Source organism: Caballeronia novacaledonica, assembly GCF_900258035.1.
Lineage (GTDB): Bacteria > Pseudomonadota > Gammaproteobacteria > Burkholderiales > Burkholderiaceae > Caballeronia > Caballeronia novacaledonica.
The window spans coordinates 1-52,688 of sequence record NZ_OGTP01000034.1 but is presented as its reverse complement, the minus strand read 5'-3'; the positions used below and the strand labels follow the sequence as shown (position 1 = coordinate 52,688).

59 protein-coding genes, 2 tRNA genes and 1 pseudogene are annotated in these 52,688 nt (G+C 63.7%); 38 read left to right on the top strand and 24 right to left on the bottom strand.

Features of this window, described 5'->3' with window-relative positions; genetic code table 11:
- Positions 1-126 (top strand): annotated as a pseudogene (locus tag NOV72_RS32920) (IS30 family transposase); the annotation flags it as partial.
- A 706-nt stretch (positions 127-832) separates the two neighbouring features.
- On the opposite strand, the gene NOV72_RS29680 reads toward NOV72_RS32920, so the two are convergent.
- Positions 833-1,765, bottom strand: a complete 933-nt coding sequence (locus NOV72_RS29680; RefSeq protein WP_008349998.1) for a LysR substrate-binding domain-containing protein — start codon at positions 1,763-1,765, stop codon at positions 833-835.
- A gap of 272 nt (positions 1,766-2,037) precedes the next feature.
- Here NOV72_RS29680 and NOV72_RS29675 point away from each other — a divergent pair, with 272 nt between their 5' ends.
- The 4 genes from NOV72_RS29675 to NOV72_RS29660 all read left to right on the top strand — a co-directional run bounded on the left by NOV72_RS29675 (position 2,038) and on the right by NOV72_RS29660 (position 6,863).
- Positions 2,038-3,612, top strand: a complete 1,575-nt coding sequence (locus tag NOV72_RS29675) for an ABC transporter ATP-binding protein (RefSeq protein WP_106858084.1) — start codon at positions 2,038-2,040, stop codon at positions 3,610-3,612.
- A gap of 6 nt (positions 3,613-3,618) precedes the next feature.
- A complete protein-coding gene (locus NOV72_RS29670) occupies positions 3,619-4,725 on the top strand; it encodes an ABC transporter permease (RefSeq protein WP_106858083.1) in 1,107 nt (368 codons plus the stop codon).
- Between the two features lie 14 nt (positions 4,726-4,739).
- A complete protein-coding gene (locus NOV72_RS29665) occupies positions 4,740-5,669 on the top strand; it encodes an ABC transporter permease (RefSeq protein ID WP_106858082.1) in 930 nt (309 codons plus the stop codon).
- A gap of 108 nt (positions 5,670-5,777) precedes the next feature.
- A complete protein-coding gene (locus NOV72_RS29660) occupies positions 5,778-6,863 on the top strand; it encodes a BMP family ABC transporter substrate-binding protein (protein ID WP_106858081.1) in 1,086 nt (361 codons plus the stop codon).
- Positions 6,864-6,937: 74 nt separating this feature from the next.
- Here the strand turns inward: NOV72_RS29660 and NOV72_RS29655 are convergent, their stop codons facing one another.
- The 4 genes from NOV72_RS29655 to NOV72_RS29640 form a co-directional block, all read right to left on the bottom strand.
- Complete coding sequence (locus NOV72_RS29655; RefSeq protein WP_106858092.1) at positions 6,938-7,147, bottom strand: dodecin; 210 nt, start codon at positions 7,145-7,147, stop codon at positions 6,938-6,940.
- Positions 7,148-7,417: 270 nt separating this feature from the next.
- On the bottom strand, positions 7,418-7,909 hold the full coding sequence (locus NOV72_RS29650; RefSeq protein ID WP_035498834.1) for a hypothetical protein: 492 nt from the start codon (positions 7,907-7,909) through the stop codon (positions 7,418-7,420).
- A 319-nt stretch (positions 7,910-8,228) separates the two neighbouring features.
- Entirely contained in the window at positions 8,229-8,672 is a 444-nt protein-coding gene (gene mscL / locus NOV72_RS29645; protein WP_106858080.1) for a large conductance mechanosensitive channel protein MscL, read from the bottom strand.
- Between the two features lie 173 nt (positions 8,673-8,845).
- A complete protein-coding gene (locus NOV72_RS29640) occupies positions 8,846-10,231 on the bottom strand; it encodes a DUF2252 domain-containing protein (RefSeq protein ID WP_106858079.1) in 1,386 nt (461 codons plus the stop codon).
- Positions 10,232-10,466: 235 nt separating this feature from the next.
- Between NOV72_RS29640 and glgX the strand changes: the two genes are divergently transcribed.
- Together glgX and NOV72_RS33030 are read left to right on the top strand one after the other, a co-directional pair.
- Positions 10,467-12,677, top strand: a complete 2,211-nt coding sequence (glgX, locus tag NOV72_RS29635) for a glycogen debranching protein GlgX (RefSeq protein ID WP_106858078.1) — start codon at positions 10,467-10,469, stop codon at positions 12,675-12,677.
- 153 nt (positions 12,678-12,830) lie between these two features.
- On the top strand, positions 12,831-12,953 hold the full coding sequence (locus NOV72_RS33030) for a hypothetical protein (RefSeq protein ID WP_281261827.1): 123 nt from the start codon (positions 12,831-12,833) through the stop codon (positions 12,951-12,953).
- A gap of 83 nt (positions 12,954-13,036) precedes the next feature.
- Here the strand turns inward: NOV72_RS33030 and NOV72_RS29630 are convergent, their stop codons facing one another.
- The 3 genes from NOV72_RS29630 to NOV72_RS29620 form a co-directional block, all read right to left on the bottom strand.
- Positions 13,037-14,248, bottom strand: a complete 1,212-nt coding sequence (locus tag NOV72_RS29630; protein WP_106858077.1) for a tetratricopeptide repeat protein — start codon at positions 14,246-14,248, stop codon at positions 13,037-13,039.
- Between the two features lie 148 nt (positions 14,249-14,396).
- Entirely contained in the window at positions 14,397-15,077 is a 681-nt protein-coding gene (locus NOV72_RS29625) for a PspA/IM30 family protein (protein ID WP_106858091.1), read from the bottom strand.
- 211 nt (positions 15,078-15,288) lie between these two features.
- Entirely contained in the window at positions 15,289-15,681 is a 393-nt protein-coding gene (locus NOV72_RS29620; protein WP_106858076.1) for a plasmid mobilization protein, read from the bottom strand.
- 490 nt (positions 15,682-16,171) lie between these two features.
- On the opposite strand from NOV72_RS29620, the gene NOV72_RS29615 reads away from it, so the two are divergent.
- Positions 16,172-18,727, top strand: coding sequence for a penicillin-binding protein 1A (locus NOV72_RS29615; protein ID WP_106858075.1), 2,556 nt, complete (start codon positions 16,172-16,174; stop codon positions 18,725-18,727).
- Positions 18,728-18,797: 70 nt separating this feature from the next.
- On the opposite strand, the gene NOV72_RS29610 is transcribed toward NOV72_RS29615, so the two are convergent.
- The 3 genes from NOV72_RS29610 to NOV72_RS29600 all read right to left on the bottom strand — a co-directional run bounded on the left by NOV72_RS29610 (position 18,798) and on the right by NOV72_RS29600 (position 20,055).
- Positions 18,798-19,229, bottom strand: a complete 432-nt coding sequence (locus NOV72_RS29610) for a copper chaperone PCu(A)C (protein WP_106858074.1) — start codon at positions 19,227-19,229, stop codon at positions 18,798-18,800.
- Between the two features lie 7 nt (positions 19,230-19,236).
- Positions 19,237-19,599 carry a copper homeostasis periplasmic binding protein CopC gene (gene copC, locus NOV72_RS29605; RefSeq protein ID WP_106858073.1) on the bottom strand — a complete coding sequence of 121 codons (363 nt, stop codon included), beginning with the start codon at positions 19,597-19,599 and terminating at the stop codon, positions 19,237-19,239.
- A 75-nt stretch (positions 19,600-19,674) separates the two neighbouring features.
- The gene (locus tag NOV72_RS29600) at positions 19,675-20,055 is read right to left on the bottom strand and encodes a DUF2946 domain-containing protein (RefSeq protein WP_106858072.1); all 381 of its coding nucleotides are present in this window, start codon (positions 20,053-20,055) and stop codon (positions 19,675-19,677) included.
- A gap of 140 nt (positions 20,056-20,195) precedes the next feature.
- Here NOV72_RS29600 and NOV72_RS29595 point away from each other — a divergent pair.
- From NOV72_RS29595 to NOV72_RS29585, 3 genes are all read left to right on the top strand, one after another.
- Positions 20,196-20,272, top strand: a tRNA-Met gene (locus NOV72_RS29595).
- A gap of 195 nt (positions 20,273-20,467) precedes the next feature.
- Positions 20,468-20,965, top strand: coding sequence for a heme-degrading domain-containing protein (locus NOV72_RS29590; protein WP_106858090.1), 498 nt, complete (start codon positions 20,468-20,470; stop codon positions 20,963-20,965).
- 5 nt (positions 20,966-20,970) lie between these two features.
- The gene (locus NOV72_RS29585; RefSeq protein WP_106858071.1) at positions 20,971-21,309 is read left to right on the top strand and encodes a DMT family transporter; all 339 of its coding nucleotides are present in this window, start codon (positions 20,971-20,973) and stop codon (positions 21,307-21,309) included.
- Between the two features lie 21 nt (positions 21,310-21,330).
- Here NOV72_RS29585 and NOV72_RS29580 read toward each other — a convergent pair whose 3' ends face one another.
- The gene (locus NOV72_RS29580) at positions 21,331-21,669 is read right to left on the bottom strand and encodes a hypothetical protein (RefSeq protein ID WP_106858070.1); all 339 of its coding nucleotides are present in this window, start codon (positions 21,667-21,669) and stop codon (positions 21,331-21,333) included.
- A gap of 292 nt (positions 21,670-21,961) precedes the next feature.
- On the opposite strand from NOV72_RS29580, the gene NOV72_RS29575 reads away from it, so the two are divergent.
- From NOV72_RS29575 to NOV72_RS29530, 10 genes are all read left to right on the top strand, one after another.
- A complete protein-coding gene (locus NOV72_RS29575) occupies positions 21,962-22,228 on the top strand; it encodes a hypothetical protein (RefSeq protein ID WP_106858069.1) in 267 nt (88 codons plus the stop codon).
- Positions 22,228-22,581: a hypothetical protein gene (locus NOV72_RS29570; protein ID WP_245933210.1), complete on the top strand. Its 354-nt coding sequence runs from the start codon at positions 22,228-22,230 to the stop codon at positions 22,579-22,581. Before NOV72_RS29575 ends, NOV72_RS29570 begins: the two co-directional genes overlap by 1 nt.
- Positions 22,582-22,768: 187 nt before the next feature.
- A complete protein-coding gene (locus NOV72_RS29565) occupies positions 22,769-23,053 on the top strand; it encodes a DUF1488 family protein (RefSeq protein WP_106858089.1) in 285 nt (94 codons plus the stop codon).
- Between the two features lie 227 nt (positions 23,054-23,280).
- Entirely contained in the window at positions 23,281-23,463 is a 183-nt protein-coding gene (locus NOV72_RS29560) for a hypothetical protein (RefSeq protein ID WP_106858067.1), read from the top strand.
- Positions 23,464-23,512: 49 nt separating this feature from the next.
- Positions 23,513-24,208 carry a TetR/AcrR family transcriptional regulator gene (locus NOV72_RS29555; RefSeq protein ID WP_245933207.1) on the top strand — a complete coding sequence of 232 codons (696 nt, stop codon included), beginning with the start codon at positions 23,513-23,515 and terminating at the stop codon, positions 24,206-24,208.
- Positions 24,205-25,314: an enoyl-CoA hydratase/isomerase family protein gene (locus tag NOV72_RS29550; protein WP_106858065.1), complete on the top strand. Its 1,110-nt coding sequence runs from the start codon at positions 24,205-24,207 to the stop codon at positions 25,312-25,314. The genes NOV72_RS29555 and NOV72_RS29550 overlap by 4 nt, the downstream gene beginning before the upstream one ends.
- Positions 25,315-25,430: 116 nt before the next feature.
- Positions 25,431-26,435 carry a tRNA dihydrouridine(20/20a) synthase DusA gene (gene dusA / locus NOV72_RS29545; protein WP_106858064.1) on the top strand — a complete coding sequence of 335 codons (1,005 nt, stop codon included), beginning with the start codon at positions 25,431-25,433 and terminating at the stop codon, positions 26,433-26,435.
- A 118-nt stretch (positions 26,436-26,553) separates the two neighbouring features.
- Positions 26,554-26,629: transfer RNA gene (locus NOV72_RS29540), tRNA-His, on the top strand.
- Between the two features lie 1,090 nt (positions 26,630-27,719).
- Entirely contained in the window at positions 27,720-28,256 is a 537-nt protein-coding gene (locus NOV72_RS32475) for a PAAR domain-containing protein (RefSeq protein WP_181291190.1), read from the top strand.
- A 3-nt stretch (positions 28,257-28,259) separates the two neighbouring features.
- Positions 28,260-28,868 (top strand): T6SS effector amidase Tae4 family protein, encoded by a 609-nt coding sequence (locus tag NOV72_RS29530; RefSeq protein ID WP_106858062.1) that lies wholly within the window; start codon positions 28,260-28,262, stop codon positions 28,866-28,868.
- Positions 28,869-29,259: 391 nt separating this feature from the next.
- Here the strand turns inward: NOV72_RS29530 and NOV72_RS29525 are convergent, their stop codons facing one another.
- Positions 29,260-29,460 (bottom strand): hypothetical protein, encoded by a 201-nt coding sequence (locus tag NOV72_RS29525; protein ID WP_106858061.1) that lies wholly within the window; start codon positions 29,458-29,460, stop codon positions 29,260-29,262.
- A gap of 301 nt (positions 29,461-29,761) precedes the next feature.
- Between NOV72_RS29525 and NOV72_RS29520 the strand changes: the two genes are divergently transcribed.
- The 5 genes from NOV72_RS29520 to NOV72_RS29500 all read left to right on the top strand — a co-directional run bounded on the left by NOV72_RS29520 (position 29,762) and on the right by NOV72_RS29500 (position 31,690).
- Positions 29,762-30,007: a hypothetical protein gene (locus NOV72_RS29520; protein WP_245933206.1), complete on the top strand. Its 246-nt coding sequence runs from the start codon at positions 29,762-29,764 to the stop codon at positions 30,005-30,007.
- A 99-nt stretch (positions 30,008-30,106) separates the two neighbouring features.
- The gene (locus tag NOV72_RS29515) at positions 30,107-30,532 is read left to right on the top strand and encodes a hypothetical protein (RefSeq protein WP_106858059.1); all 426 of its coding nucleotides are present in this window, start codon (positions 30,107-30,109) and stop codon (positions 30,530-30,532) included.
- Positions 30,533-30,643: 111 nt separating this feature from the next.
- A complete protein-coding gene (locus NOV72_RS29510; RefSeq protein ID WP_106858058.1) occupies positions 30,644-30,946 on the top strand; it encodes a hypothetical protein in 303 nt (100 codons plus the stop codon).
- Positions 30,947-30,979: 33 nt separating this feature from the next.
- Positions 30,980-31,372 carry a DUF5594 family protein gene (locus tag NOV72_RS29505; protein ID WP_106858057.1) on the top strand — a complete coding sequence of 131 codons (393 nt, stop codon included), beginning with the start codon at positions 30,980-30,982 and terminating at the stop codon, positions 31,370-31,372.
- Positions 31,373-31,486: 114 nt separating this feature from the next.
- Positions 31,487-31,690: a hypothetical protein gene (locus tag NOV72_RS29500; RefSeq protein WP_106858088.1), complete on the top strand. Its 204-nt coding sequence runs from the start codon at positions 31,487-31,489 to the stop codon at positions 31,688-31,690.
- A gap of 31 nt (positions 31,691-31,721) precedes the next feature.
- Here the strand turns inward: NOV72_RS29500 and NOV72_RS29495 are convergent, their stop codons facing one another.
- Positions 31,722-32,753: a methyltransferase gene (locus tag NOV72_RS29495; RefSeq protein ID WP_106858056.1), complete on the bottom strand. Its 1,032-nt coding sequence runs from the start codon at positions 32,751-32,753 to the stop codon at positions 31,722-31,724.
- Positions 32,754-32,963: 210 nt separating this feature from the next.
- Here NOV72_RS29495 and NOV72_RS29490 point away from each other — a divergent pair, with 210 nt between their 5' ends.
- Together NOV72_RS29490 and NOV72_RS29485 are read left to right on the top strand one after the other, a co-directional pair.
- A complete protein-coding gene (locus NOV72_RS29490; RefSeq protein WP_106858055.1) occupies positions 32,964-33,701 on the top strand; it encodes an SDR family oxidoreductase in 738 nt (245 codons plus the stop codon).
- A gap of 50 nt (positions 33,702-33,751) precedes the next feature.
- Positions 33,752-34,096, top strand: a complete 345-nt coding sequence (locus NOV72_RS29485) for a putative quinol monooxygenase (protein WP_106858054.1) — start codon at positions 33,752-33,754, stop codon at positions 34,094-34,096.
- On the opposite strand, the gene NOV72_RS29480 is transcribed toward NOV72_RS29485, so the two are convergent.
- The 5 genes from NOV72_RS29480 to NOV72_RS29460 all read right to left on the bottom strand — a co-directional run bounded on the left by NOV72_RS29480 (position 34,062) and on the right by NOV72_RS29460 (position 37,149).
- A complete protein-coding gene (locus NOV72_RS29480; RefSeq protein ID WP_106858053.1) occupies positions 34,062-34,523 on the bottom strand; it encodes a lytic transglycosylase domain-containing protein in 462 nt (153 codons plus the stop codon). The genes NOV72_RS29485 and NOV72_RS29480 overlap by 35 nt on opposite strands.
- An 18-nt stretch (positions 34,524-34,541) precedes the next feature.
- Positions 34,542-34,883, bottom strand: a complete 342-nt coding sequence (locus NOV72_RS29475) for a hypothetical protein (protein ID WP_106858052.1) — start codon at positions 34,881-34,883, stop codon at positions 34,542-34,544.
- A 4-nt stretch (positions 34,884-34,887) separates the two neighbouring features.
- Positions 34,888-35,280: a hypothetical protein gene (locus NOV72_RS29470; protein WP_106858051.1), complete on the bottom strand. Its 393-nt coding sequence runs from the start codon at positions 35,278-35,280 to the stop codon at positions 34,888-34,890.
- A gap of 191 nt (positions 35,281-35,471) precedes the next feature.
- Complete coding sequence (locus NOV72_RS29465) at positions 35,472-35,669, bottom strand: hypothetical protein (RefSeq protein ID WP_106858050.1); 198 nt, start codon at positions 35,667-35,669, stop codon at positions 35,472-35,474.
- Positions 35,670-35,724: 55 nt separating this feature from the next.
- Positions 35,725-37,149, bottom strand: a complete 1,425-nt coding sequence (locus tag NOV72_RS29460; protein ID WP_106858049.1) for an MFS transporter — start codon at positions 37,147-37,149, stop codon at positions 35,725-35,727.
- A gap of 166 nt (positions 37,150-37,315) precedes the next feature.
- On the opposite strand from NOV72_RS29460, the gene NOV72_RS29455 reads away from it, so the two are divergent.
- From NOV72_RS29455 to gnd, 3 genes are all read left to right on the top strand, one after another.
- Positions 37,316-38,368, top strand: a complete 1,053-nt coding sequence (locus tag NOV72_RS29455; RefSeq protein WP_106858048.1) for an NADP(H)-dependent aldo-keto reductase — start codon at positions 37,316-37,318, stop codon at positions 38,366-38,368.
- Positions 38,369-38,662: 294 nt separating this feature from the next.
- A complete protein-coding gene (gene tkt / locus NOV72_RS29450; protein ID WP_106858087.1) occupies positions 38,663-40,756 on the top strand; it encodes a transketolase in 2,094 nt (697 codons plus the stop codon).
- Positions 40,757-40,762: 6 nt separating this feature from the next.
- Positions 40,763-41,743, top strand: coding sequence for a phosphogluconate dehydrogenase (NAD(+)-dependent, decarboxylating) (gene gnd / locus NOV72_RS29445; protein ID WP_106858047.1), 981 nt, complete (start codon positions 40,763-40,765; stop codon positions 41,741-41,743).
- Between the two features lie 58 nt (positions 41,744-41,801).
- On the opposite strand, the gene NOV72_RS29440 is transcribed toward gnd, so the two are convergent.
- Together NOV72_RS29440 and nodI are read right to left on the bottom strand one after the other, a co-directional pair.
- Entirely contained in the window at positions 41,802-42,647 is an 846-nt protein-coding gene (locus NOV72_RS29440; RefSeq protein ID WP_281261826.1) for an ABC transporter permease, read from the bottom strand.
- Positions 42,648-42,650: 3 nt separating this feature from the next.
- On the bottom strand, positions 42,651-43,613 hold the full coding sequence (gene nodI, locus NOV72_RS29435) for a nodulation factor ABC transporter ATP-binding protein NodI (RefSeq protein WP_181291189.1): 963 nt from the start codon (positions 43,611-43,613) through the stop codon (positions 42,651-42,653).
- A gap of 335 nt (positions 43,614-43,948) precedes the next feature.
- Between nodI and NOV72_RS29430 the strand changes: the two genes are divergently transcribed.
- Entirely contained in the window at positions 43,949-44,458 is a 510-nt protein-coding gene (locus tag NOV72_RS29430; protein ID WP_106858046.1) for a universal stress protein, read from the top strand.
- A gap of 4 nt (positions 44,459-44,462) precedes the next feature.
- Here NOV72_RS29430 and NOV72_RS29425 read toward each other — a convergent pair whose 3' ends face one another.
- The 3 genes from NOV72_RS29425 to lexA all read right to left on the bottom strand — a co-directional run bounded on the left by NOV72_RS29425 (position 44,463) and on the right by lexA (position 46,365).
- Positions 44,463-45,044 carry a DUF2939 domain-containing protein gene (locus tag NOV72_RS29425; RefSeq protein WP_106858045.1) on the bottom strand — a complete coding sequence of 194 codons (582 nt, stop codon included), beginning with the start codon at positions 45,042-45,044 and terminating at the stop codon, positions 44,463-44,465.
- A 100-nt stretch (positions 45,045-45,144) separates the two neighbouring features.
- Entirely contained in the window at positions 45,145-45,471 is a 327-nt protein-coding gene (locus NOV72_RS29420) for a hypothetical protein (RefSeq protein ID WP_106858044.1), read from the bottom strand.
- Positions 45,472-45,687: 216 nt separating this feature from the next.
- Positions 45,688-46,365, bottom strand: coding sequence for a transcriptional repressor LexA (gene lexA / locus NOV72_RS29415; protein ID WP_106858043.1), 678 nt, complete (start codon positions 46,363-46,365; stop codon positions 45,688-45,690).
- A 258-nt stretch (positions 46,366-46,623) separates the two neighbouring features.
- On the opposite strand from lexA, the gene NOV72_RS29410 reads away from it, so the two are divergent.
- The 6 genes from NOV72_RS29410 (at position 46,624) to NOV72_RS29385 (ending at position 52,551) form a co-directional block, all read left to right on the top strand.
- Positions 46,624-47,646: a sulfate ABC transporter substrate-binding protein gene (locus NOV72_RS29410; protein WP_106858042.1), complete on the top strand. Its 1,023-nt coding sequence runs from the start codon at positions 46,624-46,626 to the stop codon at positions 47,644-47,646.
- Between the two features lie 90 nt (positions 47,647-47,736).
- A complete protein-coding gene (cysT, locus tag NOV72_RS29405; protein ID WP_106858041.1) occupies positions 47,737-48,621 on the top strand; it encodes a sulfate ABC transporter permease subunit CysT in 885 nt (294 codons plus the stop codon).
- Positions 48,618-49,514 (top strand): sulfate ABC transporter permease subunit CysW, encoded by an 897-nt coding sequence (gene cysW / locus NOV72_RS29400; RefSeq protein WP_106858040.1) that lies wholly within the window; start codon positions 48,618-48,620, stop codon positions 49,512-49,514. The genes cysT and cysW overlap by 4 nt, the downstream gene beginning before the upstream one ends.
- A 16-nt stretch (positions 49,515-49,530) precedes the next feature.
- On the top strand, positions 49,531-50,589 hold the full coding sequence (locus NOV72_RS29395) for a sulfate/molybdate ABC transporter ATP-binding protein (protein ID WP_106858039.1): 1,059 nt from the start codon (positions 49,531-49,533) through the stop codon (positions 50,587-50,589).
- A 27-nt stretch (positions 50,590-50,616) separates the two neighbouring features.
- Positions 50,617-51,543 carry a CysB family HTH-type transcriptional regulator gene (locus tag NOV72_RS29390; protein WP_106858038.1) on the top strand — a complete coding sequence of 309 codons (927 nt, stop codon included), beginning with the start codon at positions 50,617-50,619 and terminating at the stop codon, positions 51,541-51,543.
- A 15-nt stretch (positions 51,544-51,558) separates the two neighbouring features.
- Complete coding sequence (locus NOV72_RS29385; protein WP_106858037.1) at positions 51,559-52,551, top strand: asparaginase; 993 nt, start codon at positions 51,559-51,561, stop codon at positions 52,549-52,551.
- Positions 52,552-52,688 lie beyond the last annotated feature (137 nt).

Genomic DNA, 52,688 nt, shown 5'->3' with positions numbered 1-52,688 from the left:
CATTACTCACAGGCTGAATTGAACGCAATTGCCAAGCGACTCAATGAAAGGCCGCGGCAGACCTTGGGCTTTATGACCCCAGCGGAGAAATTGGCCGAGACGTTGGGGGTTGCGTTGACCGGTTGAATCCGCCGCTTTTATCGCGTTCGGCGCGAGGGCTCTTTGTGTGAGTGAAACTTGCTTTCGCGTCGGTCTATTGGCGTTGCCCCTGTGCGGGGCGGCAGTCACTTTCTTTGCTGCTGCAAAGAAAGTAACCAAAGAAAGCAGCTTCTCCCATCCAAAGTGCTTCATGCCGGCCGCGGCACAGGCGATTGGCTGAATGGCCCGGCAGTAGTGAGTGCCCTCACAAGCAGAACCGGGCTTGGCTCGCGCACGGTCTGCCGCACCACATGTTTTAGGGCACTGGCCCAGCACGAAAGAGCACCGGCACAGCGCTACGCGCTGCCGTTGGGTATGCGAAGGAAACCATCGAGAAAGAAGCACATGCAGCCCCGATTGACCCATCGGCCGCGAAGCGGGCTGGAGCTATCTGGTGCTGAACCAGAGAGACAAGCGGTGCGATGAGTCAGACCGTGCGCGATCCAAGTCGCGTGAGTTTTGTGAGGGCACTCGCTACTCTGGGGGCCATTCAGCCAATCGCCTGTGCCGCGGCCGGTGTGAGGCACTTTGGATGGGAAAGCTGCTTTCTTTGCCTACTTTCTTTGCAGCAGCAAAGAAAGTAGGTGCCGCCCCGCACAGGGGCAGTGCTAATAGACCGACACGAACACAGGTTTCACGAACACCCGAACGAGCGAACAAACAAGCGAACGAACGAAGAAGCAAAAAAGCAACATCAAGGCTGATCGATCAACGACCGCGTCGCCTCCGCGACGAGCCCCCGCAACCAGCGGACCTCATCCGAGTAATGACACCGCTCATGCCACAACTGGTAATACTGCATCGGCGGAAAATCGAGCGGCGCGGGCACGACCGCGAGCGGCAGGAACCGCGCGTAGTGATCGGCAAAGAGCCGCGTCGTGGTAAAGACGAGATCCGACTTGATCAACACGTAAGGCGCGAGATTGAAGTACGGCAACGTCACGACGACATGACGCTTCAATCGCTCGCGCGCAAGATGCACGTCGATCGCACCGCGCTGGCCGACGGAATAGGGCGTCGGCGCAAGATGCGGCGCGTTCAGGTACTGATCGAGCGTCAGCCCCCCGCGCTTCGCGAACGGATGCGTATTGCTGACAAGACACACGATCTTGTCGACAAACAAGTTGGAAAGATGCAACTGCTCGGGCGGCTCGGGCCAGTTGCCGACGACGATATCGAGCTTGCCATCCTCGAGCGCGAGTTCGTAATCGAACGCCGGGCCGAGCGAATGGAACTCGAGCGTCGCGTTGGGCGCGGCCTGCCGGAATCGTTCGACGACAGTCGGCACGAACAGCACGTTCAGATAGTCGGGACAGCCGATGCGATAGCACCGCACCGACGTCGAAGGATCGAAATTGTGCTGCTGGACCTTGATGCGCTCGATTTCGCGCAGCGCGTTCTGCGTGGGCTCGAGCAGGCGCAGACCGTATTCGGTCGGCACCATGCCGGACTTTCCGCGCACCAGCAGCGGATCGCCGGTAATGTCGCGCAGCCGGCGCAACGCAGCGCTGATGGCGGGTTGCGACTGATTGAGCTTGACGGCCGCACGCGTCACGCTGCGTTCCATCAGAAGGGTATGCAAGACGCGCAACAGATACGTATCGATCGCCTCGCGTTGCTGACTCATGTTATCTCCACTATATGTTCTGGCTGATCGATGCGGGGTTACAACATATCATTTTTAATATGACGTGAAAAATTCGTCAAGGTGTGAGTTACCCGCAGGGACTGGCTTTTAGCGGCATGCAACACATAATTTTGAGTGATCGACTTAGCGTTCCGAATTCTGTAAATTCTGCCCGCGATATGAGTTCGCGCGACACGACCCCGTCGCGCGCTCGTGAGCGGTAACTTTTCCAGTCCGGCCTGCTCGGTGGCCGGACGCATTTCTGGATCTCAATGGGCGACGCCATTTCCACGTCGATGACGCCACCGCGCCTGGCGTTGTCGGGTATCAGCAAGCAGTATCCGTCCGTCAAGGCGAACGACGGCGTGCATCTCGTCGTCATGCCGGGTGAGATTCACGCCGTGCTCGGCGAGAACGGCGCGGGCAAATCCACGCTGATGAAGATCATCTACGGCGCGGTGCGTCCGGATGAAGGCGAAATTCGCTGGCAGGGCGAAGCGGTCGAGATCGGCAGCCCGGCCGCCGCGCGCAAGCTCGGCATCGGCATGGTGTTCCAGCACTTCTCGCTGTTCGAGACGCTGACGGTTGCCGAGAACATCGCGCTCGCGCTCGACGAAAAATTCGACATGAAAGCGCTCGGCAAGCGCATCCGCGACGTGTCGAAGGATTACGGCCTCGACGTCGATCCGCAGCGGCACGTGCACAGCCTCACCGTGGGCGAGCGGCAACGCGTGGAAATCGTGCGCTGCCTGCTGCAGAACCCGCGTCTGCTCATCATGGACGAGCCGACTTCGGTGCTCACGCCGCAGGCCGTCCAGAAGCTCTTCAAGGTGCTGCGGCGTCTCGCGTCCGAGGGCTGCAGCATTCTCTATATCAGCCACAAGCTCGACGAAATCCAGTCGCTCTGCGAGAACGCCACGGTGATGCGAGGCGGGCGCGTGACCGGCAACGTCGATCCGCACAAGGAGACGCAGGCGTCGCTCGCGCAACTGATGGTCGGTCATTCGCTGCCCGACTACACGCGCCGCGAGCACAATCCGGGCGACGTGCGGCTCGCGGTGCAGAACCTGTCGGTGGCGAGTCCCGATCCGTTCGGCACGTCGCTCGACAATGTGTCGTTCTCCGTGCACGCGGGCGAGATTTTCGGCATCGCGGGCGTGTCGGGGAACGGGCAGGCCGAACTGCTCGCGGCGCTCTCGGGCGAAATTCGCGACCGGCACGTCGCGCCCGGCGCCGTCTCGATCTGCGGCAAGCCGGCCGCGCGTTTGAGCGCCGGCGGACGGCGCCGGCTCGGCTTCGCGTTCGTCCCCGAAGAAAGGCTCGGGCGCGGCGCGGTTCCGGCGATGTCCCTCGCCGATAACGCCTTGCTCACCGCGCATCGCGAAAACATGGTGCGCGGCGGCTGGATCAAGGCGGGCACCGTGAAATCGTTCGCGGAGCGCTGCATCAAGTCGTTCGACGTGCGCTGCGGCGGCAGCGGCGCGCTCGCGCAAAGCCTGTCGGGCGGCAACCTGCAGAAGTTCATCGTCGGGCGCGAGATTCTTCAGGAGCCGAAAGTGCTGGTGGTCGCGCAGCCGACCTGGGGCGTCGATGTCGGCGCGGCGGGCTTCATCCGCCAGCAGTTGCTCGATCTGTCGGCGCGCGGCGTCGCCATTCTCGTCATTTCGGAAGAGCTGGAAGAACTCTTCGACATCTGCGACCGGCTCGCCGTGATCGCGCGCGGCAAGCTCTCGCCGGTGCGCAAGACGAGCGAAACCAACGCGGAGGAAGTCGGCCTCTTCATGGCCGGTCTTTTCGAAGGCAAGCCCGCGCCCGCCGCCGAACCCGACTCTCTCTTGAAGCACTAACGCACGATGATCTTCCCCTATCGACTCGAAGCGCGCCCGACGCCCTCGCGCGTCATGCAGCTCGCGGTGCCGGTGGTCGCCGCCGTCGCGACGCTCGTTATCGGCTTTCTGATTTTCAGTCTCGTCGGCCAGGACCCGCTGCGCGCGATGCACGCGTTCTTCATCGAGCCGCTTTCGAGCATCAACGGCTGGTCGGAACTGGTGCTGAAGGCGTCGCCGCTATGCCTGATCGGACTCGGGCTCGCGGTCGGCTATCGCGCGAACGTGTGGAACATCGGCGCGGAAGGGCAGATGCTGCTCGGCGGCATTGTCGCGGGCGGCATTGCGATTCATGCCGGCGATGCCTCCGGCTGGTGGACGCTGCCGCTGATGATGCTCGGTGGCGTGGTCGGCGGCATGCTGTGGGCCGCGATTCCCGCGCTGCTCAAGAGCCGCTTCAACACCAATGAAATCCTGACGAGCCTGATGCTCACCTACGTCGCCACGCAGTTGCTCATCTATCTCGTGAGCGGTCCGTGGCGCGATCCGGAAGGCATGAACTTCCCGATCTCGGCGATGTTCGGCGACGACGCGCTGTTCCCGCGCCTCTACGGCGACTGGCACTGGACGTGGCTCAAGGGCACGCGCATCAACGCATCGGTGTTTCTGACGGCGATCGCGATTCCCTGCGTGTGGCTCTTCATGCGCAAGAGCTTCGCGGGCTTCCGGATGAACGTCGGCGGTCTCGCGCCGCTCGCCGCGCGCTATGCCGGCTTCTCCGACAAGAAGACGATCTGGACGTCGCTGCTCTTGTCCGGCGGCCTCGCGGGCCTCGCCGGCATGGGCGAAGTGGCCGGTCCGATCGGCCAGCTTCAGGCGGGCTGGTCGCCGGGCTACGGCTTCACGGCGATCATCGTCGTGTTCGTGGGACGTCTGCATCCGGTGGGCATCGTGCTCGCGAGCCTGCTGATGGCGCTGCTGTATCTCGGCGGCGAAGCCGTGCAGACCTCGCTACAACTGCCGCAAGCGCTCGCGGGCGTGTTCCAGGGCCTGCTGCTTTTCTGCCTGCTCGGCTGCGACCTGTTCGTGAATTTCCGCATCAAGCGCAGGACGCCTGCGCATCACGCCGCATGACGAGGCAATAAGAAATGGACATCAATCAGGCCAGCAACCTCGCGTCGAGCGCCGTGATCGCCGCCATCCCGCTGATGTACGCGGGCGCGGGCGAACTCGTCGCGGAAAAATCCGGCGTCCTGAATCTCGGCGTCGAAGGCATGATGCTGATGGGCGCCGTCACCGGCTACGCCGTCACCGCGATCACCGGCAGTCCGTGGCTCGGCATCGTCGCTTCCGTGTTCGCGGGGCTCGCGATGGCGCTGCTCTTCGGCTTTCTCACCATCACGATGCTCGCCAATCAGGTCGCGACAGGTTTGTCGCTGACCATTTTCGGCATCGGCTTTTCGGCGTATGTCGGCAAGCCGTACACGTCGGCGGCGGTGCGCTCGACCATCGACGTGATGCCGATTCCCGGCCTCGCGAACATTCCGGTGCTCGGTCCCGCGGTCTTCTCGCTTACGCCGCTCGGCTATCTCGCGTTCATCATGTTCGGCGTGATCGGCTGGTTTCTCTACAAGACGCGCGCGGGGCTCGTGCTGCGCTCGGTCGGCGAATCGCCCGCGGTCGCGCATGCGGTGGGCTTTCCGGTCGTCGGCGTGCGCTATGGCGCGACGCTCTTCGGCGGCGCGATGGCCGGCATCGCGGGCGGCTATTACTCGATCGTCTATCTGCACGTCTGGCAGGAGCAACTGACTTCGGGGCGCGGCTGGATCGCGCTTGCGCTCGTCGTGTTCGCGACGTGGCGGCCGGGGCGCCTTCTGATCGGCGCGCTGCTGTTCGGCGCGGTGATGGCGCTGCAGTTCTACGCGCAGGCGATCGGCGTGCCCGTGCCGACGCAATTTCTCGCGATGCTGCCGTATATCGCGACGATCGTCGTCCTCGTGCTCATCTCGCGCAACCCGAACACGATCAAGCTCAACGCGCCGGCATCGCTCGGCAAGCCGTTTTTCGCGGCGAGCTGATGCTGTTGTTCTCGCGCAGCATCGCGGTTTCGCTCTCATTTTTGACCGACCACACTGATGCGGGCCGGCAATACCGTGTCACACACAACATCGACCAGGAGAATCACAATGAATAAACCATGGCTGAAGGCGATCACCGCGACGGTCGCGCTGTCCGCCACCGTCGCGGCACTGAGCGCGCGGGCGGCGGATGCGCCGGGCGTCGCGTTCGTCTATCTCGGCAATCCGGGCGATGCCGGCTGGACCTTCGCGCACGACGCGGGCAGCAAGGAAGCCGAAGCGAAGTACGGCAGCAAGATCAAGATCACGCGCGTGGAGAACGTGCCGGAGTCGGCGGATTCGGAACGCGTGTTCCGCGATCTCGCGAACAAGGGCAACAAGGTCATCTTCGCGACGAGCTTCGGCTATCAGGATTTCGCGCTGAAGGTCGCGAAGGATTTCCCGGACACCATCTTCCTGACGGCCACGGGCTTCAAGAAGGCCAAGAACTTCGGCACGTACGACGTGCGCATGTATCAGGGCGCGTATCTCGCGGGCGTCGCGGCGGGTTACGTGACGAAGACGAACACGCTCGGTTTCGTGGCGTCGGTGCCGATTCCGGAAGTGGTGCGCAACATCAACGCCTACACGATGGGCGCGCGCTCCGTGAATCCGAAGGTCCACACGAAGGTCATCTGGATCAATAGCTGGTTCGATCCGGGCAAGGAAAAGCAGGCCGCCGAAACGCTGATCGGCCAGGGCGCCGACGTGCTGCTGCAGAACACCGACTCGAACGCGACGCTAAACACGGCGAACGAGAAGCACGTCTACGCATTCGGCTGGGATTCGAACATGAAGAAGTTCGGTCCGAACGCGCATCTGGGTTCGGTGGTCGCGCACTGGGGCGTCTATTACAACGACGTCATCCAGAAGGTGCTCGACGGCAAGTGGAAGAACGATCCCGTGTGGCTCGGCATCCCGCAGAAGGCCGTGGATCTCGAAGACCTGAACACCGGCGTGATTCCCGCGAAGGCGGCGCAGGCGGTCGCCGCGAAACGCGACGAACTGCACACGGGCAAGTGGGATGTGTTCAGCGGCCCGATCAAGGATCAGTCTGGCGCGGAGAAGGTGCCGGCCGGCAAGACGCTGTCCGATCCGGAACTGCAGCGCATCAACTGGTACGTCGAAGGTGTCGACGGATCGTTGCCGAAATAATCAGCCTGCCGCGCAATACGAAACGCGCCTCGCTTCGCAGCGAGGCGCGTTTTTTCATGATCTCGGAAACCGCATCAATCCTCGATGCGCAGTCCGACTTTGATCGTCACCTGCCAATGCAGGATCTTCCCGTCCTCGATGTGTCCGCGCGTTTCCACCACTTCGAACCAGTGCATGTTGCGCAGCGTTTTCGACGCCTTCTCCAGCGCGACGCGCATGGCGTCATCGCTCGATTTCGGCGACGAGCCGGTCAGTTCGATCTGCTTGTAGACGTGTTCCGACATGGTGTTCTCCTTGTAATCCCCCGAAGGCATTTCCTGCGGGGCATGTTAGATCGGCGTCGAGCGACTGGACGTGTCGCAAGAGCTTGCAAACCGATGCAGCAAGGCACGCGCCATCACGCTTTCGCGCGTGGCTTCCATTAAAGGACAGGAATGCGTGCGGGAGTAGTCGGGGTTTGCGCGAAGCGCGCCGACACGCGGACGACGACACGCCGGGCCTCGATCACGAGGCCCGCGCGCATCAAAAATAAACGGGGAAGGTCGGAGATGAGATCAACGCAGCGGGCGCGAGGCGGCATCGCCCGCGTCCTGACGGCGCGTGCCGCGACGCCTGCGCGCCGAAACAGTGGCGCCGAATTCGCTCAGGATCTGCGTCCGGGCACGGCTCGCGAACACGAGGAAGCCGAAGCCGTTCGCCTCGTACCAGTAGCCGCCGTTCTCCAGTCCGTCGAGCGGCTGCTCGAGCGCATTGGTGATCGATTCGACACAGCGCCGGTGCAACTCGTCGATGGCCGGGTACGGCGGCTGTGCGCCCCGCACGCTGCACAACAGGACATCGAGTCCCGGCAGAACATGCGCGTAGAGCACCGGTTCATCCTGGGCGCGCGCTCGCGCGATCTTCGTGTCGAGTTGACCAAATGGCTTGAAGTGCCGCAGCACGGCGAGAAAAGACTCGTCGCCATCGGCCTTCACGCGCTTACGCTTTTTCGGGAAGGACATAAAAACTCGCCTGAAAAAGAATTGCAAGAAACGCAGCGTCCTCATGCGGCCACTCCCGTCTTGCGTGCCGCACGTCGATCTTTTATAGCGCATCGATGTGATTAGGTCACGGTGAATCGGGCCATCATCCTCGTGACCGGCGAGCCGCCGGTGCACGCTACTGGCGCATGATTCGTGCCGATGACCGTTTGGCGGCCCGCTTGGCATCCCTCTGAGCATCTATCCCAATAATAGTCCTGCTGCTACCCGCGCGAACAGCTTTCGTAAAGAAAAAAGCGGGTGGACGCACCAAGCGAGCGGGGTGGCTATCCGGGAAGACCTGAGCGGGTCGCGCGGGTTCCATCTATTTCGAACGATTTGCCGGCTAGACGCGCGGCGCGTTTTTGAGTTCGTCGCGAATTTCGCGCAGCAGGAGCACGTCTTCCGGCGTCGCGGGCGGCGGTGCGGATTCGGCGGGCTTGCGCAGATTGTTGATGAACTTGACCATCAGAAAAATGATGAACGCGAGGATGATGAAGTTGATCAGCGTCGTGATGAACGAGCCGTAGCCGAACACGGCGACGCCCGCGGTCTGCAAGTCCTTGTACGAATCGGGATTGCCTTTGAAAGTTGGCGGTATCGGTCCGAGTTTGACGAAGAGATTGGAAAAGTCGAGGCCGCCGGTGGCGAGGCCGACCACCGGCATGATCAGATCCTTCACGACGGAATTTACGATCGTCGAAAAAGCGCCGCCGATGATGACACCGACCGCGAGGTCCATGACGTTGCCTTTGAGGGCGAAGTTCTTGAATTCTTCGATCATGCTCATGCGCGGCTTCCTCCAGTTTGAGTCAGACGGTTGTATGGCCAGAGCGGCAGCAAGGGCTATGCCATTGAGACGTCCGCGAAACGCACGGCGAGGTGCGTTTCACTGCGGACAGCGTCAATGATAGTCAATTCGACTGCGGACCGCCCGCGCGCCGACAATCGCGCGCCAGACGTTCAGGCGGCCGGCACGCGGCCGACGCTGATCGCCGCGCAGAAGGCGGCATGATCGGCGACCGTCTGCGCGCCGTAGCGTTCGGCCCAACTCGCGTAGGCCGCGTCGAGGCGATCCGAGTTGCCGCAATAGCCCGCGATGAGCGCGGCGTCGCCCGTGCGCGCGTGGGCGCGGCCGAGAAGCAGGCCGAGACACCACGCATAAAAATCGAAGGTGGCGCCGTGCAGCCAGTCGACGGGAATCGAGCCGCGAATCTGCTTCATCTGCCGCACGTAGAAATCGCGGCCGGAGATGGTGGTCCAGCCGAGCAGCGCGTCCGACGAGCTTTGCATGAGCCGCTGGCCATGCACGACGCGCCGTCCCTGATGCCGGTAAGGCTCGTCGAGCGGCGGCACGAAGGGCGCGGCCGCGGGCACGATGCCTTCCTTCACCTGAAGAAAAAGCGGGTCGCCGAGCGCGCGGCCGAGCATCAGCACGAGATACGCGCGCGTGCCGACACTGCCCACGCCGACGACCCGATGCGCGACATCCGCGACGTCGTAGCGCTCCAGCATCATGCGCCATTCGCCCGCGATGGTCTGCAGATACGCCTTCAGGCCATCGATCACATGATTTTTTTCGGCGGCGTCGAGCGCGGTGAGGATCGGCGGATCGGCCTTGAAGCGATAGCTCTTGCCGACCGGTTCCGCCACTTTCGCGAGCATCGTCGCGTGCGAGCGCTTCATTGCGCGCTCGACGGTCTTTTCGATGGTCGCTTTCTCGTCGGCGTCGAGCTTCGTCGGGGCGTCCATGTGCAGCGCGCTCGCGTAGGAGCGCATTTGCCAGAGATCGTAGGGGCTCACTTGCCAGAGGCCCGCCATCGTCGTGCGATACGCGGCGCATGCCGAGCGCACCGCGCGCTCGCGCCCGCCGGCGTCGACGCCGTTCTCGCGCGCCGCGACATTGATGCTCGCAGTCAGCCGTTTCAGATCCCATTCCCACGGACCGACGAGCGTTTCGTCGAAGTCGTTCAGATCGAACACGACATCCTGGCGCGGCGTGCGAAAGAGGCCGAAATTATTGATATGCGCGTCGCCGTCGATGATCACGTTGTGCCCGATCGACGGCGACTTCGCCAGATCCCACGCCATCACGGTCGCGGAGCCGCGCAGGAACGCGAACGGCGATTCGGCCATGCGCTGCATGCGCAACGGAACGAGCCGCTCCTGCCGGCCCGCATTGCCCGCGAGCACGCGCTCCACGGGATCGGGCCGGTCCGGCTCGGGCGACCACGCGCCGTGGGCCTCGAACGGAACGGCGTCGCGCAGCGCGCGGCCCGTCACGCGGCTTTCTTCGGCCGTGCCGTTGATCGTGGAATTCGCTGCGGAGGGAGCGGGGCGGGTGGACAAAGTGTGTTCTCCTTCGGCGTTGTACCGGCGCGCCAGAAATTTGGCGCACCCGGCGGAACGTTTTACACGCGGCGCGCTGCGAACGCGAGCGTTCAGCGGTCGCGAGCGGCCTGAAGCAAACCGCGCGCCGAAGCATCAAGCGGGCACGTTAAATGCTCCTTACGATCCGCTGAAGCCCCGCCATGCCACCGCGCGATCCCGACGCACCGCGCGTCAACCATTCGAACATCATCTCATGCCGAACGAACTCCGCATTGCCGAAGGCTCCCCGTTTCCGCTCGGCGCGACCTGGGACGGGAAGGGCGTCAATTTCGCGCTATTTTCCGCGAACGCGACCAAGGTCGAGTTGTGTCTCTTCGACGAGAAGGGCGAGCAGGAAACGCAGCGCATCGAGCTGCCCGAATACACCGACGAAGTCTGGCACGTCTATGTGCACGGCCTCGAACCCGGCACGGTCTACGGTTATCGCGTACACGGCCCTTACGAACCGGAAGCCGGACATCGCTTCAATCCGAACAAGCTGCTGCTCGATCCTTACGCGAAGGCCCACGTCGGCACGCTGAAATGGGATCCGGCCTTGTTCGGCTACACGCTCAACGCCGAAGGCGACGATCTCACCTTCGACGAACGCGACAGCGCGCCTTTCATGCAGAAGTGCCAGGTCGTCGATCAGAATTTCACCTGGACCCACGCGACGCGCGTGCGCGTGCCGTGGGAACACACGATCTTCTACGAGACGCACGTGCGCGGCTACACGAAGCGGCATCCGGCGATTCCGGAGCACATGCGCGGCACCTTCGAAGGACTCGGGCAGAAGGACGTGGTCGAGTACATCAAGAGTCTCGGCGTGACGTCGGTGGAACTGCTGCCGATCCACGCGTTCGTCAACGACAGTTACCTGCTCGACAAGGGCCTCACGAACTACTGGGGCTATAACACGATCGGCTTTTTCGCCGCCGATCCGCGCTATTTCGCGCGCGGGCCGGGCGCCGTCGCCGAGTTCAAGGAGATGGTCGACCGGCTGCATGAAGCCGGCCTCGAAGTGATTCTCGACGTCGTGTACAACCACACCGCCGAAGGCAACGAGCGCGGCCCGACGCTGTCGTTCCGCGGCATCGACAACGCGTCGTACTACCGGCTGATGCCGGAAGAATCGCGTTATTACATCAACGATACCGGCACGGGCAACACGCTCAATCTCTCGCATCCGCGCGTGCTGCAGATGGTCACCGACAGCCTGCGCTACTGGGTGACGGAGATGAACGTCGACGGCTTCCGCTTCGACCTCGCGACGATTCTCGGCCGCGAGCCGTACGGCTTCGACGAAGGCGGCGGCTTTCTCGACAGTTGCCGTCAGGATCCGATTCTGTCGAGCGTCAAGCTCATCGCGGAGCCGTGGGATTGCGGGCCGGGCGGCTATCAGGTCGGCGGCTTTCCGCCGGGCTGGGCGGAATGGAACGATCGCTATCGCGACACGGTGCGCGAGTTCTGGAAGGGCGACGAAGGCGTGTCGCCGGAACTCGCGACGCGCATCACCGCATCGGGCGACAAGTTCAACAAGCGCGGACGCAGGCCGTGGGCGAGCGTCAACTTCATCACCGCGCACGACGGCTTCACGCTGAACGATCTCGTGTCGTACAACGACAAGCACAACGAGGCGAACGGCGAAGACAACAAGGACGGCCATTCGGACAACAAGTCGTGGAACTGCGGCGCCGAAGGCCCGACCGACGACGCGGAAATCCGCGCGCTGCGCGAGCGCCAGAAGCGCAACCTGCTCGCGACGCTCCTGTTCTCGCAAGGCACGCCGATGCTGCTCGCGGGCGACGAGTTCGGCCGCACGCAGGAGGGCAACAACAACGCGTATTGTCAGGACGACGACATCAGCTGGGTGAACTGGGACATCGACGACGATGGCCGCGCGCTCACCGAATTCGTGCGCAAACTCACGACGCTGCGTCACACGCTGCCCGTCCTGCGGCGCCAGCGCTTCCTCACGGGCGAGTACAACGAGGACTTGCAGGTCGCGGACGTCAGATGGCTCGGCACGACCGGCGACGAGCTCACGCAGGAGCAATGGGACGATCCGAACATGCGCTGCTTCGGACTCGTCTTCGACGGCCGCGCGCAGGCGACGGGCATCCGCAAACCGGCATCGGACGCGACGCTTTTGCTGATCGTGAACGCGTATCACGACGTGGTCGATTTCACGCTGCCCGATATTCCGGGCCCGGACGAGTGGATTTGTCTGATCGACACGAACGCGCCGATCCGCGAGGAATTGCCCGAATTCGGCTCGGATGACGTCTATCAGGTGACGGGCCGTTCGCTGCTGTTGTTCGCGCTTCAGCCGCGCGGCGCGACGAAGCGGATTTTCAAACGGCTGGAAGAAGCGCTGACGGACGAAGCGCCGCCCGAAAGCGACGAGAAGAAAGCGGAGGGCTGACGCGCCCATCGACGGGACGCCCTGCGCGACCGGGTATCATGCGATTTTTGCGATAGCGACGGAAGGCGGCGCGAGCCGCCTTCTTTTTTCCACGATGCCTGTTTCATTCACACATGAACGCGCGCTCATCGAAGCCCGCGCGGCGCCGACGGCATGATCCTGCGCGCCATTCTGCACGTCGCGAGCTGGGATCAGCTCGAACGCATCTGGGAGTTCATCGTCGGCTTCTTCAAGTTTTTGTGGGGTCTGCTGCGCTTTCTCGGCGGCGGTGGCTGATGCGCTGACCGTTCACATTGCAACGAAAAAGGCCCCGCGCAAACGAACGGGGCCTTCGAATCATGCGTGCGTGACAGGCTTAGTCAGGAATCGCGCCAGCCGTCGTCGTTGCTGCCGAGGTCGAGACCGCCTCCGCCGCCGCCGTCGTTCCAGTCATTCGAGCCGTTGCCGAAGTCGAGGCCGCCGCCGTTGTTGTTGCCGAAATCGAGACCACCGTTGTCGTTCTGCGACGGGCGATCGACGGGCACTTCGCGCTCGATCACGCGATCGCGCCCATGCGACAGCGCTTCGCCCAGCAACACGCCGGTGAGCAGTCCGCCCATGCCGCCGCCAAACCCGCCGCCGCCTTGCTGAATGATGACAGGCGGCTGTTGCCCTTGCTGCGGCGGATACGGCGGATAGGGCCCCTGCTGCGGATACTGCTGCTGGCCGCGGCCGAAACGCTCGGCTTCCTGCGCATACGGCGAGCCGTTCGGCGCGCCCGCCTGGGCGTTGCCGGCGGCGTTGGGATCGGGCCTGCCTTCGGCGCGGGCCTTCAGACTCGCGACCTGATTCGCCAGATCGTCGATCGCATACGGCGGCACGGGATTCTTCGAGTTCGACAGCGACTCGACCATCTCGCGCAATTGCGTCTCCGCGCCTTCGACATCGCGCAAGAGCGCCTCGTGGCCCGGCGCGGTGGAGAGCCGCACGTCGAGCTTGAGCGTGCGCACGTCGTTGAGCAATTCGGTCGCGCGCTTGATCTGCGAGCGGCGGTCGTTCTCGGCCTGACCGTCGTCGCGTGCGCGCGCACGGCGCAAGCCCCAGCGCAGCACGAGCGCGATCGCCGCGATCAGGAGCGCCAAGCCGATCCACGCGCCCATGCCGATGCCGTGCTTTTGCGGCGCGGCGGCGGCCTGATCCTGATTGAACGGATTCTGCGCGTTCGATGTGGCCGTGCCGTTGTTCGAGCGCGGCGAGATGCTCGCGCGGGTCGCATCGGCCTGAATGCGGGCTTGCGTGGCGGCGAAGCGCGACGGGTCCGTGAAGCTCAGCGAAGGATCGAGCGATTTCGCCTGTTGCAGTTGCGAAAGCGCATCGCTGTAGCGGCCCTCGCGGTCGAGCACCTGCGCGTACAGATAGTGCGCGTGCGCGTTTTTCGGATGCGCGTCGAGCACTTCGCTCAACTGGGAGTCGGCCTGTTGCCAGTTGCCCTGCGTCATCGACTGCTCGACCTGCTGCGCGGTCGGCACGGCGAACGCGAGCGGAGAAGCGAGCGACAGCGACAACGCCAGAGCCGTCAGAGTCTTTTTCATGATGCGGGCCGGACGCGATGAACGTCCGTCTCCTTTCGATGCTGCGAACGGGTGATGCAAGTCGTGATACTCAAGGTGACGCATATTCCTGCGACGCGCGACGCACCCAGGAGTTCGCCGCGCGCCGCCGCCTTTCTGATGCCAGCACTTATTGCGCCGGCGTATTCAACTGCTTCTTCAGCGCTTCGAGACGATCCTCGACCGAAGGCCCGCGATTGAGCGCGGCGAGTTTGTCGTCGAGCGCCTTGCCGGATTTCTGGTCCGCCGAGTTCAGACGCGCGTCCGAGCGGGCGTTGGAGAGTTGCACCTTGTCTTCGAGTTTCTGAAAGTCCTCGGAAAGATTTTTTCCGCCGATGCCGCCCAGCGCCGTCGCCGCGGTGTCCTTCGCCTGCGCGATCTGCTGCTTGGCCTGAAGGATGTTGGAGCGCGCGTTGAGATCGTTGCGGCGCTGGCGCATGTCCGCGATCTGCTTCTTCAGCAGGTCGACCGAAGGCACCAGCGTCTGCAGTTCCGCCGCGAGCGCGTCGCGTTCGGTTTCGGCATTCGACTGCGCGGCGAGCGCTTCGCGCGCGAGACCTTCATCGCCGGACTGCAGCGCGCGCTTCGCGCCGTCTTCGTACTTCTTCGCCTTGTCGGCGGCGGCGTCTCGCTTGCTTTGCTGCGTCGCGACCTGCGCTTCGATCTCGATGAGCGAGTTCTCCGCCTTCGCGATGCTGTCGTCGAGCTCGCGCACGATCTGGCGTGCGTCGCGCGAAGGGTCCTGCATGGTGTCGGCGGCGTCGTTCAAGAGGCCTTTGACCGTGCGCGTGATGGAATCGAAAAGCGACATGTATTTCTCCTGGATGAAGACGGCGGCGTGCGCTTGCCTGCGTGCCACGCGGCTCGAATGTGAGGCGCAACGCGCGGGATTGCAAGCGTCGGGCGGGTAACACTTTCACGCCGGGTTTACCCGCCCATTAGATCATGCCGTGACTTAATCGGGACTTAACGGAAGGTTAAGGAGTGTAACGATGCGCCATGTCGATCAAGCGACGAACGCGCTAGCGCTCGGAGCGCGTGTCGTCCGTCAGCGAGGCGTCGTCGCCCTGATCCGTGTCGGGCTCGATTTCTTCTTCAGATTGCGCTTGCGAAGCGATCCGCGCCTGCGCGGCCCGTTTGGTCGCGCTCGCCGCCGCTGCCCGGGCTTCGCGCGCGGCGGCTTTCTCGGCGACGCTTTTCAGCGCCGCGTTGAGCGGATCGGGCGCTTTAGGCGCGCGCAGACGATCGACGATGCCTGCCACCTTGATCTGCTCGCTCGTCGCGTTGAAGTTGAGCACGGCGCGCCGCATGAGCTCGCTCACGCTGATGCCGAGGGTATCCGCTGTCTTGCTGATGGCCAGCTTCTGCGCGGGAGTCACGAAAACAACGATGCGTTCGCTGGGTTTGGTCGTCATGAGCGGCTCGCAAACAGTAAGGCGATCGTAGGGGACGATCGGGGCTTCGGTTCATCAAACGGCGCGACATCGTTACGGCAGGCCCGCCCGGGACATTTCGGGGAACCTGCGAATCATTCAACCATCATATCGGTTTGCGCGCGGCCGTGCGTGTGAACCCCCTCGCATCACACGCGTTGAGCGTTGCGTAAAAACGGCGCGCGATCAACCACTTGGATATTTTCTCATAGGGTTGTCCACAAGGCTCTCAACACTTTCTGTGGGTAACTCAACATACACCCGCATTCTTGCGGCGCGCGGGCATTTACTTACAAAAAAATCCGGCCGCTTTTGTAGCGGTGCGTGCGAATTCTTTAAAATGCGCTGTTACCCTCGGTCGAAACCGGGCCATATATCGCTCGTCCCGTCTTTGCAGTAGCGCCGTGCTTCGGCGCATCGCATCGAAGCACGGCAGCGCGCGCGCTTCACGGCGCGCCGAACGAACCCAGTCATGCCTATCATCAAACGACCCGACTCATCCAATTCCTCGCGATACGATCGCGAACCGCGCTGGAACGACTCTCGCAACGACTCACGCCATGACTCGGGCGGCCGCGACGGCGGTGGACGCAACGGCGGAAACGGCCGCAACGGCCGCAATGACCGTAACGATCGCAACGGCCGCGGGCGAGGCCGTTCGCCCATGGCGCGCATCGCGCTCTGGCTCGCGGGCCTCGCGGCGATCGGCGTGGTGGTCGGCGCGCTCATCGTCGGCTATGCGCTCGTCGTCATGGCGCCGAATCTGCCGTCGCTCAATGCGCTCATCGACTACCGGCCGAAGGTGCCGTTGCGCGTCTACACCGCCGATCACGTGCTGATCGGCGAGTTCGGCGAGGAGCGGCGCAGCCTCGTGCGCTTCCAGGATATTCCCGACCAGATGAAGAAGGCCGTCCTCGCGATCGAGGACTACCGCTTCTACGATCACGGCGGCGTCGACTTCATCGGCATTCTGCGGGCGGGCGTGACCGATCTGACGCACGGCGGCGCATCGCAGGGCGCGAGCACGATCACGATGCAGGTCGCGCGCAACTTTTTCCTGTCGAGCGAAAAGACCTACACGCGCAAGATTTACGAGATGCTGCTCGCATACAAGATCGAAAAGGCGCTGACGAAGGATCAGATCCTCGAGTTGTACATGAACCAGATTTATCTCGGCGAGCGCGCCTACGGCTTTTCGGCTGCGGCGCGCGTGTACTTCGGCAAGGACCTGAAGGACATCTCGCTCGCCGAAGCGGCGATGCTCGCGGGCCTGCCGAAAGCGCCGTCGGCGTATAACCCGGTCGTCAATCCGAAGCGCGCGAAGGTGCGTCAGCAATACATTCTGAAGCGCATGCTGGACCTGAACTTCATCACGCGCGAGCAGTACGATCAGGCCATCGCCGAAGAAATCCACACGAAGTCCGCGGGCACCGAGTACAAGGTGCATGCGGAATACGTCGCGGAAATGGTGCGACAACTGATGTACGCGCAGTACAAGGAAGAAACCTATACGCGCGGCCTCACGGTGACGACGACCATCGACTCCGCCGATCAGGACGCCGCATATAAGGCCGTGCGCAAGGGCGTGATGGATTACGAGCGCCGGCATGGCTATCGCGGGCCGGAGGGCAACATCAATCTGCCGGCCAGCGCGGACGACCGCGCCGAGGCGATCGAAGACGCGCTCGTCGATCATCCGGACAACGGCGAACTCGTCGCGGCGGTCGTGACGAACGCGAGCCCGAAGCAGGTGACGGCGCAGTTCGTCGGCGGCGATACGGCGACCATCGCGGGCGACGGCCTGCGCTTCGTGGCGGCGGGACTGCGCAGCAACGCGTCGAAGGCGCTCGCGATCAAGCCGGGTTCCATCGTGCGCATGACGAGGGACGACAAGGGCAACTGGCAGATCACGCAGCTTCCGCAGGTCGAAGGCGCGCTCGTGTCGATGACGCCGCAGGACGGCGCGATCCGCGCGCTCATCGGCGGCTTCGACTTCAACAAGAACAAGTTCAATCACGTCACGCAGGCCTGGCGTCAGCCGGGTTCGAGCTTCAAGCCCTTCATCTATTCGGCGGCGCTCGACAAGGGCCTCGGACCGGCGACCATCATCAACGATGCGCCGCTCTTCTTCCCCGCGGCGGGCGGCGGCGACGCATGGGAGCCGAAGGACGACGACCAGCCCGACGGCCCGATGTCGATGCGCACCGGCCTGCAGAAGTCGAAGAACCTGGTGTCGATCCGCATTCTGTCGTATATCGGCACGGGCTACGCGCAGGACTTCGTCACACAGAAGTTCGGCTTCGACAAGGACAAGACGCCGCCTTATCTGCCGCTCGCGCTCGGCGCGGGGCTCGTCACGCCTTTGCAACTGAGCGGCGCCTATTCGGTGTTCGCGAACGGTGGCTATCGCATCAATCCGTACCTCATCGCCGATGTCGCCGATGCGCGCGGCACCGTGATCTCGCGCGCGAATCCGCTCGTGGCGGGCAGCAACGCGCCGCAGACGCTCGAGGCGCGCAATGCGTACATCATGAACAGTCTGCTGCACACGGTCGCGACGCAGGGCACGGGTTCGGGCACCAACGTTCTGAAGCGCAACGACCTGCAAGGCAAGACCGGCACGACCAACGACGCGAAGGATGGCTGGTTCGCCGGCTATCAGAAGCAGCTCGTCGCGGTCGCGTGGATGGGCTACGACCAGCCCAAGACGCTCGGCAGCCGCGAGTTTGGCGCGCAACTCGCGTTGCCGATCTGGGTCGAGTACATGGGACGCGCGCTGCGCGGCATTCCGCAGGAGCAGATGGCGAAGCCGGATGGCATCACGACCGTCGACGGCGAATTGTTCTACGCCGACCGCACGCCGGGCACGGGATTCGTCGCGAGCATCGGACTGGACAACACGAACCCGATGGCGGGCGATGCGACCACGATGGGCGGTGTAGGACCGGCGGGCATGCAGGCGCCGCCCGCGCCGCAAGTCACGACCGACGAACGCAAGCAGATCATGGACATGTTCAGCAGGCCGTGAGTTGACGCTGCATGGTCGTTAGAAAAAGCGCGCCGGGCTTCAAACCCGGCGCGCTTTGCGTTTGGTGAACTCAGTGGCCGACGGTCGCTGGCGATTTCACTTCGCAGTTCACCGCGAGTTTGGATTTGTCCGCGAAGGAAAGGGTGAGGGGAATGGTCGAGCCGACCTTGAGCGGCTTGCCGGGTTCTTCGAGCATCAGGTGATAGCCCGTCGGCGCGAAGCTGAGCGTGCCGTGCGCGGGGACGTCGACGGAATCGACGGGCGACATCGTCGCGGTGCCGTTCTTGCTCTCGGACTTGTGCATCATGGCCATGCCGAAGGCGGGCGTCTCTGCGGCCGTGATCGTTACGGGCTTGTCGCCGTTGTTGGCGACGGTGAAATAGCCCGATGACGGCAGATTCGGCGGCATCGCTCGAATCCAGCAATCGCGGGCTTCGAGCGATGCGGCCTGTGCGAGCGATGCGCAGGCGAGCGTGCCCACGAGTACGGCGATTCTTTTCATTGTGTTCTCACTTGACGGTGAAGTTGTAGTGGCCTTGCGTCCGATGCCCATCCGCTGCGACCGCGGTCCATTGCACCTTGTAGACGCCCGGCGCGAGATCGGGAAGCGCGGCGCTCATGTGCTTCTTGTCGCTGGCATCGACGGTGGATTTCGCCGTGTTGATCTGCGTGCCCTGCGCATTGGTGACGATGAGCTTGCTGAAAGTGGGTTCGAGCGCTTCGCTGAAGTCGATCGAGACTTCATGCGGCGCGCTGACGGTCGCGCCGGGGCCGGGCTGTTGCACCTTGGGCAATGCATGGGCGAGCGCGAGCTGCGTTGCGCCCAAGAACGCCAGCGCGAGCGCGCCGCGCTTGATCGATGATGAAAGCATGAGGGTTCCTTGCGTGCTCGAAGCCGTTGGCGCTTCGAGCGATATTGGTGTGTGCGAAACGCGCAGGAGCGTGAATCAGGCGAAGGCGGGCGGGGCGCGCGGTTGCGCGGCGTTGAGCAGTGCGCGGCGAGGCGCATCCGTCTGCGGAGCGACGATGAATATCTCGCGTGGCGCAAACGCGGAGAACGCTCGATCGAGCGAGATGGGCGGCGTAGGCGCGTGCGCGATGAGATCGCAATACGCGCACGCGTCAAGATGGCCGATGGCGTCGTGCTTCGGCGGATGCGTATCGCGCGATGCCTGCGCATCGGCTGCGCACACGGACGCGAGCAGCGCTTCGATGCGCGCATGTTCGAACGCCTGCGATGCGACGGGCGCGAGCGAGAGCAGCAGGATCGCGCATATCGCCGCGAGCCCGCTTATCTTCCCGATGATGCCTCGACGCAAGTGATGCATGTCGCGTTGGATCCGTTATCGATACCTAGACCATGTTGAGCGGACGATTATGCCACGCGTGTTTTGACTTTTTCTTCGCTAAAAGCAAAGAGGGTGTTGCGGTAAAGTAAGGGAGGACTTATAATCTTTTCTTCGACGGACGCGGGGTGGAGCAGTCTGGCAGCTCGTCGGGCTCATAACCCGAAGGTCGTAGGTTCAAATCCTACCCCCGCAACCAACACCGTCCAGCATCAAGCAGAAAAGCCCGGTCAAGCCGGGCTTTTTGCATTTCCGCGCACGCATCGCAACACGTCTACTGCGCGAACCCAAGTCGCAATCGAACCAGTCCGCGACCGACCCGCACATGGCGACTTCACTCGCGCATGTCAAAATCGCAAGTCCATTCCACGCACGCAAGAAGGACGCCTCGCTCATGGACATCCCACACGTTTTGCAGGCCATCGCGCATCAGGAACACACGCTCGTCTTCCCGCAGTTTCACGCCGAGCACGCGTGGCAGATCGGCTCGCAACTGCGCGAGATGGCGCTCGCACGCGACGCGGCCGTCGTCATCGATGTGCGCACGTTCGGGCGCAAGCTCTTCTACGCCGCGATGGACAACACATCGCCCGACAACGCGCGCTGGGTCGAGCGCAAGTCGCGCACCGTCGAGCATTTTCGCCGCAGTTCGTATGCAATCGGACTCACGCTGCAGCAGGCCGGCGCGACGCTCGCCGACAAGTACGCACTCGATCCCGCCGAGTTCGCCGCGCACGGCGGCGCATTTCCGTTGCGCGTATCGGGCGCGGGCGTGATCGGCTCGGTTGCGGTGTCGGGACTTCCGCAGCGCGAAGATCATCAGATGGTCGTCGAAGCGCTGTGCGCCGTGCTCGGCGAAAACTTCGGCAATCTTTCGCTCGGACGCGACTGACCGACATGCGCTCAACCGCTTACGTGCTTCTCGCCATCGCGATCGTTGCCGAAGTCGTCGCGACCTCCGCGCTGCGCGCCTCCGATGGCTTCACGCGCGCGCTGCCCGCGGCCATCGTCGTGGCCGGATACGGCGTGTCGTTCTATCTGCTGTCGCTGACGCTGCGCGCGTTGCCCGTCGGCGTCGTGTATGCCGTGTGGTCGGGCGCGGGCATCGTGCTCATCACCATCGTCGCGGCGCTGCTCTTCAAGCAGACGCCCGATCTGCCCGCCATGCTCGGCATGGGCCTCATCGTCGCGGGCGTCGTGGTGCTCAACGTGTTCTCGAAGATGAGCGCGCACTGACACGCCCTCACGCGTGCGCGCTTACTTGCAGCGCACGATCATCGAGCGGTTCTTGACGTTCGCGGAGATCACGTTCGTGATGCCGCCGCCGGTTGGTCCGCCTTCCTCGTTGTCCTTCGAAACGATGTCGTAACCCGTCGCGCCGCATTTCTTGCCGGCGAGCACGTAGCAGCTCGCCCAGCTCGATCCGGCGTCCGCGCCGCTGCAATTGACGGCGTAACCCGTCTGTCCATCGGGCAAATTGATGAGCGACGCTTCATTCGACGACGCGCACGCGCCGAGACCCGCGATCGCGACGACAGCCGCGCCAAGTGCGACGCGAGCGGAGATACGGCGCATGCGCCGGCCAGCTTCCTTCATCTTTACCTCGTGAGAGCGAATGGCGATATGCGCCGCAAGCCTTGGATCAGCGGCGAGGGCGCATTTTTGAGATGTGCATTGTCCCATACGCGGCTTACGCGACTCGTAAGCGGTTGTTATCGTCGCGGAGTACTCCGGAAGGGCGACATTCGCGCGGGCGCGTTGCTTGCGAATAAACGATTGGATGCGCGCGTCCGATGAACTATTTTCCGGATCGCGCACCTTAACTATCTCAAGTTTCGGTTGGAATTGCTCAAACGGCATTCACGCCAAGAACAAGGGAGATCAAGCCATGGCGGAAAGAGTCACGGGGCCATATCGAGGGTATTACATCAGCGCTTCGGCGCGGCTCGTGCAGGCCCACGGCGAACACGCGGGCGACGCGCCGATCTACGTCGGTTCGGTCAGTCTCGCGCGCGGCGGTCCGGACGACGCGCATCGTTTCGAGGCGCTCGTCGATCTCGGACCCGAGCGGCGCTTTGCGACCGAAGGCGAAGCGCTCGCGCATGTGGAGCAGGCCGCGCGCGAGTACATCGACCGATTGCTGCAATCCACGTGATGCGTCCCGTTCATCTCCGGCACACCGTGCTGTACGACGTCGCGATCTGCCTGATCGATCTTTTTCCGAGCGGCGCGGATGTCGCGGAGATCGGTCTCGACGCGACGCCCGCGCTTTTCGTGAGCTGGCGCACGGGCGGCGTGGCGAACCATCCCGGCAATATTGCGTGGGGTGTGCACTATCGGTTCGACGCGCAGGTGCTGCGCGACTATCCGCATCTGTCGGAGCAAGCGCGGCAACGCGTGTGCGATCGCGTGCGCGAGATGAGCCGGCTGCTCGACTTCAACTATGCGGATCCTCTGGCAAGCTCGCTGCTCGTCGTGGATGTCGACGAAAGCGTTCTCGCCGCGTGAAGGGCGCAGCGCTGGACCGCGCGGCGCGAGCGCGGGTACCATAGTCGCCGAATCGATTCGTGCGATCGTTGGCGGCGCAGCCAACGCATTCGCATCGAATGAAGCGATGAAGCGCTTGAACGTCTTCGCGTCGGCGCCCGCCTTTTGCTTTCCCGGCCGGGCGCCACGCATCAGCAACGAGACAATCATGGACATTCGATTCCTCCCGGAAGCGCCCGATTACCGCGATGCCAATCTGACCGTCGAGTTCGCCGCGATCGTCGATGGCCGGCGCGTGCCGTGCGCCATATCGGTCGAAGCGCTGGAAGATCACTTCGGCGCGCAAACCTACGACACCGCCGGCTGGATCGATGCGTTCGATGCGGGCCGCACACGCATCGAAGCCGTGGCGCGCGAGCATCTGCGCGTAACCAACGGCATGCCGGTGCTTCTCAAGAGCGGACACTTTCCGCCGGGGCGCGTCACGGTCTGACGCCGCGACGCGTATGCATCGTCTTCTCTTACACGGCGCGATGTAAGACCTCCATCGCGCGCTCGTCTTTATCGATGGCGAAAACGGTGCGGCGCCTTCCGCGCGATCGCGCAACGGAGTACCATCGCTCCATTGGCCGCACGCGACGCGATTCGCTCGGCACATAACTTGCTCATTGGCTTGCGCTTTTCATTGGGCATCAAATATAAAAATCGCACGGGGTCGTCATGCTTCATTCCTTTCTTCACTCACTTGTCGAGTCCAATGCGCTATGGCTCATCTGGGCAGCCGTTGGTGTGCTGATTCTTGCGTTGTGCATCGTGTTCGCGTCGGTCGTGCTGAGCGACTCGGACGAGCCGCTCTATCGGGCGGCGTCGCGCCGCAACGACGACGGCAAGATGATCATCTGAACGCACGCGGGCGCGCAGCGATTTGACTTCGAAAGAGGCGGTGCCGACAATGCCTCGCATGGGACCGCAAGAGCGGCGCACCGAGCAAAGACGCGAGCAGCGCCAGGCGCTGCGAGAGCGCATACTCGAGGTCTCGCGCGAGATCGTGAAGCGCGAAGGGTTCGCGTCGCTGTCGATGAGAAAGCTCGCCGAGGCGATCGACTATTCGCCCGCCGCGCTCTATCTTCACTTCAAGAGCCGTGGCGATATCGCGCGGGCATTGCGCCGCGAAGGACACGCGAGTCTGCGCGACGCATTCCTCGCGCATACGTCGATCGCGGACCCGGCCGCGCGTCTGAACGCGATGGGGCGCGCGTATGTCGAATTCGGGCTGGCCGAGCCCGAGACGTATCGGCTGATGTTCATGGAGCCCGCGAGTTCCGCCGAAGCAGCCGCCGGTGTCGACGACAACGGCAACGGCCGCGCGGCGGAGTCCGGTGCGGCGACGCTTTCGCTGATTGCGGATGCGTTCGTCGAGCTGCGCGCGGCCGACCGGCTGCCGTCGCGCGCCGCGCCGGTTGCGTGCGCCGAAGGGCTGTGGGCGAATCTTCATGGCATCGTCGCGCTCAAGCTGAATGGCGCGGCGCTGCCCGAGACGCCGGCCGCGATGCTCGTCGAGCTGTCGCTCGATGCCTGGTTCGCGCCGGTCAAAGGAACTGAACTTCGATTCAGCGGACCGGATCGATCCGACACTTCAACACGATGACCACCGAAGATATCCGTATCGACACCGCCAACGGCATCGGCTTCATTGCGCTCGATCGTCCGAAGGCACTCAACGCGTTGACGCCGCCGATGCTGCGCGCGATCAGCGAGGCATTGCGCGCCTGGCGCCACGATCAGGCGATCCGCGCCGTCGTGGTCTATAGCCCGCACGTGCGGGCCTTCTGCGCGGGCGGCGACATCCGCTTTCTGTACGAGTCGGCGCAGGCGGGCGCGCGCGACGCGATCGACGCGTTTTTCACCGACGAATACAAGCTCAACCACGCGATCTTCACGTTCCCGAAGCCGTATGTCGCGGTCGTGAATGGCGTCGTGATGGGCGGCGGCATGGGCATCTCGCAGGGCGCGCATCACACGGGCGGCCTGCGCATCGTCACGCAATCGACCAGAATGGCGATGCCCGAGACGCGTATCGGCCTCTTTCCCGATGTCGGCGTGAGCTGGTTCCTCGCGCGCGCGCCGGGCGCGATCGGCCGCTATCTCGCGGCGACGGGCGCGAGCCTCGCCGCCGCCGACGCGCTCTACGCCCGCATGGCCGACGCCTATCTCGACGACGGCGCGCTGCCGGGACTCGTCGAATCGTTGAGACATCAGCGCTTTCTCGACGGCGTGGAGATCGTGCGCTTCGTTCAGAACGAGACGACGAAGTACAAGGTCGCGCCGATTCCCGAGCGAAGCGAACTGGCCGGCGCGCGCACGATGATCGACAAGCACTTCGCGGCGGGCAACGGCGCTTCGATTCTCGCGTCGCTCGAACGCGAGGCGGACATCGGCAACGATTGGGCAAAGCGCACGGCCGCCGAGTTGCGCGAGCGCTCGCCGCTTTCGGTCGACGTGGCGTTGCAGCAGGTCGATCGCGCGAAGTTTTCGACGATGGCCGAGACGCTGCGCCGCGATCTCGATCTCACGCGCACGATGTTCGAGCGCGGCGACGTGCTGGAGGGTATTCGGGCGCGCATCGTCGACAAGGACAACGAGCCGCGCTGGAAGATCGCGCGCGCCGAGGAAGTGAACGCCGCCCATGTCGACCGCATGTTCGAGAGCGCGTGGACGCCCGCGGCGCATCCGCTGCGACTGCTGAAGGATTGATGCTCGGAAGAGCGGCCCGCGTGGGCCGCTTTCGTTCGATCCGCCGCACTGCGGTAAAATTGCGGATTCCCCTTCAGATTCAATCGGTTCGCGCGAGAGCGTGGCCGTCGTCGCCCATGTCAGCCGTATCGAAGATCAGCCCCCGCCGCATTTCCGTCGCACCGATGATGGACTGGACGGATCGTCATTGCCGTTCCCTGCACCGGCTCGTGTCGCGTCATACGTGGCTTTACACGGAAATGGTGACGACCGGCGCGCTGCTTTACGGCGATGTCGCGCGGCATCTCGCGTTCACGCCCGCCGAAGCGCCTGTCGCGCTGCAACTCGGCGGCAGCGAGCCGGCCGATCTCGCAAAAAGCGCGAAGCTCGGCGAACAATGGGGCTACGACGAGATCAACCTGAATTGCGGATGTCCTTCCGAACGCGTGCAACGCGGCGCATTCGGCGCGTGTCTGATGAAGGAGCCGCAGCTCGTCGCGGATTGCGTGAAGGCCATGCGCGATGCCGTCTCGATTCCGGTGACCGTCAAGCACCGGATCGGCGTGGATACGGTCGAGGAGTACGAGTTCGTGCGCGATTTCGTCGGCACGGTCGCCGATGCGGGCTGCGAGGTGTTCATCGTGCACGCGCGCAACGCGATCCTCAAAGGACTGAGCCCGAAGGAGAACCGCGAGATCCCGCCGCTCAAGTACGAGTACGCGTACCGGCTGAAGCGCGATTTTCCGCATCTGGAGATTTCGATCAACGGCGGCATCAAGACGCTCGACGAAGCCGAAGAGCATCTGAAACACGTCGATGGCGTGATGCTCGGCCGCGAGGCCTATCACAATCCGTATGTGCTCGCGGGCGTCGATACGCGCTTCTACGGCGCCGCTACGCCGGTGCCGTCGCGCGAGGATATCGAGGCGGAGCTCATCGACTACGCGCGTCACGAACTTTCGCGCGGCACGTATCTCGGCGCCGTGACGCGGCATGCGCTGGGGCTGTATCGCGGCGTCGCGGGCGCGCGCGGATGGCGTCGCGTGTTGTCCGACAGTCGCCGGCTCGCGAAAGGCGACCTGACGATCTTCGACGAGGCGCGGACCCATCTTCGCGAGGCCGTGGAAGCAATCGAGTCCTGAGGCGCGAACTTCGGAAAAAGATGCTCGGAGGTACTAGGCAAGCGCAATCATTGTTCGTATAATCTCGCTTCTTGATTGCTGCGGTAGTTCTGAAGCAGTCAGGGTCGCGGTAACAGTGGTGGCTGTAGCTCAGTTGGTAGAGTCCAGGATTGTGATTCCTGTCGTCGTGGGTTCGAGTCCCATCAGCCACCCCACCGAGAATTCATGCAAAAAGCCCAGTCATTCGACTGGGCTTTTTGCTTTGTGGAGTCCGTGTAAGCGTTTTTCGCCTTTTGCAGTCGGTCCGATGCGTGCGTACTCGCGTGCCGCCGCTCATTTCCTTACGATGGTTTTTCGTATCGAACCACGTAGTGCGCCGTGATGAGTACTCCGCTGCCGTCCGGTTCGCGAATCTCGGCAGAACGCAGTCGCGGCCCGGTGTTACTAGTCCGCGAACTATGCCGAATCTGGTTATGCATGCGGCGGATCATTCTCGCGTCTGTTACGTTGTCGGCAGTCGAAAAGCGCGGTCGCATGGCGGATCCGGTCAGCAGTAGCCGCAAGTACCGCGCCCATGCTTTCTCGCGCCGCCGATGGCGGGCAATTATTTTCCGAAGTTGCAGCGACAGGAAAAAACGCGATAGCACCGGTAGCCCCGCGCCAGCAAATGCGCGCGATGCGCGGCCAATTGTGCCACGTCGAACGGCGTACTTGCGCCCATCGGTCGGCCTCCCGCGCGGCGCGGTCGCTTCGAGCAAGCGGACAAGGGCTTGACCGCGCGTTTCGTCATGACGCCGATAAGTGTTGAGCCAGCGCCGCAGTTCGCGGTCGCATCCGGCTAGCCGTTCGAATCGAGCAGGGCGCCACCGTTCGCGACGTTGGGCGGCCCGGTGGAGTCAGAAGGCAAGGTCGTCGTCCTCCAACGCTTCACGTGCGGGCGCGCTTGCGCTCGGACGCTTGGCGGGTTCCGACCTGCGGGCGCCGCCGCTTGCCTTGCGACGGCGCTGCACGTCGTAGGGCGATAGGACCGCAAGCAAAGTCAGTTTCATGCGCCGCCCGCGCGCGTCGTGCGGTTCGCTCCTGCCAATTGACAAAACGTGAGTGCTACAAACAAACACCCCAATTCCGCAGACTCAATTTAGCGAAGTCCTCATTTGGAATTCTGGTCGTTTATCGGTGTTCTTTCGACCTAAACGTTTCTCCGCATACCTCTTGAAAAAAATCCCCTTTACGTTTCGCTCGTCGTGATACAGCGGTCAGAAGGACACGACGCAATGTTGAACGTCAGCGAAGCAAGGAGATTCAATGTTTAACGCAGCGGTACGAGACGGCGATTCTACGACAACCGGAGGCCGGGTTTTCGGGTCTGGTTTTCCCGCCGACGGAAGGAATGTTGCTCTCGATGGTGATGATGCAACTTGCGGTGAATGTCCGGGCAAGTATTCAATCCGAGGATCGCGACACGGCGCGATAGTCAATGGGCGCGCTATGGTCATGGAAGGTGACAGCGTCGAATGTCCATGCGGCAAGAACCGAGTGGGAGCGAGCTTTTCAGGAATCGTCTTTGAAGGGGTATCTACACAACGACAGGAGTATGGCTACGGAACGCGTTCGGAGTTCACGTCTCGTCATGCGAATGCTGGCGATGTCTACGACGAGCAGGTACGCGCCGCAGGTGTATCTCACGGCTACCCGTATTTCATCGAAATGGCGGACGGTCGCACGACCTCGGGCCGCATCGACTCTGGCGGGGCGCTGCCGCGCATTATCTCAGGCGAAAGTGCCGACAACTACACCGTGTATTGGGGCGACGACGCCCTTGTCAAAGCCGACGGGAATTGAACGATGCCGAATAAACCCACTGTAGTGCGTACCAACTCGACCCCGAATTCAGTGAAGGTCGTGCAATTGCGAGTCGTGACGTTTCAGGAACTGTGGGCAGCATATCCCGAGTCTGCACCTTGCATCGATCCAGCGACGGGCAAGGCTGCATTCGAAGACGAATGTGCAATCAGGTTTGGAACATGCCTCGCAGGTGTTGGCATTACGAATAAGTCTTTCAAAGGTGAAACGTGTTGGTTTCACGGGCATCCGCGAAGCCATATGCTTCGTGCAAAAGAGGTCGCACAATGGCTTCACTTACAGCCGTTCGCCGGGTGTCCGAAGCCGGAAACGATCACGGGCAGCGACTGGAAGGACAAAATCAAAGGACGTACCGGCGTAGCTTTCTTTGGTAGCTACTGGCGGCGCTCGCTAAAAGAGAGGCAACCCAGCGGCGACCACATCGACCTATGGAATGGTGAACGCCTTACACCGAGCACCGAGACGACCCTGCGATTCAGTTTAGGCATTTCGCGTGTGTGGAACCCCCTCTCCACCATCGGCATTGGCCCCGAAAATTTCTATTCCGACCTGTCGCAGGCAAAGTCGATTCTCTTTTGGGAGGTTAAGTGAAGAGCGCGCTTCTGTACGTCGGGCTGTTTGTTTCCGGCGCGCTCATCGCAGGATTTGCGAGCCTATATTTGGTCTTGCCCGACGCGAATATCCCGTGCGGCGACGAGTGCGGTGGACGTGCCTTGGCGACGGCATTTCGCGGAGCTTTGGGCGGAGCTTTTACGTTCCTGTTCGCTGGCATTGTTCTCATATGGCGTCAACGACGGAACCGAAAGTAGCGGGGTGGACCGCATTCGGCGCGGTGCTGCACCGACGTTGCGCCGCCTGGTCGGTTTCAGAGGGCAAGGCCGTCGTCCTCGAACGCCTCACGTGCGGTTGCGCTCGGGCGCTCGGTGGGTTCCGACCTGCCGGCCGCGCGGCTTGCCTTGCGACGGCGCTGCACGTCGTAAGTCTATAGGACCGCCTGTATCGTTACGGCGATGCTCGGGCGCGGCGGGGCGACGTCGTCGGGTTGATAGACGCCAATTGCGAGCGGCCCCGCCAGTGCGACCGAATCGCCCTTGACGAGCGCCAGCAAGGCATGCGGCGCCGGTCCGCCGAATTCGCAGCCCGACATGTAAAGCGCCGCGCCATCGGCCAGCGCTACCAGCACGCTACTGTTACAAATGAGTTGCCGTTGCGACTGGTGCGCGCGACCACCAGCAGACCAATCAGATACGCTTTCATCATCGGATTTTCAAGCCGGCGAAGAGCAGCGAACCATCCGGCCAACCAGTTGCTACCGTTGCAGGGCGTCCGTTTTGGTTCCGAACTTCGGTAATGCGTCTTTCGAGAGTCGTGTAGAAACGGCCAGCGGGTCAATCAGGCCGCGATAATCCGTCTTCGATTTGCGCAGGCCGCACCTCGGGCACGCCTGATGCACAACGAAGTTCTCCCCTCTGCGGAGAGCGATCATGACCCGCCATCACCTCGCGACAGCCGCGCTTCTGCTCGTCACGACATTCGCGGCCCACGCCCAGACCGCGCGCCCCGACGAAAACGCCTCGATGGTCAAGCCGCCGAGCGCACCCGGCTCGCCATCCGCGAGCGCCACGCGTCCCGACAACCCCGACAACATGCCGGTCAAGCGTCCGAATCCACCGCAAAACAGCGATCGCATGCTGCATCACGATCCGGCGAGCGACGCCATCGCAAAATAGCTCCGGACCCGGCCTGGAAGCCCGCGCGACGCCACTATAATGGCGCTCGTCACGACAATCGGAGAGAACCGCGCCCTCCGGCTCCAGGCGGTCCAGCCAATGCAAAAAGTCATACTGCCGTTAGTTTCCGGTTTTCTTGCCGCACTCTTTTTCCGCGAATCGACCTTGGCGCTGCTGCATACAGCGGGTCTCATCGATCCGGCCGGCTTCTCCATCGCACCGTTTCTTCCGCTCGGCATCCCCGAATTCATCGCGAATGCGCTATGGAGTTCCATCTTCGCCGTGCTGATGGTGTGGCTTCTGCGCGTCGCGCCCGACCGCAGCGCACCGTGGATCGGCGCGCTCGTCTTCGGCGGCATCGTGTTGACGGCGGTCGGCGTGTTCGTCATCGATCCGGCGCGCGGCATCTGGCCGAGCGGCAACATGCTGTCGCGTCTCACGCCAAACTTCATCGCCAACGCGATCTGGGGCTGGGGCGCGCTCGTCTTCATGCGTGCGTTCATGGCCGGCAGCGAGCCGGGCTGATCCGGCGAGGTCGCCCGGTCCGCCCGATTCGCATCGCGCAAACGTTCACCTGCTTCGCGTCACCATGCTAGGATTTCCAAACCACCCCCAACGACGGCACTGGAGGCAGACATGACCACTTTGGCGATCGACGGTGTGCGCTGGGTCAACGACCGCGTGAGCAGCGTGCGCTGGGGCAATTTCGATCCGGCCACGAACGACTGGGCCGCGCCCACGACCATCGTGGACGTCCAGCAAGTCGTGGACGCCCTCAAAAGCGGCAAGGAAGTCCGCACGCTCTTCACGCTCGGCGGCCGCGCCTTTCTCGGCCCGAAAGTCAGCGCGCTGCCTTATACGAATGGTCATATCGGCATCGAGGCGCGCGTGCAGGACGGGCAGATCGAGAAATCGCTCGAAGACCTTCCGCCCGTCTGACACGTCGCAACAGGGCGCTCCCGGAGACGAGCATTGAATCCGGAACAGACGCTGCGATTCGAGACCGAATTCATGCCGCGCATCGCCGAACGCACGATGCGGTTTCTCGGGCGCGGCGTGCGCGTCGAAATTCTTTCCTACGAAAGCGCGGCCGTGCCGACGCGTCTGCATGTGAGCGCCGATGCGCACCAGGAGGGCGATGAACATCAGCACGTCTATCCTTATCCGCTGAATGTATTTCTGACCTGGGACGACGAAGAGATTGAGCGTCTGATGAGCGTGGGCGGCGAGGCCCGATTCCTGCGTTACCTCGACGCGATGGCCGCCAAGCTCGACGCCTGGCAGGGCGCGCGCGACGTCGATCTCGCGACGCGTTCGCAGGCGCAGCCTTCGGTGCTCTTCGGCGGTCTCGATTTCGAAGCCTGATCACGGCGGCCGGCTGCCGCCCGTTAGCGCCCGTTCAGCCGACGCATCGCATCGCCGGTGCTCACGCAAATCGTGACGCCGGCAGGGCGCATCAACTTGAACGTGGAGGTCGGTATGGCATCGTCGAATGAAGGCGATCTGCGCGCATTCGTGCAGACCGCGGAACAGGCGGGCGGTTTCGTGTGGGTCATCGCGCTGGTCGATTTTTCGGCGCGCGCGATCAAGCGCGCGCTCGTCTCCGAAGAAAATTTCGCTACCGCCGATGCAGCCCGCGACGCCGGCAACGATCGCCTGAAAGGGATGTCGAACGACCGCTGACGCAGCCTCGCGCGCGCGGTCCGCGGCGGATTCACTTCGTCGCGATCACCATCGAATCCGGTCCCGCCAGCGGCTCGACGCGCGCCGTGGCAAACCCTGCTTCCTTCATCCAGGCGCAGCATTGCGCGCCGGTGTAATCGAAGCCGCCCGGCGTCTCGATCAGCATGTTGAGGCTCATCAGAAGACCGAATGCGTTGTGACGGCGTTCGTCGTCGATCATTGCGTCGTACACGATGAGCACGCCGCCCGGCGGCAGCGCGGCGTGGCATTTCGCGAGCAGTTCGCGTTTTTGCGCCAGATTCCAGTCGTGCAGGACGTGACCCATCACGAGGACATCCGCCGACGGGCACGGGTCCTTGAAGAAATCGCCCGGATAAAAGCGCAGCCGGTCCTGAAGTCCGTTCGCCGCGACATAGTCGTCGAAAATCGGCCCGACCACGGGCAAATCGAAACCGCCTCCCGTCAGATGCGCGTGCGCCCGCGCAACCTGCACCGGCAGCGCGCCCTGCGCCGCGCCGATATCGATGAACGTCCGGTAGTCGCCCCACGGAAACTGGCGGGCGATCGCCTGCGCCGCGCCCATGCTCACGCCGCTCATCGCCTGCAGAAAGCCGCGCAGGCGCGCCGGGTCGCTGTAAAGCGTCTCGAAGAGATTGCCGCCGTGCTTCGATTCGTTCTGCGGCAAGCCCGTGCGCAGCGCCTCGGTGAGCGATCCCCAGAACGGGTACAGGCGCGCGTTCGCCATCTCCAGCAATCCGCCGACGTACGAAGGCTTGTCGCGGTCGAGGAAGAAATCGGCGTCGTTCGTGTTCGCGTAGCGGCCGTCTTCGCGCGTGAGCAAATTGAGCGCGACGAGCGTATCGAGAAAATCCTGCGCGCCGCGCGGATGCAGCTCGAGCGCCTGCGCGAGGTCTTCCGCCTGCCGCGGCCCGTTCGCCAGTTGCGTGAACACGCCGAGTTCGACCGCCGACAGCAGCGTTTTCGATGCCCAGAACGCCATGCCCATTTGCAGCAGCCGCTCCGGGTTCGGCTGTGCGTTGATACCGTCTTGCGCGTCGTGCATGATGTGGCTCCCTGAAGCGCGTAAGCAGACTGGAAAGGTCTGCGTAACTCTAGGAGCCGTTCGCGCCCGCTTCAAGGAAATATGTGGCCCGCAACACGCAGTCGAAACATGTTCGAAAATCTCGAACGTGTGCGCCAATCCTGTCGTACGGCAGCGGCCGAAGTCCCGCCCATAATGGCTTCACACTGATCAACGTTCAAGGAGAACGTCATGAATCGCTTCGAAGGCAAGACAGTTCTGGTTACCGGCGGCAACAGCGGCATCGGTCTCGCGGCGGCGCAGGCATTTGCGGCGGAAGGCGCGCGGGTCGTCATCACGGGTCGCGACGAAAGCGCACTCGCCACGGCGCGCGAGTCGCTCGGCGCGAACGCCATCGCCATTCGCAATGTGGCTGGCACGGTCGGCGCCGCGCGTGAGCTCGCCCAGGCGCTCGTCGATGCGAACATCCGCCTCGACGCGATTTTCATCAACGCGGGCGTCGGCACGTTCGCGCCGTTCACCGACATCGACGAAAAAGCCTGGGACGAAACCTTCGCGATCAACGTGAAAGGGCCGTACTTCCAGATTCAATCGCTGGTGCCGCTGCTGAACGAAGGTGCGTCGATCGTGCTGAACGGCTCGATCAACGCGCATATCGGCATGCCGATGTCGTCGGTGTATGCGGCGAGCAAGGCGGCGCTCGTGTCGCTCGCGAAAACCCTGTCGGCGGAATTGCTGCCGCGCGGCGCGCGCGTGAATGTCGTGAGTCCCGGCCCGGTTTCGACGCCGCTGCACGGCAAGCTCGGTCTCGTCGACGAAGCCGCCGCGCAACTCCAGAGCCAGATTCCGCTCGGGCGCTTCGGCAAGTCGAGCGAAGTCGCGGCGACGGTGCTGCATCTGGCGTCGCCGGAATCGGGCTTCATCGTCGGCACGGAGATCGTGATCGACGGCGGCATGAGCCAACTCTAAGTCATCCGCGCGGACCGCACGCGCGGTCCGCGCACCGCGAGGAGTTCATCATGAGTGACGACATCACGTCGTTTGTCGTGCATCTGCCGGGCAAGCCGGAGCATCGGGAAGAACTCGAAACGCGCCTTCTCGAAGTGCTGGAGCGCATGTCGGAAGAGCCGGATTTCATCAACACGTATCTGCATCGCGCGGCGGACGATCCGGACACGCTCGTGCTGTATGAAACGTGGGCGTGCTCGGCCGAGCATTTCCGTGCGCATCATCTGGGCCGGCCGTATCGGCAGATGTATGAGGCCGTGCTGCCGCGATTGCTCGCGCGCGAGCGGACGATCGAGTTTCTGACGCCGCTTCGAAGCTACGTCAGCGCATCGCCGGCTGCAGTTCGCCCCAACTGACGAGGATTTGCTGGATGCTGCGGGCGTAGGCGTCGCGATGTTTCGGCGACTCCGAGTGATAGGCGCCGATCGCGCGCCACGTGTTGCCGTACTTCATCATCTTCTGCTTCAGCAGCCACGCGGCGACGAACACGTTGACGCACGGATCGGCGAGCGCGCGATGCGGAATACCCTGGCGCGCCAGATCGGGAAAGTGGATCGAGTTGATCTGCAACTGGCCGATATCGATCGAGCCATTGGCGTTGCGGTTGAGCGCGGCGGCATCGCCTTTCGATTCGCGCCAGGCGACCGCGCGCAGCACGAGCGGATTGACGCCCTGATAGGCGGCGGCCTGCTCGAAGCAATCGTCGGCGCGAGCGGCGCCCGGCGCGAGCGATGCGCCGAGCAACACGCAGGCGCAGAGTGCGGCGTAAATGGGACGGAACATGTTGCGTGGCTCCTTCGATTACGGCGCGAGCGCGACGTCGATGCGATGCTCGACGTCCTTCATGTACGTCCGCGATTCATCCGACACCACGAGACGCGGTTCCGGACCGTTGCATTTGCAATCGACGACGCGGCGCGTTTTCTTGCCTTTTTTGCTCGCGGATCTGGCGGGCGGATCTTCTTCGTCGACGGCGGCGGGCGGCAGCATCGCGAGTGTCGGCAAGGGCGGGTAGACCTTCTGGAGGGCGGGTCCGAGCGCCGCGAGCGTTTGCACGGAGGCGGGCGCGCTCACGTCGAGCGGACCGGCGAGGGCGCTCGCTGAAATCAGCGTTGCGGATGCGAGGATGACGATTCGGCGCATCGCGTCAACCTCCCTGCGACGGCTTGATGGACACGCTATACGGCTGTCGCGCGCCGGCGGTCAGGTTTTCCAGACTGAGCTTGACCGTGTGCCGGGCGGGCACGCCTTTCCAGATCGCCTGGTTGAGATACGGGAAGTCCTGCGCGAGGGCGGTGACGAGGATGGTCGTCGGCTGCTTCTGCGCGGCCGCGAGCGCACCGGCTTTCGCCAGGATCGCGGTGAGTTGCGCATCGCGCGCGCCGAGCGCGTCGGCGGGAATTTCGAAGCGGATGATTTCGGCGCTCGCCGCCGGCTTGTCGGTCGGAGCCGTGCTGGCCACCGGCATCGGCGCGCAGCCGGTCACGGCGATGGCGACGGCAATGGCGAAAAAAAGTGACGCTGCCCCCTTCACTGGCATCTCCTGATTGAGTCATGGCGATATCCGAGTTGACGGCGCGCGTGCGCGCGACTTGATAGCGGCGCGCAAACGTTTCGCCAAATAGCAAGACTTGACTCAGAAGACGGCGATCCGCGAAATCAGCCGACGCGGATCGCGTAAAACGATGCCACGCCCTTGTCGATGTGACGGTGAAGTGACGCCGGGAAAGGTCAGATGGGCCACCACGTGCCGATACTCGGCTCGGCATCGAGCGCGCGGAGGAAATCGTCGGCGAAAGCGTCGGCGGCGAGCTGACGCTCGGGCGAGCCTTCGGGCAGATCGTGGGGATTCTTGAGGCCGCGCGCGTGGCGGATGACGGCGACCGTTTCGGTCAGGGCGGCGAGGGCGTCGAGCGTGTGGGTGTTCATACCGCGGATTTACGGCACGGGCGGCGAAGGCTTGAGCCCTCGCCTCATAAAACCATCACGCCTTCGGCTTCCGATGCCCCGACACGAGCGCGCCCGCATCCCGCGCGAGCCCGAACAGATCGAGCACGGCGACCAGCCCGACAAACGCGACGATCAGGAACGCGACGCTGAAATCCTCCGGCCCGATGGAGTGCGCATCGTGCCCGTGCAGCCATTCGCCGATGCGCAGCGCGATCGCGCCGACCGCGACGCCGATGCCCATCGTCATCTGAAAAAGCGTGCTGGATAGCGCCGACGCGCCGCTCATCTGCGCTTTCGGCACGTCGGCGAAGCTCAGCGTGTTGAGCGCCGTGAACTGCAGCGAGCGCGACAGGCCGCTCGCGAACAGCACGACGGCGATCGCGAGCTTAGGCGTCGCCGGCGTGAGCAGGCTCATCGCGGCAAGCGAGAGCGCCGCGAGCACGCCATTGACGATCAGCACCGGCCGGAAGCCGAACTGGCGCATCACCGGCGTGGTGACGAGCTTCATCGACAGATTGCCCGCGAACACGGCCAGCGTGAGCAGGCCCGATTCGAACGCGTTCATGCCGAAGCCGACCTGAAACATCAACGGCAACAGGAACGGCGCCGCGCTGATCGCGATGCGAAAGAGCGATCCGCCGCCCATCGCCACAGCGAAGGTTTTCACCTTCAGCGCCGACAAATCCACGACCGGCTGCGCCGCCCGCCGCAGATGCCACCACGAAGCGAAGCCGGCCGCCACGCCCACGGCGACCAGCACGCCGACGAACGTCCAGTCGGCGTCGCTGCGGCCGACCAGTTCCATCGCGTAGAGCAGTGTCGTGCACGCGATGCCGCAGAGCGCAAAGCCCGGCAGGTCGAAGCGCCGCGTGGCGTCCCCGCGCTCGTTGCCGATGAAGCGCAGCGTCAGCAGCAAGCCGATCAGACCGAGCGGCACGTTCAGATAGAAGATCCAGCGCCACGACGAATACGTCGTGATGAAGCCGCCGAGCGGCGGTCCGATCACCGGGGCGACGAGCCCCGGCCACGTGATGATCGCGATGGCGCGCATCAGGCCTTCCTTGGGCGTCGCGCGCAGCACGGCGAGCCGGCCGACCGGCACCATCATCGCGCCGCCGATGCCCTGCAGCACGCGCGCGGCGGCGAACGCGGGCAAGGTCGAAGTGGTCGCGCACAGCACGGACGCGGCCGTGAATACCGCGATCGCGCTCGCGAACACGGTGCGCAGGCCGAAGCGGTCGGCGGCCCAGCCGGAAATCGGGATGAAGACGGCGAGCGTCAGCAGATACGCCGTGATGCCGAGGCTCATGTCGGCGGGATGCACGTTGAACGAGCGCGCCATCTGCGGCAAGGCGGTCGCGATGATCGTGCCGTCGAGGTTCTCCATGAAGAAAGTCGCCGCGACGAGCGTGACGATGAGCGACGAGCCCTTGTTCTCGCGATCGCTTGCGGACGGCATCGGTCGGGCGCTCCTGCATGAAGGGTCGGAAGCTTGCCATTCTAGTCGCGAGAGCAGAGCTTTCGCGGCTATGGTAGTTTTTGCGATTGCCGGAAAACCAGCCAGGCAGCATTTCCGACAATGCGCCGACAACGCGCAAACACAACCCCAACAAGAGGAATCAGCAATGAAGTTTCGGAAACTCGGTGATTCGGGTCTCGACGTCAGCCTGATCGGGCTCGGCACCATGACCTGGGGCGAGCAGAACACCGAAAGCGAAGCGCACGAGCAGATCGATTACGCGCTGGCCCAGGGCGTGAATCTGATCGACGCCGCCGAAATGTACCCCGTGCCGCCGCGCCCCGAGACGCAGGGCCGCACCGAGGAATACATCGGCACATGGCTCGCGAAGCATCCCGCGAAACGCAAGGACATCGTGCTCGCGACGAAGATCGCCGGCCCCGCGCGGCAGCCGCACAATCCGCGACATATCCGCGGCGCGGGCAACCAGTTCGATCGCAAGAATTTGAACGAAGCCATCGACGGCAGTCTGAAGCGTCTGCAAACGGATTACGTCGATTTGTATCAATTGCATTGGCCCGACCGCAGCACGATGACCTTCGGCCGCCCGGCGTATCCGTATCTCGACGACGAATACACGGTGCCCATCGAGGAAACGCTCGCCGCGCTTGGCGATCTCGTCAAGGCGGGCAAGATCCGTCATGTGGGCGTGTCGAACGAAACGCCGTGGGGCGTCGCGCAATTTTTGCGCGCGGCCGAAAAAGCGGGGCTGCCGAAGATCGTCAGCATTCAGAATCCGTACAGTCTCGTGAACCGCACGTACGAGCTCGGCCTGTCCGAGTTCACGCACAAGGAAGGCGTCGGGCTGCTCGCGTATTCGCCGCTCGCGTTTGGCTGGCTGTCGGGCAAGTACGAAGGCGGGGCGCGTCCGACGGGCGCGCGCATCACGCTGTTCGAGCGATTTCAGCGCTACAGCAAGCCGCAGGCGCTCGCCGCGATCACGTCGTATGTGGAACTGGCGAAGCGGCACGGCCTCACGCCGACGCAACTCGCGCTCGCCTTCGTCAACACGCGGCCGTTCACCACGAGCACGCTGATCGGCGCGACGTCGCTGCCGCAGTTGAAAGAGAACATCGACAGCGTGAACGTCGAATTATCGGAAGAAATTCTGGCCGAAATCGAGGCGCTGCACGAGCGCCAGCCGAATCCGGCGCCCTGAAATTCCCTGCCCGGTCAGGGATTTGTCGAAGAATCCGATGCCCTCGCCGCGAATGTGTCAGCATTGACGTTCGCGTCATCGTCCGATATCGCTTTGTAACGCCGGGCTAAGTTTTCGCTCGTATCCTGCCGTAAAACGCCGCCGCGACCGCCGCTTTCGAAGGCGGATGCGGCGCGCTTCCGTGTCACCCGCGGTGCGGTGCCTTTTGTAAGGCACTACACTTGCTCGATGGTCCTGGTTGCCCGCTGCGGCGCCTTTCGCCACAGCGCGCTCTTCGCAAAGGAGTCGTCGCTCATGTCTCAAGCAACGCCGCAGGACAAAGATCTCGATCGTCTCACGATCGACACGATCCGCACGCTCTCGATGGACGCCGTGCAAAAGGCCAATTCCGGCCACCCCGGCACGCCGATGGCGCTCGCGCCCGTCGCGTTCCATCTCTGGCAGAACCATCTTCGTTACGATCCCGACGCGCCGCTATGGCCCAATCGCGACCGCTTCGTGCTGTCGGTCGGGCATGCGTCGATGCTGCTGTACTCGCTTCTGCATCTCGCGGGCGTGAAGGAATTCGATCAGGACGGCAAGCCGACCGGCAAGCCCGCGGTCTCGCTCGACGACATCGAGCACTTCCGCCAGCTCGACAGCAAGACGCCGGGTCACCCGGAATACCGCATGACGACCGGCGTCGAGACGACGACCGGCCCGCTCGGGCAAGGACTCGGCAACAGCGTCGGCATGGCGATGGCCGCGCGCTGGAAAGAAGCCCACTTCAACAAAGGTAAGGACGCGATCTTCGATTACCGCGTGTACGCGCTCTGCGGCGACGGCGACATGATGGAAGGCGTGTCGCACGAAGCTGCGTCGCTCGCGGGGCATCTGAAGCTGTCGAACCTCATCTGGATTTACGACAGCAACCGCATCACCATCGAAGGCCATACGGATCTCGCCTACAGCGACGACGTCGAGGCGCGCTTTCACGGCTACAACTGGCACACGCTGCACGTCGACGACGCCAACGACGCGCAGGCGCTCGAAGACGCCATCAACAAGGCGAAGTCGCACACGGACAAGCCGACGCTGATCGTCGTGAAGAGCATCATCGGCTGGGGCGCGCCGAACAAGCAGGACACGGCGAGCGCGCACGGCGAAGCGCTCGGCGAGGAAGAAGTCAAGCTCGCGAAGAAGTTCTACGGCTGGCCCGAGGACAAGCAGTTCTATGTGCCCGACGGCGTGATGCAGCATTTCGCCGACGGCATGGGCGCGCGCGGCAAGAAGCTGCATGCCGAATGGAAGCAGCGCTTCGACGCCTACGAAAAGGCCAATCCGGAACTCGCGAAAGAAGCGTGGCAGATGCTCGAATCGAAGCTTCCCGACAACTGGGACGCCGACATTCCGACCTTCGAAGCCGACGCGAAAGGTCTCGCCACGCGCGATTCGTCGGGCAAGGTGCTGAACGCCATCGCGCCGCGCGTTCCCTGGCTGATCGGCGGCGCGGCGGATCTGTCGCCATCGACGAAGACGAACCTCAAGTTCGAGGGCGCGGGCAGCTTCGAGCACGACAGCTACGGCGGCCGCAATCTGCACTTCGGCATTCGCGAGCACGGCATGGGCGCGGTCTGCAACGGCCTCGCGCTGTCCGGGCTGCGTCCGTACGGCTCGACGTTCCTGATCTTCAGCGACTACATGAAGCCGCCGATCCGCCTTTCCGCGATCATGGAAGTGCCGGTGGTCTACGTGTTCACGCACGATTCGATCGGCGTCGGCGAAGATGGCCCGACGCACCAGCCGATCGAGCAACTGGCTTCCTTGCGCGGCGTGCCGGGCCTGTGCACGCTGCGCCCCGCCGACGCGAACGAGGTGGCCGAAGTGTGGCGCGTCGCGCTGACGCATTCGACGGAGCCGTCGTGCATCGTGCTCACGCGCCAGCCGCTGCCGACCTTCGATCGCAAGAAGTACGGTTCGGCCGACGGCGTGAAGCGCGGCGCCTATACGCTCGCCGACGCCGATGGCGGCAAGAAGCCCGAGGTGCTGCTGCTCGCGACCGGCAGTGAAGTGTCGCTGTGCGTCGAGGCCTACGAGAAGCTGAAGGCCGAAGGCATCGCGGCGCGCGTCGTGTCGATGCCGTCGTGGGACATCTTCGAGAAGCAGGATCAGGCGTACAAGGACTCGGTGCTGCCGCCGGACGTGCATGCGCGCGTCTGCGTCGAGCAGGCCGCGACGCTCGGCTGGGATCGCTATGTCGGCCGCCTGGGATCGCAGATCGTGATGCACACGTTCGGCGCATCGGCGCCACTGAAGGCGCTGAAGACGAAGTTCGGCTTCACGCCGGACGCGGTCTACGACGCCGCGAAAAAGCAGATCGAACGCGTGAAAGCCAACGGCAAGGAGTGAATCATCATGCAGATCGGCATCGTGGGACTGGGGCGCATGGGCGGCAACATCGGGCGGCGGCTGATGCGCGCCGGGCATACGTGCGTCGCGTACGATCACAATCCGCAAGCGACCGAAGCGCTCGCGAACGAAGGCGCGACGGGCGCGAAGGATCTGGGCGATCTCGTCGCGAAGCTGGCCGCGCCGCGCGTCGTCTGGCTGATGCTGCCGGCGGGAAAGATCACCGAAGACACGCTCGACGATCTGCGCGAGATCCTCGGCGCGGACGACGTGATCATCGACGGCGGCAACAGCTTCTACAAGGACGATATCCGCCGCGCCGGGCAATTGCGCGAGCAGGGCATCCATTACGTCGATGTCGGCACGTCGGGCGGCATCTGGGGACTGGAGCGCGGCTACTGCATGATGATCGGCGGCGACGAGGCGGTCGTGCGCCGGCTCGATCCGATTCTCGCGACGCTCGCGCCGGGACGCGGCGACATTCCGCAGACGCCCGGCCGCGAGGGGCGCGATCCGCGCGTCGAGAATGGCTACATGCATTGCGGGCCGGTCGGCTCGGGGCACTTCGTGAAGATGGTGCACAACGGCATCGAGTATGGATTGATGCAGGCGTATGCCGAGGGCTTCCACATTCTCAGGCACAAGGAGTCGAAGGATCTCGCGGAAGGCGAGCGCTATACGCTCGATCTCGCCGATATCGCCGAAGTGTGGCGGCGGGGCAGCGTGGTGTCGTCGTGGCTACTGGATTTGACCGCGGGCGCGCTCGCCAGCGACGGCACGCTCGAACGCTTCTCGACGGAAGTCGCGGACAGCGGCGAAGGGCGCTGGACCATCGAGGCGGCGATCGAGGAAGCGGTGCCCGCGCAAGTGCTGTCGGCGGCGCTTTACACGCGCTTCAAATCGCGCGACGCCGAGTCGTTCCCCGAGCGCATGCTGTCAGCGATGCGCTTCGGCTTCGGCGGGCACCACGAGTTTCCCGTGAAGTAGCCTTGTTTCGTCGACGATGTGAATGCGGCGATGGACTTCAGCGGTCCATCGCCGTTTTTCATTTCATCATGCGCCGACGGAAAAGCCACGCGCACAGGAAGAAAGGCACCACCGCATACGCGGCCAGCACGATCACATGCAGCGCGGCGCCGTCGAACGGGCGGCCGAGCATTGCCGGGCGAATCAGCTCGACCGCATGGAAAAGCGGCAGAACCTGCGTGACGTGCCGCGCGATCGCGGGCAGTTGCGCAATCGGAAAGAACACGCCGGAAAGCAGGAGCATCGGCGTGAGCGCGAGCGTCTGATAGAACATGAAGAAGTCGTAGCTCGGCGCGAGCGCCGTGATCACCATCGCGGTGCTGGCGAACGCGAGTCCCGTGAGCACGATGACGGGCAGCGCGATCAGCATCGACGGAAAGTTCGCGTAGCCGAGCGCGCCCGCGACGATCATGATCGCCGCGCCCGACAGCACCGACTTGCTCGCGGACCATACGATCTCGCCGAGCACGATGTCGCCGAGCGTGAGCGGCGTATGCATGATCGCTTCCCACGTGCGCTGCACGTGCATGCGCGAAAAGCCCGAGTACATCGCCTCGAAGCTCGCGGACATCATCACGCTCGACGCCGCCGTGCCCGCCGCGAGAAACGCGATGTACGACACGCCGTCGACATGGCCGACCATCAGGCCCAGACCGAGGCCGAGACCGAAGAGATAGATCATCGGATCGGCGAGGTTGCCGATCATCGAGGCGATCGCGAGCTTTTTCCAGACGAGGTAGTTGCGACGCCACACCGACATCCAGTGCGTGGCGTTGGCGGGCAGCGCGCTGGACAGCGGCGTGAAGCTTTCCGCGTGCTTCGGCTCGCGTTTTCTTCCGATGCGAGTGCGTTCGAGCGTATCCATGATTCAGTCCACCATCTCACGTCCCGTGAGACGCAGGAAAACATCTTCGAGATTCGCCGGACGATGCAGATAGCGCACGTCCGCGCGGCCTTTCACGCGCGCATGAACGGGCTGCGGATCGTCGACGTAGCAAAAGAGCGTTTCGCCGCTCACTTCCATGCGCTCGACGAACGGCGCCAGTTCCGCTGCGAGCGCTTGCGGATCGGGTCCGTAGATCTCGATCACATCCGAGCCGATCACCGATTCGATGAGATCGCGCGGCCGTCCCTCGGCAATCTTGCGGCCTTCCTCGATCACGCAAAGACGATCGCACAGGCGCTCGGCTTCTTCCATGAAATGCGTCGTCAGCAGGAGGGTCTTGCCGCGCGCGAGCAGCGAGCGCAGGCGCTCCCAGATCAGATGCCGCGCTTGCGGATCGAGGCCGGTGGTCGGTTCGTCCATCACGAGGACATCTGGATCGTTGACGAGCGCGCGCGCGAGCGTGAGACGCCGCTTCATGCCGCCCGAGAGTTCGCCGACGCGCGCATCGGCCTTGCTCTCCAGACGCGCGAATTCCAGCAGCGAAGGGACGAGCGCGTCCATGCGCGCGCCGGTCAGACCGAAGTAGCGGCCGAAGACGGTGAGGTTTTCGCGCACCGTGAAATCGGGATCGAGGTTGTCGAACTGCGGCACGACGCCCACGCGTTCGCGCGCGAACCGGGCGCGCGCGGGCACCGGCTCGCCGACGAGGCGGATCGCGCCGCTATCGGGCGAGGTGATGCCGAGCAGCATCTTGAGCGTGGTCGTCTTGCCCGCGCCGTTCGGGCCGAGCAAACCGAAGCATTCGCCGGGACGCACATCGAACGACAGGCCATCCACGACGATACGCTCACCGTAGTGCTTCCTTACTTCGCTGAACTCGATGGCCGGCGCGCCGTGTTCATCGGACTCGTGTGGAGTGCTTTCGTGAAATGTTTGATCAGTCATGCATTCGCGCCGCAGGAAAAGCCGCATGGGGAAATCCAGCGGGCTAGTGTAATCCATTGCACCAGCGCGATGCGTGGCGTGCAACCGCATGCGGCGAGCGCGTGTCAAACCTGTGCGGCGCGCGTCGGACCGGTTTCGGCCGAAAGTGCCAGAGGCTTGTCCGTCGGCGGATCCGGAGTTCTGGCACGGTGCGAGCTAGCATGTTCGCGCCGGTAAGCGTTTTCCAGCGTTGTCACCCATGTGACGACACACGATGATGAAGCAACGCCGCAAGTGAATCGCGCTTCCGGTCGCATCGAGCGGGCGCGAAGGGCACGTTGGCCAGGGAGGTCGAGATGGAAAGCTACCGAAAAATCCTGCTCTGCTATGACGGCTCCAGAGAGGGGCGCAAGGCATTGCGGCAAGGCGCGAATCTCGCGCTGGACCTGAATGCCGAAACGCACGTCCTCGCGGTCGTGGACATGCGCTCGAGCATCGCGCAGAGCGCCGGACTGCTAACCGATATGGCCTGCGGACGTTTCGAAGACGCCGCCCGTGACATTCTTCAGGAAGGCGTCGACTGGCTGCGCGAACGGGGCCTTCCGGCGCAGGGGCACTTCGCGTTCGGACATCCGATCGACGAGATCGCCGCGCTCGCGGAAAGCCTTCAGGTCGATCTCGTCGTGGTCGGGCATCGCTGCCGCAACGGTCTCGCGCGCTGGTGGATGGGCGCGGGCAATACGCCGCTGCTCGATCGCGTGAAGTGCAGCATTCTCGTTGCCGTGTGTCAGGCGGGCGAGTCGGCGGAAGCGGAAGACGAAGCGGCTTACGCGGCGAAACCGGTGAAGGCCGAAGCGGGCGCGTGACGCGTCAGCCGTTGAGATCGACCGCGACGAGCTTCCATGACACGAGCCCGTAGCGGTGGAAGATCGCCGAATAACGTGCGTCTCCGGCGCCGTGCTGATACGTGACGACAAACGTATTCAGGCTGCGATAACCGGCGCTGGCCTGCGGCGGCTCCTTCGGCGCGTGCTGCGCCGTGGCGACGCCGGAAGACGCTGCATTCGACGGCGCTGCCTGCGGCGGTTGCTCACCCGGCTCGCCGCGCGGCGGAATGCCGTTCAGAATGGCCGCGACGCCGTCCGGTGTCGCATACGAATCCACCAGAGGACCGACGAGCGCCGCGCCGATCATCGCCCCGATGATCGCGAGCGGATTGCCGCTCTTTTGAATATCGACGCGGCGCGTGAGCAGCGCGCCGACCTGTTCCTTGAGGCTTGCGCGCAGCGCGGGAAAATCGACGTACTGATTGACGGTCTGCGCGTCGCGCGCATCGGCTGCGCGCTTTACGCGATTCAGCGCGATGTAAGGTGACGCGTAGATAAAAGCGAGCGCCGCGACAAGAATCAAAACGGCGAACGCGGAAACGACGGAGCGGGTAGTGCGGGACATGCGACGGCAAAGCCTCTTAGCAAAAACGCGACTCCGGGATTGACCGCGCCGGCACGCGATAAATCCCGCGAAATCACGTTCGGCGCGGTGAGCCTCGATTTCAGGCGAGGATGCCGCCGGCGAGCCCCGCGTTTTCCTCCGCGATGCAACGGTCGATCATGCGCGACACTTCGTCGATCTTGCCCACCAGAATCACGCGCGACTGTCCGCGATAGACGCGCACCGGCGCCCGCTGTTCCGGCTCCGCATGCACTGTGCTACTCAGCGAAACGCGCGCGAAAGCCGGCTGGCGGGACGGCAGCGCGGGCATTTCGTCGAAGAGATCGGGAGCGGCTTCGGCTTGCGGCGTGCCGCACGCGATCAGCGCACGCAGATGGCGCAGACGGCCGAATTGACGGAAGGGCAGCAGACGGGCAAAACGTTCCATGATGACTCTCCAGACGATAGGACGCACCGCGGCGCACCGCGCGCGGCGGCCGTCATGCTTGTTGTGTTTGAGACGCCTCGACTGGGCGTTGAAGCGTTTGGTGAGGCTATCTTGCGATGTCAACGGGACATTTCTTGTCCCGTTCATGTCTCTTTATGAAAGTGAGCGAGCGATCTGCACGCAACTTTCGCTTCCCGCCCGCGCCGAGCGGAGACCTCAGAACTCGCCCGAACGGATCAGCCCGACCGCGATGCCTTCCAGCGCGAAATCACCGCTGCCCGAGCGCACGAAAATATTCTCGTAGTCCGGATTCTCGGCGATCAACTCGACGCCGTCAGAGCGGCGTTTCCAGCGCTTGACCGTGACGTCGTCGCCCAGACGCGCGACGACGATCTGTCCGTCTTTCGCCTCGTTGCGTTTCTGCACGGCGAGCAGGTCGCCGTCGAGGATGCCGGCGTCGCGCATCGACAGGCCGCGCACTTTCAGCAGATAGTCCGGCTTGCTGGAGAAGAGCGCGGGATCGCATGCGTAAGTTTGCGAGATGTGTTCCTGCGCGAGGATCGGGCTGCCTGCCGCGACACGCCCGACAAGCGGCAGCGACAGTTGCATGATGCTCTGATGCGGCAACGTGAACTGATGCGGCATCTCCTCCGAACGATCGATGCGCGATGCGTCGCCCAGCAGCCGGATACCACGCGACGAACCCGCCGCCAGTTCGATCACGCCCTTGCGCGCCAGCGCCCGCAAGTGCTCCTCGGCCGAATTCGCCGAACTGAAGCCGAGCTCCGCCGCGATCTCGGCGCGCGTCGGCGGAAAGCCCGTGCGGTCGATCGCGCGCCGGATCAGTTCGAATACCTGCTGCTGCCGCGCGGTAAGTTTGGATGTCTTGGTCACTGGCTCGAGCCCCTGGTGCACTGTATGGATGGACAGGTGACTGTATTTTTATACAGTATTTCCAGCTTTTCAAGCTTTACTTTAAGTTCGCCCGCGTCCGGCTTCCGAACGCTCGATCCGCTCCCATACGCGCTTCTTCCATCCAGGAATATCGTTCTTAGCAGTTTTACGTATAAAAAAGTGAATAACGATTATTTCTAATCATATAGACGCGTCGATAGACTGATTCCGTCCATTCGATAAGACGGAGAACGGGGAATGCAAAGCATCGGCACGGGATTGCGACGATTTCTGGCGGCGGCGACGTTGAGCGCGGCGGGATTGATCATGACGGCGCCAGCGACGGCGCAGACGTCGTTTCTGAACGTCTCCTACGACCCGACCCGCGAGTTGTATCAGGACTTCAATCAGGCGTTCGCGAAGAAGTGGAAGGCCGAGACGGGCGAAACGGTGACGTTCAAGCAGTCGCACGGCGGCTCGGGCGGACAGGCGCGCGCGGTGCTGGACGGCCTGCAGGCCGATGTCGTCACGCTCGCGCTCGCTTACGACATCGATGCGCTCGCCTCCAAAGGACTCGTCGGCGCGGACTGGCAGAAACGGCTGCCGGACAACGCGTCGCCGTACACATCGACGATCGTGTTCCTGGTGCGCAAGGGCAATCCGAAACACATCAAGGACTGGGACGATCTGACCAAGCCAGGCGTGTCGATCGTCACACCCAATCCCAAGACCTCGGGCGGCGCGCGCTGGAACTATCTCGCGGCGTGGGCGTATGCGCAGCACAAGCCGGGCGGCAACGAGCAGACGGCCAAGGACTTCGTGACGAAGCTGTACAAGAACGCCGGCGTGCTCGATTCCGGCGCGCGAGGCGCGACGACGAGCTTCGTGCAGCGCGGGCAGGGCGACGTGCTGATCGCGTGGGAGAACGAGGCGTTCTTGTCGCTGAAAGAGTTTGGGCCGGAGAAGTTCGAGATCGTCGTGCCGTCGGTGAGCATTCTCGCGGAGCCGCCGGTCGCGGTAGTGGACAAGGTCGTCGACAAGCACGGCACGCGCAAGCTCGCCGACGCCTATCTCAAGTATCTGTATAGCGACGAAGGACAACAGATCGCCGCGCGCAACTTTTATCGGCCGCGTTCGGACAAGGTGCCCGCCGAACTCACGAAGCAGTTTCCGAAGCTGAAGCTCTACACCATCGACGACACGTTCGGCGGCTGGACCAAGGCGCAGAAGACGCATTTCGCGGACGGCGGCGTGTTCGATTCGATCTATCAGCCGCAATAGGCGACGAAGCGGGCGACGCGGCGCGTCCATGACGCCGCGCGCCCGAAGCAGCGACGCGCTGACCCCGGCGCACAAAAGGATCAATCAAGGATGACGACCCTCACATTCAGGAAGCCGAGCGCGCTTCCCGGCTTCGGCCTGACGCTCGGCATCACGGTGGCCTATCTGAGCCTCGTGGTGCTGATTCCGCTCGCCGCCACCTTCGCGAAAACCGCGACGCTCGACTGGGCGCAGTTCGTGCGCGCGGTCACGTCGCCGCGCGTGCTCGCGTCATATCGGCTCACGTTTTGCGCGGCGCTCGGCGGCGCGCTCATCAACGCGGCGTTCGGCTTTCTCGTCGCGTGGGTGCTCGTGCGCTACACGTTTCCGTTCAAGCGTATCGTCGATGCGATCGTCGATTTGCCGTTCGCGCTGCCGACGTCCGTCGCGGGCATCTCGCTCGCCGCGGTCTATGCGGGCAACGGCTGGATCGGGCAATTTCTCGCGCCGCTCGGCATCAAGGTCGCATTCACGCCGCTCGGCGTGCTGGTCGCGCTGACGTTCATCGGCTTGCCCTTCGTCGTGCGCACGGTGCAGCCGGTGCTCGAAGAGTTCGAGCGCGAGCAGGAAGAAGCCGCCGCGTGTCTCGGCGCGACGCGCTGGCTGACGTTTCGCCGCGTCGTGCTGCCTTCGGTGTTTCCCGCGCTTCTGACCGGCTTCGCGCTCGCGTTCGCGCGTGCGCTCGGCGAATACGGCTCGGTGATCTTCATCGCGGGCAATGTGCCGATGAAATCCGAGATCACGTCGCTGCTCATCATCACGAAGCTCGAACAGTACGACTATGCCGGCGCGACCGCGCTGGCCGTCGTGATGCTGTGCGTGTCGTTCCTGATGCTGCTCTTCATCAATACGCTGCAATGGTTCCTGCAGCGGCGCACGAGCAGGACGGGCGCGTTGCCCGCGAACGTCGCGCTGGCGGCGGGAGAGACGGCATGAGCAAGGTTCTTCCCCTCGACGTACCCGCCGCGCGCGACGCAAAAAAGCTCAATCCCGTGACCGAGCCGCGCGCCGTGCGCTGGCTGCTGACGGGCATCGCGCTCGTGTTTCTCGCGCTCTTTCTCGTCGTGCCGCTCGTGGCCGTGTTCGTGCAGGCCTTCGCGAAGGGTATCGGCTATTACTTCGAGTCGCTGAAGGATCCGGACGCGTGGTCCGCGATCAAGCTCACGCTGATCACCGCCGCGATCGCCGTGCCGTTGAACGTGGTGTTCGGACTGGCGGCGTCGTGGGCGATCGCGAAGTTCGAGTTTCGCGGCAAGGCGCTCCTGACCACGCTCATCGACTTGCCGTTCTCGGTTTCGCCGGTGATTTCCGGACTCATCTACGTGCTGATTTTCGGCGCGCAAGGCTGGTTCGGCCCGTGGCTCGCCGCGCACGACGTGCAGATCATCTTCGCGGTGCCGGGCATCGTGCTCGCGACGATCTTCGTGACGTTCCCGTTCGTCGCACGCGAACTGATTCCGTTGATGCAGGCGCAAGGCAACGACGAAGAAGAAGCCGCGCACGTGCTCGGCGCCTCGGGCTGGCAGATCTTCAGGCGCGTGACGCTGCCCAACGTGAAGTGGGGCCTGCTCTACGGCGTGATTCTCTGCAACGCCCGCGCGATGGGCGAGTTCGGCGCGGTGTCGGTGGTATCGGGCCATATCCGCGGCCAGACCGACACGATGCCGCTGCACGTCGAAATTCTCTACAACGAATACAACTTCTCGGCCGCGTTCGCGGTGGCGTCGCTGCTTGCGCTGCTCGCGCTCGTGACGCTCGCGCTCAAGCTCATCGCGGAGCGGCGCATGTCGCAAGCCGTCACCGAAGCCCGGACATCCGCACAGCATTGAAGAGGCCGACAACATCATGAGCATCATCGTTCGCAATCTGCAAAAACGCTTCGGCGATTTCACCGCGCTCGACAACGTCACGCTCGATTTTCCGGCGGGCGAACTGGTCGCGCTGCTCGGACCCTCGGGCTGCGGCAAGACCACGTTGTTGCGCGTCATCGCCGGCCTCGAATTCGCCGATGCGGGACAAGTCGTGCTGCACGGCGAGGACGTCGCGGCGGTCGGCGCGCGTGAGCGGCAGGTCGGCTTCGTGTTCCAGCATTACGCGCTCTTCAGGCACATGACGGTGTTCGAGAACGTCGCGTTCGGCCTGCGCGTGAAGCCGCGCCGCGAGCGTCCGGGCGAAGCCGCGATCCGCGAGAAAGTGCACGAACTGCTGAAGCTCGTGCAGCTCGACTGGCTCGCCGAACGTTTTCCGTCGGAGTTGTCGGGCGGGCAGCGGCAGCGCATCGCGCTGGCTCGCGCGCTGGCCGTCGAACCGAAAGTGCTGTTGCTCGACGAGCCGTTCGGCGCGCTCGACGCCAAAGTGCGCAAGGAACTGCGTAGCTGGTTGCGCCGCCTGCACGACGATCTGCATATCTCGACGCTCTTCGTCACGCACGATCAGGAAGAAGCGCTCGAAGTGGCGGACCGCATCGTCGTGATGAATCACGGGCGCGTCGAGCAGGTGGGCAGTCCGCAAGACGTGTACGATCATCCGCAGACGTCGTTCGTGTACGAGTTTCTCGGCGCGGCGAACCGGCTGCAGGGCAACGTCGATGCGAACGGCTTCGTCGCCGATGGCGCCGCGAGCCCGATCGCGGCCCAGGCGCATTTCAGCGGCCGCGCGCTCGCGTACGTGCGGCCGCACGATCTCGCGCTGTATCCCGCCGATGGCGCGCATCGCGATGGCATCGTGGTCGGCGTGCGGCGCGTCGTGACGCTGGGCGGCTCGGTGCGCGTCGAGCTCGAAGGCAGCGCGGGCAACGTGATCGAGGCGGAGCTGGATCGCGAGGCATGGCGCGCGCTCAAGCTCGATATCGGCGACGGCGTGACGGCCGTGCCGCGCGCCTTGCGAGTTTTTCCCGCGCAGTGACACCATCATAAGAACAGAGGGGCGGACATGAATTTCCAGCAATTGCGCTTCGTGCGTGAGGCCGTGCGTCAGAACATGAATCTGACGGAGGTCGCGAACGTGCTCTACACGTCGCAGTCGGGCGTGTCGAAACAGATCAAGGATCTGGAGGACGAACTCGGCGTCGATATCTTCATTCGCCGCGGCAAGCGTCTGACGGGTCTCACCGAGCCCGGCAAGGAAGTGCATCAACTGATCGAGCGCATGTTGCTCGACGCGGAGAATCTGCGGCGCGTCGCGCGCCAGTTCGCGGATCAGGACAACGGCCACCTCGTCGTCGCGACGACTCACACGCAGGCGCGTTACGCGTTGCCGAAGGTCATCCGTCAGTTTACCGAAGTATTTCCTAAGGTTCATCTCGCGCTGCGTCAGGGCAGTCCGCAGCAGATCGCGCAGATGATCATCAATGGCGAAGCGGATATCGGCATTTCGACCGAGGCGCTCGACCGTTATCCGGACATCGTCACGTTTCCGTGCTATTCGTGGCATCACACGGTCGTCGTGCCGAAGGATCATCCGCTCGTCGGGAGCGAGAACATCACGCTCGAGCAGATCGCCGAATATCCGATCGTCACCTACGACCAGGACTTCACCGGCCGCTCGCACGTGGATCAGGCGTTTGCGAGCGCGGGCGCGATTCCCGATATCGTGCTGACCGCGATCGACGCGGACGTCATCAAGACATATGTCGAGCTTGGCATGGGCATCGGCATCGTCGCGGCGATGGCCTACGACGCGAAGCGCGACACCGAGCTCGTCGCGCTCGATACGCAGCATCTGTTCGAGGCCAGCACGACGCGCGTCGGCCTGAGAAAGGGTGCGTTTTTGCGGGCGTACGCGTATCGATTGATCGAGATGTTCGCGCCTCAACTCGAGGAAGCGCAGATCGCGGCGCAGTTGCGCGAAACGGCGTGATTTACAATCGCCGGCATGAATACATCCTCACTCCCTCGCATCGCCGTGCTGGCAACGGGCGGCACCATCGCCGGGTCCGCTGGCGATGCATCGAAGACGGCGGGCTACAAGGCGGGCGTCGTCGGTGTCGACAAATTGCTCGAAGCCGTGCCGGCGCTCGGTGCGGTCGCGCGCATTCATGCCGAGCAGATCGCGAGCATCGACAGCAAGGACATGAGCGCCGCGCTGTGGACCACGCTCGCATCGCGCATCAATGAACTGCTCGCGCAGGACGATATCGATGGCGTCGTGATCACGCACGGCACCGATACGCTCGAAGAAACTGCGTACCTGCTGCATCTCACGGTCAAGAGCGCGAAGCCTGTGGTGCTGACGGCGGCGATGCGTCCGTCGACCGCGCTGTCCGCCGATGGCCCGCTCAATTTGCTAAACGCGGTGACGGTCGCGGCGTCGAAGGACGCGGCGGGCAAGGGCGTGCTTGTCGCGTTCAACAACCAGATCCACAGTGCGCGCGATGTCACCAAGACGAGCACGTACGCCGTCGATGCGTTCCGCTCGCCCGAGACCGGGGCGCTCGGCTTCGTGCAGGACGGGCGCGTCGAGTTTCAGCGTACCGTCGTGCGGCCGCACACGGCGTCGAGCGAGTTCTCCGTGGCCGATCAATGGCCGATGGTCGAGATCGTCGCGAGTTACGCGGATGCATCGCGCGTGATGGTCGATGCGCTCGTCGCGGCGGGTGTGCGTGGGATTGTCGTCGCGGGAACGGGCAATGGCTCGATGCACGCGACGATTACGCAGGCGCTTGTCGATGCGGTTAAGCAAGGTGTCGCGGTGGTGCGCGCTTCGCGCGTGGGGGCGGGGCATGTGATGCGCAACGGCGCCGCGGATGACGATGCGCTGGGTAGCGTCAGCGCGGGGACGCTCAATCCCTACAAGGCTCGGGTGTTGTTGATGCTCGCGTTGGGGGCGCAGGTGGACGACCTGCAGCGTGTTTTCGATATGTATTGAGGCCGGTGCTTTTTGTCGCCGGATCCCGTTTTCGTATTGGTTTATTGGCGTTGCCCCTGTGCGGGGCGGCAGTCACTTTCTTTGCTGCTGCAAAGAAAGTAACCAAAGAAAGCAGCGGCGGATTCAACCGGTCGATG

Bases quoted from the DNA above. Each gene is read 5' to 3' on its own strand.
- NOV72_RS29390 (WP_106858038.1), top strand. From the start codon at position 50,617: ATGAATTTCCAGCAATTGCGCTTCGTGCGTGAGGCCGTGCGTCAGAAC.
- NOV72_RS29660 (WP_106858081.1), top strand. From the start codon at position 5,778: ATGAATAAACCATGGCTGAAGGCGATCACCGCGACGGTCGCGCTGTCC.
- copC (WP_106858073.1), bottom strand. From the start codon at position 19,599: ATGCTTTCATCATCGATCAAGCGCGGCGCGCTCGCGCTGGCGTTCTTG.
- mscL (WP_106858080.1), bottom strand. From the start codon at position 8,672: ATGAGCATGATCGAAGAATTCAAGAACTTCGCCCTCAAAGGCAACGTC.
- NOV72_RS29510 (WP_106858058.1), top strand. From the start codon at position 30,644: ATGACCACTTTGGCGATCGACGGTGTGCGCTGGGTCAACGACCGCGTG.
- NOV72_RS29495 (WP_106858056.1), bottom strand. From the start codon at position 32,753: ATGCACGACGCGCAAGACGGTATCAACGCACAGCCGAACCCGGAGCGG.
- NOV72_RS29470 (WP_106858051.1), bottom strand. From the start codon at position 35,280: ATGCCAGTGAAGGGGGCAGCGTCACTTTTTTTCGCCATTGCCGTCGCC.
- NOV72_RS29650 (WP_035498834.1), bottom strand. From the start codon at position 7,909: ATGAGGACGCTGCGTTTCTTGCAATTCTTTTTCAGGCGAGTTTTTATG.
- NOV72_RS29425 (WP_106858045.1), bottom strand. From the start codon at position 45,044: ATGTCCCGCACTACCCGCTCCGTCGTTTCCGCGTTCGCCGTTTTGATT.
- NOV72_RS29675 (WP_106858084.1), top strand. From the start codon at position 2,038: ATGGGCGACGCCATTTCCACGTCGATGACGCCACCGCGCCTGGCGTTG.
- NOV72_RS29665 (WP_106858082.1), top strand. From the start codon at position 4,740: ATGGACATCAATCAGGCCAGCAACCTCGCGTCGAGCGCCGTGATCGCC.
- NOV72_RS29550 (WP_106858065.1), top strand. From the start codon at position 24,205: ATGACCACCGAAGATATCCGTATCGACACCGCCAACGGCATCGGCTTC.
- NOV72_RS29560 (WP_106858067.1), top strand. From the start codon at position 23,281: ATGCTTCATTCCTTTCTTCACTCACTTGTCGAGTCCAATGCGCTATGG.
- NOV72_RS33030 (WP_281261827.1), top strand. From the start codon at position 12,831: ATGATCCTGCGCGCCATTCTGCACGTCGCGAGCTGGGATCAGCTCGAA.
- gnd (WP_106858047.1), top strand. From the start codon at position 40,763: ATGCAGATCGGCATCGTGGGACTGGGGCGCATGGGCGGCAACATCGGG.
- nodI (WP_181291189.1), bottom strand. From the start codon at position 43,613: ATGACTGATCAAACATTTCACGAAAGCACTCCACACGAGTCCGATGAA.
- NOV72_RS29680 (WP_008349998.1), bottom strand. From the start codon at position 1,765: ATGAGTCAGCAACGCGAGGCGATCGATACGTATCTGTTGCGCGTCTTG.
- NOV72_RS29570 (WP_245933210.1), top strand. From the start codon at position 22,228: ATGCGTCCCGTTCATCTCCGGCACACCGTGCTGTACGACGTCGCGATC.
- glgX (WP_106858078.1), top strand. From the start codon at position 10,467: ATGCCGAACGAACTCCGCATTGCCGAAGGCTCCCCGTTTCCGCTCGGC.
- NOV72_RS29430 (WP_106858046.1), top strand. From the start codon at position 43,949: ATGGAAAGCTACCGAAAAATCCTGCTCTGCTATGACGGCTCCAGAGAG.
- NOV72_RS29500 (WP_106858088.1), top strand. From the start codon at position 31,487: ATGGCATCGTCGAATGAAGGCGATCTGCGCGCATTCGTGCAGACCGCG.
- NOV72_RS29580 (WP_106858070.1), bottom strand. From the start codon at position 21,669: ATGAAGGAAGCTGGCCGGCGCATGCGCCGTATCTCCGCTCGCGTCGCA.
- NOV72_RS29420 (WP_106858044.1), bottom strand. From the start codon at position 45,471: ATGGAACGTTTTGCCCGTCTGCTGCCCTTCCGTCAATTCGGCCGTCTG.
- NOV72_RS29455 (WP_106858048.1), top strand. From the start codon at position 37,316: ATGAAGTTTCGGAAACTCGGTGATTCGGGTCTCGACGTCAGCCTGATC.
- NOV72_RS29475 (WP_106858052.1), bottom strand. From the start codon at position 34,883: ATGCGCCGAATCGTCATCCTCGCATCCGCAACGCTGATTTCAGCGAGC.
- NOV72_RS29410 (WP_106858042.1), top strand. From the start codon at position 46,624: ATGCAAAGCATCGGCACGGGATTGCGACGATTTCTGGCGGCGGCGACG.
- NOV72_RS29625 (WP_106858091.1), bottom strand. From the start codon at position 15,077: ATGTCGCTTTTCGATTCCATCACGCGCACGGTCAAAGGCCTCTTGAAC.
- NOV72_RS29465 (WP_106858050.1), bottom strand. From the start codon at position 35,669: ATGAACACCCACACGCTCGACGCCCTCGCCGCCCTGACCGAAACGGTC.
- NOV72_RS29655 (WP_106858092.1), bottom strand. From the start codon at position 7,147: ATGTCGGAACACGTCTACAAGCAGATCGAACTGACCGGCTCGTCGCCG.
- NOV72_RS29515 (WP_106858059.1), top strand. From the start codon at position 30,107: ATGCAAAAAGTCATACTGCCGTTAGTTTCCGGTTTTCTTGCCGCACTC.
- dusA (WP_106858064.1), top strand. From the start codon at position 25,431: ATGTCAGCCGTATCGAAGATCAGCCCCCGCCGCATTTCCGTCGCACCG.
- NOV72_RS29590 (WP_106858090.1), top strand. From the start codon at position 20,468: ATGGACATCCCACACGTTTTGCAGGCCATCGCGCATCAGGAACACACG.
- NOV72_RS29575 (WP_106858069.1), top strand. From the start codon at position 21,962: ATGGCGGAAAGAGTCACGGGGCCATATCGAGGGTATTACATCAGCGCT.
- NOV72_RS29520 (WP_245933206.1), top strand. From the start codon at position 29,762: ATGACCCGCCATCACCTCGCGACAGCCGCGCTTCTGCTCGTCACGACA.
- NOV72_RS29600 (WP_106858072.1), bottom strand. From the start codon at position 20,055: ATGCATCACTTGCGTCGAGGCATCATCGGGAAGATAAGCGGGCTCGCG.
- NOV72_RS29385 (WP_106858037.1), top strand. From the start codon at position 51,559: ATGAATACATCCTCACTCCCTCGCATCGCCGTGCTGGCAACGGGCGGC.
- NOV72_RS29555 (WP_245933207.1), top strand. From the start codon at position 23,513: ATGCCTCGCATGGGACCGCAAGAGCGGCGCACCGAGCAAAGACGCGAG.
- NOV72_RS29630 (WP_106858077.1), bottom strand. From the start codon at position 14,248: ATGAAAAAGACTCTGACGGCTCTGGCGTTGTCGCTGTCGCTCGCTTCT.
- NOV72_RS29565 (WP_106858089.1), top strand. From the start codon at position 22,769: ATGGACATTCGATTCCTCCCGGAAGCGCCCGATTACCGCGATGCCAAT.
- NOV72_RS29610 (WP_106858074.1), bottom strand. From the start codon at position 19,229: ATGAAAAGAATCGCCGTACTCGTGGGCACGCTCGCCTGCGCATCGCTC.
- NOV72_RS29485 (WP_106858054.1), top strand. From the start codon at position 33,752: ATGAGTGACGACATCACGTCGTTTGTCGTGCATCTGCCGGGCAAGCCG.
- NOV72_RS29615 (WP_106858075.1), top strand. From the start codon at position 16,172: ATGCCTATCATCAAACGACCCGACTCATCCAATTCCTCGCGATACGAT.
- NOV72_RS29395 (WP_106858039.1), top strand. From the start codon at position 49,531: ATGAGCATCATCGTTCGCAATCTGCAAAAACGCTTCGGCGATTTCACC.
- tkt (WP_106858087.1), top strand. From the start codon at position 38,663: ATGTCTCAAGCAACGCCGCAGGACAAAGATCTCGATCGTCTCACGATC.
- NOV72_RS29530 (WP_106858062.1), top strand. From the start codon at position 28,260: ATGCCGAATAAACCCACTGTAGTGCGTACCAACTCGACCCCGAATTCA.
- NOV72_RS29460 (WP_106858049.1), bottom strand. From the start codon at position 37,149: ATGCCGTCCGCAAGCGATCGCGAGAACAAGGGCTCGTCGCTCATCGTC.
- NOV72_RS29440 (WP_281261826.1), bottom strand. From the start codon at position 42,647: ATGGATACGCTCGAACGCACTCGCATCGGAAGAAAACGCGAGCCGAAG.
- cysW (WP_106858040.1), top strand. From the start codon at position 48,618: ATGAGCAAGGTTCTTCCCCTCGACGTACCCGCCGCGCGCGACGCAAAA.
- NOV72_RS32475 (WP_181291190.1), top strand. From the start codon at position 27,720: ATGTTTAACGCAGCGGTACGAGACGGCGATTCTACGACAACCGGAGGC.
- NOV72_RS29480 (WP_106858053.1), bottom strand. From the start codon at position 34,523: ATGTTCCGTCCCATTTACGCCGCACTCTGCGCCTGCGTGTTGCTCGGC.
- NOV72_RS29585 (WP_106858071.1), top strand. From the start codon at position 20,971: ATGCGCTCAACCGCTTACGTGCTTCTCGCCATCGCGATCGTTGCCGAA.
- NOV72_RS29620 (WP_106858076.1), bottom strand. From the start codon at position 15,681: ATGACGACCAAACCCAGCGAACGCATCGTTGTTTTCGTGACTCCCGCG.
- NOV72_RS29670 (WP_106858083.1), top strand. From the start codon at position 3,619: ATGATCTTCCCCTATCGACTCGAAGCGCGCCCGACGCCCTCGCGCGTC.
- cysT (WP_106858041.1), top strand. From the start codon at position 47,737: ATGACGACCCTCACATTCAGGAAGCCGAGCGCGCTTCCCGGCTTCGGC.
- NOV72_RS29490 (WP_106858055.1), top strand. From the start codon at position 32,964: ATGAATCGCTTCGAAGGCAAGACAGTTCTGGTTACCGGCGGCAACAGC.